55 protein-coding genes, 1 other RNA gene and 2 pseudogenes (2 of these 58 only partly in view) are annotated in these 55,602 nt (G+C 69.3%); 36 read left to right on the top strand and 22 right to left on the bottom strand.

Translation table 11 applies throughout. From position 1 onward, the window contains the following. The 3 genes in view from OHT76_RS12965 to OHT76_RS12975 are tightly spaced (each overlapping or abutting the next) and all read right to left on the bottom strand, a layout consistent with a single transcriptional unit that may run on beyond the window. A protein-coding gene (locus OHT76_RS12965; protein ID WP_328870954.1) for a TIGR02680 family protein crosses the window boundary here: on the bottom strand, positions 1-494 show its beginning. Its footprint begins 3,682 nt before the window's first position; 494 of the gene's 4,176 nt are visible here — the first part of the coding sequence; the start codon lies at positions 492-494; its stop codon lies off the left edge, out of view. Continuing rightward, positions 491-1,834, bottom strand: a complete 1,344-nt coding sequence (locus OHT76_RS12970; protein ID WP_328870955.1) for a TIGR02678 family protein — start codon at positions 1,832-1,834, stop codon at positions 491-493. The genes OHT76_RS12965 and OHT76_RS12970 overlap by 4 nt, the downstream gene beginning before the upstream one ends. Continuing rightward, entirely contained in the window at positions 1,834-3,450 is a 1,617-nt protein-coding gene (locus OHT76_RS12975) for a TIGR02677 family protein (RefSeq protein ID WP_328870956.1), read from the bottom strand. The genes OHT76_RS12970 and OHT76_RS12975 overlap by 1 nt, the downstream gene beginning before the upstream one ends. 807 nt (positions 3,451-4,257) lie before the next feature. On the opposite strand from OHT76_RS12975, the gene OHT76_RS12980 reads away from it, so the two are divergent. Further along, positions 4,258-5,130: an amidohydrolase family protein gene (locus tag OHT76_RS12980; RefSeq protein WP_328870957.1), complete on the top strand. Its 873-nt coding sequence runs from the start codon at positions 4,258-4,260 to the stop codon at positions 5,128-5,130. A 42-nt stretch (positions 5,131-5,172) separates the two neighbouring features. Here the strand turns inward: OHT76_RS12980 and OHT76_RS12985 are convergent, their stop codons facing one another. Together OHT76_RS12985 and OHT76_RS12990 are read right to left on the bottom strand one after the other, a co-directional pair. Further along, entirely contained in the window at positions 5,173-6,054 is an 882-nt protein-coding gene (locus OHT76_RS12985; RefSeq protein WP_328870958.1) for a PaaX family transcriptional regulator, read from the bottom strand. A gap of 48 nt (positions 6,055-6,102) precedes the next feature. After that, positions 6,103-7,494: an alpha/beta hydrolase family protein gene (locus OHT76_RS12990; protein ID WP_328870959.1), complete on the bottom strand. Its 1,392-nt coding sequence runs from the start codon at positions 7,492-7,494 to the stop codon at positions 6,103-6,105. Positions 7,495-7,905: 411 nt separating this feature from the next. On the opposite strand from OHT76_RS12990, the gene OHT76_RS12995 reads away from it, so the two are divergent. From OHT76_RS12995 to OHT76_RS13015, 5 genes are all read left to right on the top strand, one after another. Continuing rightward, positions 7,906-8,883, top strand: a complete 978-nt coding sequence (locus tag OHT76_RS12995; RefSeq protein WP_328870960.1) for an ABC transporter substrate-binding protein — start codon at positions 7,906-7,908, stop codon at positions 8,881-8,883. A gap of 11 nt (positions 8,884-8,894) precedes the next feature. After that, positions 8,895-9,698 (top strand): ABC transporter permease, encoded by an 804-nt coding sequence (locus tag OHT76_RS13000; RefSeq protein ID WP_443049913.1) that lies wholly within the window; start codon positions 8,895-8,897, stop codon positions 9,696-9,698. Between the two features lie 4 nt (positions 9,699-9,702). Continuing rightward, a complete protein-coding gene (locus OHT76_RS13005) occupies positions 9,703-10,485 on the top strand; it encodes an ABC transporter permease (RefSeq protein WP_328870961.1) in 783 nt (260 codons plus the stop codon). Positions 10,486-10,520: 35 nt separating this feature from the next. Beyond that, entirely contained in the window at positions 10,521-11,375 is an 855-nt protein-coding gene (locus OHT76_RS13010) for an ABC transporter ATP-binding protein (RefSeq protein WP_328870962.1), read from the top strand. 623 nt (positions 11,376-11,998) lie between these two features. Then, a complete protein-coding gene (locus tag OHT76_RS13015; RefSeq protein ID WP_328870963.1) occupies positions 11,999-12,151 on the top strand; it encodes a hypothetical protein in 153 nt (50 codons plus the stop codon). Positions 12,152-12,368: 217 nt separating this feature from the next. Here OHT76_RS13015 and OHT76_RS13020 read toward each other — a convergent pair whose 3' ends face one another. Next, positions 12,369-13,010: a DUF6461 domain-containing protein gene (locus OHT76_RS13020; RefSeq protein ID WP_328870964.1), complete on the bottom strand. Its 642-nt coding sequence runs from the start codon at positions 13,008-13,010 to the stop codon at positions 12,369-12,371. A gap of 220 nt (positions 13,011-13,230) precedes the next feature. Here OHT76_RS13020 and OHT76_RS13025 point away from each other — a divergent pair, with 220 nt between their 5' ends. Then, on the top strand, positions 13,231-13,596 hold the full coding sequence (locus OHT76_RS13025; protein ID WP_328870965.1) for a hypothetical protein: 366 nt from the start codon (positions 13,231-13,233) through the stop codon (positions 13,594-13,596). 138 nt (positions 13,597-13,734) lie between these two features. Here the strand turns inward: OHT76_RS13025 and OHT76_RS44120 are convergent. Further along, a pseudogene (locus tag OHT76_RS44120) lies at positions 13,735-13,891 on the bottom strand (ABC transporter ATP-binding protein); the annotation flags it as partial. Positions 13,892-14,103: 212 nt separating this feature from the next. Here OHT76_RS44120 and OHT76_RS13030 point away from each other — a divergent pair. Beyond that, positions 14,104-14,676 carry a hypothetical protein gene (locus tag OHT76_RS13030; protein ID WP_328870966.1) on the top strand — a complete coding sequence of 191 codons (573 nt, stop codon included), beginning with the start codon at positions 14,104-14,106 and terminating at the stop codon, positions 14,674-14,676. A 291-nt stretch (positions 14,677-14,967) separates the two neighbouring features. Here the strand turns inward: OHT76_RS13030 and OHT76_RS13035 are convergent, their stop codons facing one another. Beyond that, the gene (locus tag OHT76_RS13035) at positions 14,968-16,284 is read right to left on the bottom strand and encodes a hypothetical protein (protein ID WP_328870967.1); all 1,317 of its coding nucleotides are present in this window, start codon (positions 16,282-16,284) and stop codon (positions 14,968-14,970) included. Between the two features lie 764 nt (positions 16,285-17,048). Here OHT76_RS13035 and OHT76_RS13040 point away from each other — a divergent pair. The 13 genes and pseudogenes from OHT76_RS13040 (at position 17,049) to OHT76_RS13100 (ending at position 28,316) form a co-directional block, all read left to right on the top strand. Beyond that, on the top strand, positions 17,049-17,750 hold the full coding sequence (locus OHT76_RS13040) for a hypothetical protein (protein WP_328870968.1): 702 nt from the start codon (positions 17,049-17,051) through the stop codon (positions 17,748-17,750). Beyond that, on the top strand, positions 17,747-18,427 hold the full coding sequence (locus tag OHT76_RS13045) for a DUF4166 domain-containing protein (protein WP_328870969.1): 681 nt from the start codon (positions 17,747-17,749) through the stop codon (positions 18,425-18,427). Before OHT76_RS13040 ends, OHT76_RS13045 begins: the two co-directional genes overlap by 4 nt. Continuing rightward, a complete protein-coding gene (locus tag OHT76_RS13050) occupies positions 18,424-19,065 on the top strand; it encodes a helix-turn-helix domain-containing protein (protein WP_328870970.1) in 642 nt (213 codons plus the stop codon). Before OHT76_RS13045 ends, OHT76_RS13050 begins: the two co-directional genes overlap by 4 nt. A 708-nt stretch (positions 19,066-19,773) precedes the next feature. Next, positions 19,774-20,106, top strand: a complete 333-nt coding sequence (locus OHT76_RS13055; protein ID WP_328870971.1) for a hypothetical protein — start codon at positions 19,774-19,776, stop codon at positions 20,104-20,106. A 55-nt stretch (positions 20,107-20,161) separates the two neighbouring features. Next, positions 20,162-20,473, top strand: coding sequence for a pore-forming ESAT-6 family protein (locus tag OHT76_RS13060; protein ID WP_328870972.1), 312 nt, complete (start codon positions 20,162-20,164; stop codon positions 20,471-20,473). Between the two features lie 32 nt (positions 20,474-20,505). Continuing rightward, positions 20,506-20,898: a DUF6507 family protein gene (locus tag OHT76_RS13065; RefSeq protein ID WP_328870973.1), complete on the top strand. Its 393-nt coding sequence runs from the start codon at positions 20,506-20,508 to the stop codon at positions 20,896-20,898. After that, on the top strand, positions 20,895-23,126 hold the full coding sequence (locus OHT76_RS13070; RefSeq protein ID WP_328870974.1) for a hypothetical protein: 2,232 nt from the start codon (positions 20,895-20,897) through the stop codon (positions 23,124-23,126). The genes OHT76_RS13065 and OHT76_RS13070 overlap by 4 nt, the downstream gene beginning before the upstream one ends. Further along, positions 23,123-24,136 (top strand): hypothetical protein, encoded by a 1,014-nt coding sequence (locus OHT76_RS13075; protein ID WP_328870975.1) that lies wholly within the window; start codon positions 23,123-23,125, stop codon positions 24,134-24,136. Before OHT76_RS13070 ends, OHT76_RS13075 begins: the two co-directional genes overlap by 4 nt. Before the next feature lie 15 nt (positions 24,137-24,151). Then, positions 24,152-24,841 (top strand): annotated as a pseudogene (locus OHT76_RS13080) (DUF6177 family protein); the annotation flags it as partial. 654 nt (positions 24,842-25,495) lie between these two features. After that, positions 25,496-25,648 carry a hypothetical protein gene (locus tag OHT76_RS13085; protein WP_328870976.1) on the top strand — a complete coding sequence of 51 codons (153 nt, stop codon included), beginning with the start codon at positions 25,496-25,498 and terminating at the stop codon, positions 25,646-25,648. A gap of 91 nt (positions 25,649-25,739) precedes the next feature. After that, entirely contained in the window at positions 25,740-26,252 is a 513-nt protein-coding gene (locus OHT76_RS13090; RefSeq protein WP_328870977.1) for a hypothetical protein, read from the top strand. A gap of 52 nt (positions 26,253-26,304) precedes the next feature. After that, positions 26,305-27,717, top strand: a complete 1,413-nt coding sequence (locus tag OHT76_RS13095; RefSeq protein ID WP_328870978.1) for a hypothetical protein — start codon at positions 26,305-26,307, stop codon at positions 27,715-27,717. Then, positions 27,714-28,316: a hypothetical protein gene (locus tag OHT76_RS13100; protein WP_328870979.1), complete on the top strand. Its 603-nt coding sequence runs from the start codon at positions 27,714-27,716 to the stop codon at positions 28,314-28,316. Before OHT76_RS13095 ends, OHT76_RS13100 begins: the two co-directional genes overlap by 4 nt. Before the next feature lie 256 nt (positions 28,317-28,572). Here OHT76_RS13100 and OHT76_RS13105 read toward each other — a convergent pair whose 3' ends face one another. The 4 genes from OHT76_RS13105 to OHT76_RS13120 form a co-directional block, all read right to left on the bottom strand. Beyond that, entirely contained in the window at positions 28,573-28,980 is a 408-nt protein-coding gene (locus OHT76_RS13105; RefSeq protein WP_328870980.1) for a DUF6416 domain-containing protein, read from the bottom strand. A gap of 485 nt (positions 28,981-29,465) precedes the next feature. Then, positions 29,466-29,906 (bottom strand): SLATT domain-containing protein, encoded by a 441-nt coding sequence (locus OHT76_RS13110; RefSeq protein WP_328870981.1) that lies wholly within the window; start codon positions 29,904-29,906, stop codon positions 29,466-29,468. Between the two features lie 526 nt (positions 29,907-30,432). Further along, positions 30,433-30,837, bottom strand: an RNA gene (gene rnpB, locus OHT76_RS13115) — RNase P RNA component class A. 29 nt (positions 30,838-30,866) lie between these two features. Further along, positions 30,867-31,433 (bottom strand): Uma2 family endonuclease, encoded by a 567-nt coding sequence (locus tag OHT76_RS13120; protein ID WP_328870982.1) that lies wholly within the window; start codon positions 31,431-31,433, stop codon positions 30,867-30,869. A 119-nt stretch (positions 31,434-31,552) separates the two neighbouring features. Between OHT76_RS13120 and OHT76_RS13125 the strand changes: the two genes are divergently transcribed. Continuing rightward, entirely contained in the window at positions 31,553-32,332 is a 780-nt protein-coding gene (locus tag OHT76_RS13125; protein WP_328870983.1) for a MerR family transcriptional regulator, read from the top strand. Here the strand turns inward: OHT76_RS13125 and OHT76_RS13130 are convergent. Further along, complete coding sequence (locus tag OHT76_RS13130) at positions 32,283-33,722, bottom strand: RNB domain-containing ribonuclease (protein WP_328870984.1); 1,440 nt, start codon at positions 33,720-33,722, stop codon at positions 32,283-32,285. The genes OHT76_RS13125 and OHT76_RS13130 overlap by 50 nt on opposite strands. A gap of 75 nt (positions 33,723-33,797) precedes the next feature. Here OHT76_RS13130 and yaaA point away from each other — a divergent pair, with 75 nt between their 5' ends. Next, positions 33,798-34,580 (top strand): peroxide stress protein YaaA, encoded by a 783-nt coding sequence (gene yaaA, locus OHT76_RS13135; protein ID WP_328870985.1) that lies wholly within the window; start codon positions 33,798-33,800, stop codon positions 34,578-34,580. 63 nt (positions 34,581-34,643) lie between these two features. After that, a complete protein-coding gene (locus OHT76_RS13140; protein ID WP_328870986.1) occupies positions 34,644-35,276 on the top strand; it encodes a bifunctional 4-hydroxy-2-oxoglutarate aldolase/2-dehydro-3-deoxy-phosphogluconate aldolase in 633 nt (210 codons plus the stop codon). Here OHT76_RS13140 and OHT76_RS13145 read toward each other — a convergent pair. From OHT76_RS13145 to OHT76_RS13155, 3 genes are read right to left on the bottom strand one after another with little or no spacing between them, the layout of a single operon-like run. Continuing rightward, positions 35,251-36,456, bottom strand: coding sequence for a bifunctional RNase H/acid phosphatase (locus tag OHT76_RS13145; protein ID WP_328870987.1), 1,206 nt, complete (start codon positions 36,454-36,456; stop codon positions 35,251-35,253). The genes OHT76_RS13140 and OHT76_RS13145 overlap by 26 nt on opposite strands. A gap of 25 nt (positions 36,457-36,481) precedes the next feature. Further along, on the bottom strand, positions 36,482-37,225 hold the full coding sequence (locus tag OHT76_RS13150; RefSeq protein ID WP_328876519.1) for a zinc ribbon domain-containing protein: 744 nt from the start codon (positions 37,223-37,225) through the stop codon (positions 36,482-36,484). After that, a complete protein-coding gene (locus tag OHT76_RS13155) occupies positions 37,222-38,061 on the bottom strand; it encodes a Nif3-like dinuclear metal center hexameric protein (protein ID WP_328870988.1) in 840 nt (279 codons plus the stop codon). Before OHT76_RS13155 ends, OHT76_RS13150 begins: the two co-directional genes overlap by 4 nt. Positions 38,062-38,281: 220 nt before the next feature. Between OHT76_RS13155 and OHT76_RS13160 the strand changes: the two genes are divergently transcribed. Both OHT76_RS13160 and OHT76_RS13165 read left to right on the top strand, forming a co-directional pair. After that, complete coding sequence (locus OHT76_RS13160; protein ID WP_328870989.1) at positions 38,282-39,475, top strand: hypothetical protein; 1,194 nt, start codon at positions 38,282-38,284, stop codon at positions 39,473-39,475. Positions 39,476-39,572: 97 nt separating this feature from the next. Then, on the top strand, positions 39,573-39,725 hold the full coding sequence (locus OHT76_RS13165) for a hypothetical protein (protein WP_328870990.1): 153 nt from the start codon (positions 39,573-39,575) through the stop codon (positions 39,723-39,725). Positions 39,726-39,786: 61 nt separating this feature from the next. Here OHT76_RS13165 and OHT76_RS13170 read toward each other — a convergent pair whose 3' ends face one another. Genes OHT76_RS13170 through OHT76_RS13180 form a run of 3 tightly spaced genes read right to left on the bottom strand, consistent with a single transcriptional unit; the run spans position 39,787 to position 42,699 of the window. After that, on the bottom strand, positions 39,787-40,734 hold the full coding sequence (locus OHT76_RS13170) for a 3-oxoacyl-ACP reductase (RefSeq protein ID WP_328870991.1): 948 nt from the start codon (positions 40,732-40,734) through the stop codon (positions 39,787-39,789). An 8-nt stretch (positions 40,735-40,742) separates the two neighbouring features. Further along, positions 40,743-41,819: a Zn-dependent alcohol dehydrogenase gene (locus OHT76_RS13175; protein WP_328870992.1), complete on the bottom strand. Its 1,077-nt coding sequence runs from the start codon at positions 41,817-41,819 to the stop codon at positions 40,743-40,745. Positions 41,820-41,841: 22 nt separating this feature from the next. Next, the gene (locus OHT76_RS13180; RefSeq protein ID WP_328870993.1) at positions 41,842-42,699 is read right to left on the bottom strand and encodes a MaoC/PaaZ C-terminal domain-containing protein; all 858 of its coding nucleotides are present in this window, start codon (positions 42,697-42,699) and stop codon (positions 41,842-41,844) included. Between the two features lie 284 nt (positions 42,700-42,983). Between OHT76_RS13180 and OHT76_RS13185 the strand changes: the two genes are divergently transcribed. Together OHT76_RS13185 and OHT76_RS13190 are read left to right on the top strand one after the other, a co-directional pair. Beyond that, positions 42,984-44,279 carry a sensor histidine kinase gene (locus OHT76_RS13185; RefSeq protein WP_328870994.1) on the top strand — a complete coding sequence of 432 codons (1,296 nt, stop codon included), beginning with the start codon at positions 42,984-42,986 and terminating at the stop codon, positions 44,277-44,279. A 5-nt stretch (positions 44,280-44,284) separates the two neighbouring features. Beyond that, a complete protein-coding gene (locus OHT76_RS13190; protein ID WP_328876520.1) occupies positions 44,285-44,917 on the top strand; it encodes a response regulator transcription factor in 633 nt (210 codons plus the stop codon). Between the two features lie 2 nt (positions 44,918-44,919). On the opposite strand, the gene OHT76_RS13195 is transcribed toward OHT76_RS13190, so the two are convergent. From OHT76_RS13195 to OHT76_RS13205, 3 genes are read right to left on the bottom strand one after another with little or no spacing between them, the layout of a single operon-like run. Continuing rightward, positions 44,920-45,753 carry a hypothetical protein gene (locus tag OHT76_RS13195; protein WP_328870995.1) on the bottom strand — a complete coding sequence of 278 codons (834 nt, stop codon included), beginning with the start codon at positions 45,751-45,753 and terminating at the stop codon, positions 44,920-44,922. Continuing rightward, a complete protein-coding gene (locus OHT76_RS13200) occupies positions 45,750-46,292 on the bottom strand; it encodes a SigE family RNA polymerase sigma factor (RefSeq protein ID WP_328870996.1) in 543 nt (180 codons plus the stop codon). Before OHT76_RS13200 ends, OHT76_RS13195 begins: the two co-directional genes overlap by 4 nt. 51 nt (positions 46,293-46,343) lie before the next feature. After that, the gene (locus OHT76_RS13205) at positions 46,344-47,813 is read right to left on the bottom strand and encodes an MFS transporter (protein WP_328870997.1); all 1,470 of its coding nucleotides are present in this window, start codon (positions 47,811-47,813) and stop codon (positions 46,344-46,346) included. A gap of 205 nt (positions 47,814-48,018) precedes the next feature. Here OHT76_RS13205 and OHT76_RS13210 point away from each other — a divergent pair, with 205 nt between their 5' ends. The 8 genes from OHT76_RS13210 to OHT76_RS13245 form a co-directional block, all read left to right on the top strand. Beyond that, positions 48,019-49,722: an MFS transporter gene (locus tag OHT76_RS13210; RefSeq protein ID WP_328870998.1), complete on the top strand. Its 1,704-nt coding sequence runs from the start codon at positions 48,019-48,021 to the stop codon at positions 49,720-49,722. Between the two features lie 121 nt (positions 49,723-49,843). Then, positions 49,844-50,827, top strand: a complete 984-nt coding sequence (locus OHT76_RS13215; RefSeq protein WP_328870999.1) for a helix-turn-helix domain-containing protein — start codon at positions 49,844-49,846, stop codon at positions 50,825-50,827. A gap of 106 nt (positions 50,828-50,933) precedes the next feature. Next, positions 50,934-51,434 carry an RICIN domain-containing protein gene (locus OHT76_RS13220; protein WP_328871000.1) on the top strand — a complete coding sequence of 167 codons (501 nt, stop codon included), beginning with the start codon at positions 50,934-50,936 and terminating at the stop codon, positions 51,432-51,434. A 38-nt stretch (positions 51,435-51,472) separates the two neighbouring features. Further along, complete coding sequence (locus OHT76_RS13225; RefSeq protein ID WP_328871001.1) at positions 51,473-51,997, top strand: RICIN domain-containing protein; 525 nt, start codon at positions 51,473-51,475, stop codon at positions 51,995-51,997. Continuing rightward, on the top strand, positions 51,985-53,133 hold the full coding sequence (locus OHT76_RS13230) for a sialidase family protein (RefSeq protein ID WP_328871002.1): 1,149 nt from the start codon (positions 51,985-51,987) through the stop codon (positions 53,131-53,133). The genes OHT76_RS13225 and OHT76_RS13230 overlap by 13 nt, the downstream gene beginning before the upstream one ends. A 122-nt stretch (positions 53,134-53,255) precedes the next feature. Continuing rightward, the gene (locus tag OHT76_RS13235; RefSeq protein WP_328871003.1) at positions 53,256-53,900 is read left to right on the top strand and encodes a class I SAM-dependent methyltransferase; all 645 of its coding nucleotides are present in this window, start codon (positions 53,256-53,258) and stop codon (positions 53,898-53,900) included. A gap of 22 nt (positions 53,901-53,922) precedes the next feature. Then, positions 53,923-54,852 carry an N-acetylmuramoyl-L-alanine amidase gene (locus OHT76_RS13240; RefSeq protein ID WP_328871004.1) on the top strand — a complete coding sequence of 310 codons (930 nt, stop codon included), beginning with the start codon at positions 53,923-53,925 and terminating at the stop codon, positions 54,850-54,852. A 162-nt stretch (positions 54,853-55,014) separates the two neighbouring features. Further along, positions 55,015-55,602, top strand: the 5' portion of a protein-coding gene (locus tag OHT76_RS13245) for a hypothetical protein (protein ID WP_328871005.1). It continues 243 nt past the right edge of the window; the window shows 588 of its 831 coding nt (coding positions 1-588); its start codon is at positions 55,015-55,017; its stop codon lies off the right edge, out of view.

Here is a 55,602-nt window from a genome sequence, read left to right on the forward strand (position 1 = left end):
ACGGCACGGTCGGTGACGTTCTCCGGGCCGAGGAGGGACTTGAGTTGGTCGAGCGGCAGAGGCTGGCCGGCGGGGGCAAGGTGCAGGTCCTCGCCCACTCGCAGCGGGGTGATGAAGAAGAACGGCTTGGCCGTCCTGGTCGACTGGGAGGCGCGGACGGCCGCTCCGAGGGTGAGGTGGTGGTCGTTTCCGTCCTCGTCGGTGCGCGCGAACTCCACCCAGAGGTAGCCCAGTCGGTTGGTCTGCTCGAATCCGTCGAGCATCAGCCACAGCAGTGTGGTTCGTCCGGTCCCGGTGGCATCCAGAGCGCGGGCGTCGCCGTCGAGGAGGTAGGGCAGCAGCATCTCCAGGGCCTTGGACTTGCCGGCACCGTTCTTGCCACGCAGCAACAGGCGGCCGTCGCCGAAGGCGAACTCCTGCTTGTCGTACTGCCAGACGTTCCGGATGCCGGCGCGGTGAAGGCGGTAGCGGTGCGGGGAAGTGGGGCGGTTCACCGGGTCGGCTCCTCGGGTCCCTGGGAGACGTCGTCTACTTGTGGCTGTTCGGTACGGGATGTGACGGCCACCGTGGTGGCGAACCGGGCGGCCGCCGCGAGCAGCACCCAACCGGCCGTGCCGTCCTGCCCACGGGCGCCCGAGACGTCGGTGACGGACCGGCCGTCCAGGGCTGCATCCTCGTAACCTTCGGGCAGGCCGTGGCCGTCGGCGCGCACCGGGCCGACGGGCGCCATCAGGCGCATGCGGACCAGAAGGTCGAGGACGGCGGCGAGCAGCCCGTCCCGGTCCTCCAGGAGGCCGCGCTGCCAGTTGCTGCGTCGGCCGTACTCCTCGACGAGCTCATCGAGCAACTCGGGCAACAGCCCGTCCGGGACGGGAACGCCGATGACCAGCCTCCCGCCGACCGCGGGATGGCCGGGATCCTCGGGGCGCAGTCGGTCGACCAGCCGTCCCACCAACAGCAGCGCCGCCTGGGCGACGGTGCCGGTGCCCGGCAGGTGCAGGTCGGTGAGGTCGCCGTCCGGGTCGACGAGGGCGATGCCCTCGGCACGGATCTCGGCCTCCAGACCCAACAGTTCGGAGAAGGCCTGGGACTCACGCCGCTGCCGGGTCCGCAGCCACTCCCGCTCGGCGTCGGTCAGATCGTCGAGGTGGACGGCGGGTGTCTCGACGAGGCGTCTGCGCACGTACGTACGCGGGCCGCCGAAGCCGGGGTCGGCGGCTCGGCGTACGAGATCCGCTCCGTCGCGGCTCTGCGCCAGCGGTCCGGCGACGACCGCGCGGGCGATCTCGCGGTCCACGGTCAGCAGCGCCTCGCCGCCCCGCTCCTCGGCGACGGCCGAGACATGGCCTTCGGTCTCCGCCAGCACGCCCCAGTCCACGAGTTGGCGCAACGCGGCGGCGAGCGTACGACGCTCCGCCTGACGCCCGGAGTCGCTGATCTCGATCCCGGCGTCCACGGCCGCGGCCCTCAGGTCGGCAACGAGCTGGGAGAGCAGGAGCTGCTCGGGAGCAGTCACGAGAACGGAGAGGGCCAGGGCCAGGTAGGTGTACGTCCGCGGTGTGAACGGCGTTCCGGTGGACGGCCGCACCAGGCGGTGGCCGGAGCCGGGGCCGAGGCCTGCCTTGAACAGGCGGGCGTATGACGCCTCGACGAGGAGTCGGTAGCCGAACACCTGCTGGAAGCGCTGAGCGAGCCAGTCGGCGTGGCGGCGGATCAGCGGGAAGGTGTCGCTGTGCGGACCGTTGCTGGTGACCAGGGGGTGGGCCAGCAACAGGCGGGCGGCGGCACGGCGTTCGGCGGCAAGTGCGACGTCGTGGGCGGAGGGCAGGGGCATCAGGCGCTCGCCTCCTCGGCTGCGGGCGCCGGGGCGCTCTCGGAGGCGCTCTCGACGGCAAGGGTGAGGTCGTCCGCCGTCAAGTCGCCGTCCACGGAGCGCAGGAGGGTGTGCCTGCCGGGGGTACGCCACGCCGTCAGCCTGATTCCCAAATCCACATCACCTGCTTGCGCACTACCGAGCTGAAAGTCACCGGCCCCCTTATGCAGTTGGGCATTGCCGAGGGCGGTGGTGAGGAGTTCCAGCAGGAGTCGCATCGCCGCGGACCCCAGCCGCACCTGGTCGAATCGGCCGGATGCGCTGCGCAGTTCGGCGGCCGCGGCCTCACGGGCGGCAGCCTGCTCGCGCGCCTGCTCCATGAGGCGACGCTTCTGCTCGCCATGGTCCTCCACCGCCGCGGCTCGCCCGCGCGGGGCCCGGCTGCCACGCTCACGCAACGCGACCGGCACATCCACGACGGGCCCGGTCCACCAGCTCACATACGCTGGTACGGACCGATCGGGATCCGGCGCCACTCCCAGATGCCGCGCCCCGTACAGCCCGAAGGCAGCGACCGCGATGTCGTGGGCCTCCTCGGGCTCCGCGGCGTCGAACCAGGCGGCAAGCCTGAGCAGATCCTTACGGCGGGACATCTCCCCCGACGCCGAGCGCAGCATCCGCTTGGCATTGGCGAGCAACGACTGCAGGGCACGCAGGGTCGCATCCCGGAGCTGGTCCACCTGACTGCCGTGGCCATCGCTGTCGGCGAACCAGACGCGCAGCCCCTCCCAGTCGGCCAGTTCCCGCCCCCGACTACGCTGCACCCGCGTCTCGGGCAACACGTCGAAGAGCGCACCAAGGCCCGACGCATGGGCATCGATACGGCTCAACAATGCGGGCAGGTGCGGCCAGATCGCCCGCAGATGGGCGGCGATGCGCGGGGCACGGAAGGACACGTCCTCGGTGATCGCTTCCACGTAGTCGAGCAGCAGCTCCTTGAACCCCTGGTACTCGGCGCCGTCGAGGTCGTAGCGGGCGAGTACCTGGCCGAGATAGGCGTAGAAGTCCCGTACCGACTCGGCGAATTCGCCGAACTGTGCAAAGAGAGTGCTGATCTTCTCCAGTGCCTGCTGCGGGTCCGTGCCGCCCGGCGCGGCGGCGAGAGCGGCGATCTCCTTGAGCCCCCGGTCGACGAGGGTGAGCAGCTCACTGCTCACCTCACGCGCGGCGTCCGCTCCGGCCAGCACCTCATCGGCATCGCGCTGCACTCGCTCGCCCAGCTTGGACAACTGGTAGCGAGAGCGGGAGCGCTGGTACTCGGCGATGCTGGTCGCTGTGACCGTATGCGTACTGCGCAGCAGATTGCCCCAGCGCGCGAGCTGTTCGAGCCGAGCGGTCAGTGTCTCCGCGCCGAGCGCAGCCGCCGGGTGCCCGGCCTGCGCCAGCTTGGATTGCACATCGGGTACGGCGAGATCCGCGAGCAGGGTGCCGCAGAAGACCCGCATCACAGCGACGTACTCCAGGCGCTCGGGCGCGCTGAGGTAGGCGTAGGCACTCAGCCGCTGCCAGGTCTCGCTGCCGCTCCCCTCGTCGAACGGCTCGTCATGTGGTTCTTGGCGTAGTTCGTCCCCCACCATGCTGTCGAGCGTACGGAGCGGGACTGACAGTCCGGAGAAAGTTCGGGGAATCCGGCTGGGCCGGGCGGGCTTCTTCGGACGTCGATGGCCAGGGCGAACGTGCTGCCTGACGCCTGGACTCTGGTGGTGCCGTTGGCGTGCGTCAGTTCGGCGCGCGAGCGCGTCGGCGGTCGCCGGCGCGCAACATGCGAAAACGGCGCCCCGATCCCCCGACGACACGCGCCCGCCCGTTCGCCCGCCGTCCCCTGTTCTTCTTCTGATTCGGGGCAGCAGATGCACCGTGTGATCGCGCCGGGGGTGCGGATCGAACAGACGCGGCGACGGATCGCCAAGCTTCGGGCGGAAGGACTGGTCGACCGCATCACCCTGCCCCGAGCACGGACGGCTGCGCGTGTGGTTCCGACCTCCTACGGCGCGCAAATCGCCTCGGAATGGCCGGAGCCGCGCGGGCGGTAGCCATTGCGGTGATTGCCTCGCTCGTCGCTGACCTGCCCGCATCGGCGAACGTCTTGATCCCGACGCCGGAGCAAACCCCCGGATCAGGTCGAACCCGTACACCATCTCCATGGACGCAACCGACGACACACCCCCTGGCCGTACTACGCGAGAGACAGTGCCAGTGGGGAGTGTTGAAGGGGTAGAGAGGATCAAGAGAGTTGTTTCCAGCGGCGCGTCTGCGTGAAAGTGAGGGCATGATCACGCGATTCGCACGGCCGCTACCTCAAGGTATACAGCTGGCATCTCGATTCGGTTGCCGGACCACCGTGTTCACGCTCGCGCGCGGCGACGTCGAGAGGAAGCGGCCCCGTGGGTGAAGTCGAGGCTGTCGAGAAGTTCAGGCGACGCATCGGGGTGCCCGGGCTTGTCGACGTACACACGCATTTCATGCCAGAACGGGTCCTGCGCAAGGTGTGGGAGTACTTCGACGCCGTCGGCCCCATGACCGGCATCGAGTGGGGCATCACCTATCGGCAGGACGAAGACGAACGGCTCGCACTGCTCAGGCAGTTCGGGGTGCTCGCCTTCACCGCGATGCTCTATCCCCACAAGGCCGGCATGGCGCCCTGGCTGAACGAATGGGCCGCCGACTTCGCGGGACGCACGCCCGACTGCCTGCACACGGCCACCCTCTACCCCGAAAAGGGCGTGGAGGACTATGTGCGCACGGCGGTCGAAGCGGGGGCCCGGGTCTTCAAGTCCCATGTGCAGGTAGGGGCGTACGACCCCACCCACGAGCTGCTCGATCCTGTGTGGGGGATGCTGGCCGAGGCGGGAGTCCCGGTGGTCATGCACTGCGGCTCGGGTCCCGCACCCGGCAAACACACCGGGCCGGAGCCAGTGGGGCGGCTCCTCGCCCGGCATCCGCGCCTTCCCCTGATCGTCGCGCACATGGGGATGCCGGAGTACACCGACTTCCTGGACCTGGCCGAGCGGTACGACGAGGTCCGCCTGGACACGACCATGGTGTTCACGGACTTCAGCGAGCAGCTGAGCCCCTTCCCGGCGAGCGAACTCGGCCGGCTCGCCGAACTCGGCGATCGGATTCTCCTTGGGTCCGACTTCCCCAACATCCCTTATCCGTACGTCCACCAGCTCGAAGCCCTTGAACGGCTCGGACTGGGTGATGAGTGGTTGCGCCGAGTTTGTTACGAGAACGGAGCGCGACTCTTCGGGTTGTAGGCACCGCCGGCGCGGGGAGTCGGGCCCCGGCATCACCCATGCTCACGAAGGTTGCACAGGCGTCGTCTCCAGCAACTCGGCGGCCACCCGGCGGCCGGGCTCCCCCGTCTGTTCCGCGATACGCCGGAAAGTCTTCTCCGCCGAACGTGCCGGCCAGTCGGGTGGCAGATGCCGGAGGGGCAGCCGGGGATCCGTGCGGATGGTGCCCAGCCACTCGGCGACCAGGCGCAGGTGGGTGGCCAGCGGATCAAGGGTCGGATCGCCGACGTGGCTGATCCATCGGTTCTCGAAGGCGATGTAACGGGCGGCGATGGTCTCCAGATCCCAGGTGTCGCGGATCATCACATCGACGTCGGTGGCGGCGTCGGCGCACGCGTAGAAGATCTTGACGTGGGCTGCGATGCCGAGCTCGGCGACGATCTCGGAGACGTCGACACGACCCGGTGCGATCCACAGCCCGCTGTAGAGAGGACCGAATCCGGACCAGGTGAGCCGCGAGCGCAGGTCGTGGCGCTGACGCTGCCAGGCTTCGGGCAGCGAGAAACCCAACAGGGTCCAGGTTCCGTCCCAGTCGTCGTTGACCGCACTGGTCTCCCAGACGCGTGTCCCCCCGTCGTGGAGGATCTGCGTCGCGTGCGGGGTCAGACCGAAGTACATGCGGCGCCCTTGCCGCTGCCGTTGCAGCAGGCCGCGGCCCACCATGCGGGTGAGGGTGGAGCGGACGGCCTGCTCCCCGACTCCCACGCGACCGAGAACGTCGATGATGCTGCCCGAGTACACGCACACCGGGCCCTCTTCGAGGACGTGGTCACCGAAGAAGGCGAGCAGCAACGACTGGGGGCGCAGTTGCGGTCCGCCGGGCGAGTCCGGGGCAGTGCCGTTGTACCCATCGTTCACGTGGGAGTTCACCTCGGAGAGCGTCATGTCGGAACAGTACGGATGCCCGCCGCGGGGACGGCGGGCGACGTGGTGTCAGGGCCGGTACCGGTCGGCGGGGTGGGACAGGTCATAGGGGCGCGGGTACTGCGCCAGCGGGTAGGACACGTAACGCGCCGGCCCGGACGGATCGGCCTGCGTGGCGCGGGCGTTGAGCGTGGCTGGGTCGGTGCCTGGCCAATGGCCTGTGGTGATGCGGGTCTCCAGGGTGTGCAGAGCGGCGACCTCTTCGCCCGTGCTGAACGTGCAGTGGCCCGCGTTCTCGACGAAGGCCTGGCGCAGCAAGGGGGTGGCGCCCGCAGCGGTGACCGCACGGCGATAGGCGCTCGCCGACGGTACTGGGATGAGGCCGTCGCCCGTGGTGTGCACGGTCAGTTGCGGCTTGGCCAGTCGGCCGGTGAACGAGCTCGTGAGGGCCATCCGGTCGACTGCCTTGGTGTCGGCGGCGATCCGGGGAGCGCGGTTCAGCGTGGCGAGGTCCTCGCTCAGCGACAGACCGGCCTTGGCGTAGAGCTCGCTGACCTCCTTGTAGAGGGGGGAACGGTGAAGCATCGCGGAGTAGTCGACGCCGGTGTTCCAGGACATGTTGCCCCCGACCCGGCGCTCCGCCTCCTGCCGCCAGGAGAAGGCGGGGAATTTCACCAGGCCCATGACCGCCTGGAACTGGTTGGCCTGCTGGGCGTCCCAGTCGGTCGGCCCCGGCCGGGTCTGGGAGGGGTCGTTCCAGCCGGGGATGTTGTGCAGGGCGGCGGCCAGCGCGATGCGGGCCCGCCCGGAGGCCGCACTCTGCGCCCCGGCGACGGCCCCGGCCAGCGTGTCGGCCGCCTCGGCAGCCGCCGCCTGGCTGCCCAGGTCGGTCAGGCTGATGTCCGCATCGGGGGCGAGCAGTGTCTTCAACGCGAAGACCGGGTCGAGGGTGCTGTTCCAGTTGGCCACACCGCCCTGGAGCAGGCCGCACAGGGACAGTGATCCGCTGATGCGGTCCGGGTGGCGCTCGGCGATCACCGAGGTCACGAGCCCGCCGTAGGAGGCTCCCCAGGCGATGGCGTGCCGGGCCGGACCGAAGCGTGCGGTGAACGTGTCGAGCGTGGCCAGCTGGTCCGGCACCGCGTCGCTCACCGCCCACCCGTTGCTCGCGTACGAGGAGCCGACGAGCGCGTAACCCTCCTTCAGCAGAGCGGACTTGGTGGCGTCGTCCGGGGCGTTGCGCGCCGGGTTGGGCACTCCGAGGGGGGTGTAGCCGTGGCTGAAGAGCAGGACCGTGCCGTTCCAGGATTCCGGCTTGTCCATCACGTACGTCGCGCCGGACGGCAACGTGCCTTCGACGTGGGCGTCGGTCTCGACCGCCTGGGCGGCCGGGGCGAGGGGCGCGGCGAGCAGCAGCGCCGCCAGGGCGACGAGCGTGCGTCTGCGGAGGCGGGACTTCACGAGGGGGACTCCTTTGTCCTGGTGAGGGTGGCGGGAAGGAGTGCGGCGCAAGCAGCGACGGGAGGGCTGTGACCTCGGCGAGGGGCCCGGCCGGAGACCGGTGCGAAGCCTTCGCGGTCTCTTTCGTCCGGGAGCATGACACCGCGAAGGTAGGCGTGTACATTGCGGCCGTCAAGAAGATGCACAACATGCATCCGACGGGACGCCACGAGCCGCGAGCCACCCGCAAGACCGCCGGCACCCGATCGACCTCTCGAACCTCCCGACATGTCCCCATGGAGTCATTGGCGGGAGACACCGTCCGACCCCACGACCCGTCGGCAACGGCACAGCGTCGGCTCGACTCGCTCGAATGTCACATCTGCACCCAAGGCGAACAGTTCTCACCCACTTCCCGTGAGGAGGAGCCCCATGCGACGGCGCATTCTCGGGCTTGCTATAGCAGTGGTCACAGTCATCGGTGCGGCCGGATGCGGATCCTCGTCCGATGGGACGAGCGGTTCGTCGGCCTCAGGCAGCGGCAAGACCACCGAGGTCAAAGTCGGCATCATCCCGATCGTCGATGTGGCCCCGCTCTATCTGGGCCAGAAGAAGAACTTCTTCAGCAGCCGCGGCATCGAGCTGAAGATGGAGAGCGCCCAGGGCGGCGCCGCGATCATTCCCGGTGTGGTGAGCGGACAGTTCGACTTCGGGTTCAGCAACACCACGTCGCTGATGATCGCCCAGACCAAGGGAGTCCCGGTCACGTCGGTGGCCAACGGAGCGGCCACCACGGGAAACACCACGACCGACGTCACCGCGGTGGCGGTCAGGAAGGACAGCGCCATCAAGTCGGCCAAGGACCTGGCCGGCAAAACGGTCGCGGTGAACACCCTGCAGAACATCGGTGACACCACCGTGCGCGAGGCAGTCCGCAAGGACGGCGGCGACCCCTCGAAGGTGAAGTTCGTGGAGATCGCCTTCGATCAGATGCCGGCCGCCCTCGACGGCGGCCAGGTGGACGCGGCCTGGATGGGCGAGCCCGCGCAGACGATTGCCAAGTCCCAGGGTGCCCGGGCCGTGACGTCACCGTTCGCCGAGACCGACCCCAAGCTCACCGTCGCGACCTACTTCACCTCCGCCCAGCTGGCGAAGGAGAACCCCGACCTGGTGAAGAAGTTCGCCGAGGCGATGACCGAGTCGCTCACGTACGCCTCCGCGCACCCGGACGAGGCACGGCAGATCCTCACCACCTACACCAAGATCGACGGCCAGGTACTGAAGGACCTGACGCTGCCCGACTGGCCCGCCCAGTACGACATGGCGTCCCTGGAGAAGCTGGCCTCGCTCGGTGAGCAGGATGGACTCTTCGGCGACAAGAAGCCCGACCTGAAGGCGCTGTTCCAGTGACAGCGTCGGCACTGGCGTCCGTAAGGACGAAGCCCGCGGGGCGCGGCCCGAGCACCACCGCCGCGCTGCGCGGGCTCGCCGGGCTGGCCGGTCTGGTAGCGGTCCTGGAGGTGCTGCCCCGCACCGGTGCGCTCTCGGCCCACTACCTTCCGCCCGCGTCCGAGATCGGCCGTACGCTGGGGCAGCTGCTCGCCGAGAGCACGTTCTGGACGGCGCTCGGCGACACCGTGGCCGGGTGGGGGCTGGGGCTGGCCATCGCGGTCGTGGGCGGTGTGGTGGCCGGGGTGGTGATCGGCTCCGTGCCGGTCCTGCGCGCGGCGACCGCCTCCACCATCGAGTTCCTGCGTCCCATCCCGTCGGTGGCGCTGATCCCGGTGGCGGTGCTGCTCTACGGCACCGCACTGGAGTCGACGCTGCTGCTGGTGGTCTACGCCTCCTTCTGGCAGGTCCTCGTCCAGGTGCTGGCCGGCACCCAGGACGTCGACCCGGTCGCGGACGACACCGCCCACAGCTATCTGCTCGGCAGATGGGGGCGGGTGCGGTACGTCCTGTGGCCGACCGCGCTGCCGTACGTGATGACGGGCGTACGGCTGGCGGCCGCCGTGGCGCTGGTCCTCGCGATCACCGCGGAACTCGTCATCGGCTCACCCGGCCTCGGCCGCGAGATCGCCGTCGCGCAGACCTCCGGCGCCGTGTCACGGGTGTACGCCCTGGTGCTGGTCACCGGGCTGTTCGGCGTCGCGATCAATCTGGTGGCGCGGGCCGTCGAGCGGCGGGCGCTGCACTGGCACCAGTCCCAGCGCAGGGAGGGATGACCTGATGACCGTCCTCACAGTGGGCCGTCGTGCCCTGCTCGTGCTGGGCCTGCCTTCCGTTCTGTTCGCGGTGTGGTGGTTCGCCACCGCCGGCAGCACCGACTTCTACGTCCCACCGCTCTCCACCATCCTGGGGAAGTTCGGGGAGGTCTGGGTGGGCGACCGGCTGGCGTCCGACGTCCTGCCAAGCCTCCTCAGACTCACCGCGGGCTACCTGCTCGCCGTGGTCATCGGCGTCGGACTCGGCCTGCTGGTCGGCACGCACCGCGTCGTACGGGACGTCCTGGAGCCGGTGCTGGAGCTCTTCCGCGCCATCCCGCCGCCAGTGCTCGTCCCCGTGATCATGCTGTTCGCGGGCATCGGCGACACCATGAAGGTCATCGTCATCGCCAGCGGCTGCGTCTGGCCGATCCTGCTCAACACGGTCGAGGGCGTCCGCGCCGTGGACGAGGTGCTCGGCGACACCTGCCGCTCCTACGGCATCACCGGCCCCGCCCGCCTGTGGCACCTAGTCCTGCGCTCGGCCAGCCCGCAGATCGTCACGGGCATGCGGCAGTCGCTGTCGATCGGGATCATCCTCATGGTCATCAGCGAGATGTTCGCCGCCAGCAACGGACTGGGCTTCACCATCGTGCAGTTCCAACGCAGTTTCGCCATCCCCGAGATGTGGAGCGGCGTCCTGCTCCTCGGCCTGCTCGGCTTCGTCCTGTCGCTGCTCTTCCGCCTCGCCGAGAACCGGGTCCTGGCCTGGTACCACGGCCTGCGCCGCGCCCAGCGCACCACTTGACCGGCCGCCCGGTCCGCCCCGAGAAGGAGACGTCGATGCTCGACGTACGCAACCTGCAGAAGACCTACACCGGCCGCAACCGCACCGTCGAGGCGCTGCGCAGTCTCAGCTTCCACATCGGCGCCGGTGGACTGGTGTGCCTGGTCGGCCCGTCGGGCTGCGGCAAGACGACCCTGCTGAAGTGCATGGCCGGACTGCTCACCCCCACCGGCGGCGAGGTGACGCTGGACAGCCGCCCGGTCAGCGGGCCCCCGCCCGGCATGGCGGTGGTCTTCCAGGAGTACGGCCGCTCGCTGTTCGCCTGGATGAACGTCCGTGACAACGTCGCCCTCCCCCTGCGCCGCAAGAAGCTCGGCAAGGCGCGGGAGAGGGAACTCGTCGACCATGCCCTGGAGGTGGTCGGTCTGGCCGATGCCCACCACGCCTACCCCTGGCAGCTCTCCGGCGGTATGCAGCAGCGCGTCGCCATTGCCCGCGCCGTCGCCTACGAACCGAAGGTGCTGCTCATGGACGAGCCCTTCGCCGCCGTCGACGCCCAGACCCGCGCCGACCTGGAGGACCTCATCCGGCGCCTGTGGCACGAACTCGGGGTCACCGTCCTGTTCGTCACCCACGACATCGACGAAGCCGTCTACCTCGGCCAGCGCACGATCATCCTGTCCAAGTCGCCGACCGTGGTGCTGGAGGACCTGGCCATCGATCTGCCCGACGAACGCGACCAGTTGCACACCCGCTCCAGCACACGCTTCGCCGAACTGCGCTCGCACGTCTACGAGCAGATCCAGCGCGCCAAGCACCACAGCGGCGACACGGCTTCGGGTGGCGCCCGCCAGGATCCCGGCTCGGGACTCCCGTCACCCGAGAAGAGGGACGAGACCAGAGTTGCGTGACGCCATTTCGGGAACCGGTTCGACGGCCTGCACCGCCGCCTGCCGGCCCTGCTTCAGGTCGATGCCGGCCGGCCGTTGCGGGGTCTGGGGTTCTCGTGGGCCTGTCGCCGAGCGCGAGCTTGGCCCATCAGCACTCTGGATACGAAGAGTGCCTGCCCGACTCGACGACCGGGTTTCACGGCGTCAGGTAGTACGCCGACGCCGCGAAACTTGTCCATATAACGATACTCGCGTCTCACTCTTTTGTTGGAAGAGTGCAGTTTTCCGGCTCTCCCCTGGTTCGGTGCTCGACTACTCGCAGGCCAGAGGCTTGATCAGCGGATAGGCCCCTTCTTGAGCGGTGCGGCTGCAATCACGCTGGCCCTCGTCTGGCACTCGTCCCCTACCGCGTCTACCTCCCACTTGCCTCCTTCTGCCGAGAGCCCCGAGAAGCGCACCCGATAGTGCGCGGACTGCAAGTGCCGGAGGGCGTACGGATGGCGCCGTCTTGGAGGCTGCTTCCGTTGGCGCCCAAGCTGACTGCGAGGCCGCTTCTTGATGAGTCGGGGCCGCCGAGTGCTCTTGGGCTGGGGTGACCGGTTGCGCCTGGCCGACCGGTGACGTGAAGGGAAGAGGTCGTACCTATGGGCAGTCAGATCGATCAGCGGATGGTGCTGCTCCTGCTCGTCGGGAGCGGGGCAACGTACGCGGCCTTTGAGTACCCGTCGTTCGGCACCGCGCTCTTGGTCGGCGTCGGGCTGATGACGCTGCTGCATCACCTGATGAAGGACCAGTGACTCGGCTCGCGTCTGTCCTGATCAAACTTCGATGACACGCGCTCAAGATTCGCTGTCACAGGACATGAGGCGTGTTCACCAACCGCCCACACTGCCCTTTTCGCAGGGCATCGGCTTTGCCATCCCATGCTGCTGGACCGTGTCGACTGGGGCACGCCCGTGAACGTGACCGATGCTGCCGCCCTGGGGCGCCTATCGGATCTCTGCGCACTCGCGGTCACCAGGAGGACGGAGGTGAGGTGCGGGTGACCACGGCAGGAAGCTGCCCGCTCTCGATCACCTGCCGCGGCAGTGACAGTCCGAAATGCTCACCGACGACCTTCAACTCCCGGCGCTTCTCTTCGACAGGCGACAGCTCCTCGTCCTCGCCAAGCAGGTGATCGATGCTGTCTTCCGGCGGGATGACTCCGGCTGCTTCCAGCGCCGGGCGCAGCAGGTCGGGCTGGGCTCCGGCGGGGTCGTAGCCGAAGCCCAACTCGAAGTGCAGCTGCAGCTCGCCGTCGGCGAGGTACCTGAAGAAGGAGGGCGGATCGTCCGGACGTGGGTCGAATATCAGCACGGCGGCGCCGTGGGACACTGCCGGGTCGAGGGACCAGCCTTCGCTGCCCCCGGACTCCACGATGAACGACCAGTCGCCGCTTTGGCCGATGCGGCCGACGCAGTAGATCTGCGTGAGGTCGACCATGCGGGACGCTTCCTGGATGGTGAGGGCAGGCCCGACCTCGACCGGCTCATGGTCGGCCATGCGTTCGGCCAACTGCTGAGGGCTGAGGCCGCGGGCGCAGGTGATGTACAGGTCGGCGGCATTCAGATTCGCGCTGTGCCAGGCATCGGCGATCCACGCAGGATTGTCAGGCATTGCCGTCTTCTCCTTCCGTGCACAACGTGGGGCTGGTGGAGCACAGCGATAGTCTGGTGCTGTGCCCCACCAGCGGTCAGCAACTTGTCACGGCTTGGGAACCGTGCTCCAGCAGAAGCTCTTCGGTAGGTCCCGCACCATCTCGACAGCGCATCGTCTTGCGGAGCGGAGCCTTACGATCACGGGGACGACCAGTCGATGTCACGTGAAGGGGGCTCTCGTGGCCGTGCTTGTCCGGCAGCAACGCATTGACGCGGACGTGGAGTTCCACGCCTTCGGGTTCCAGGAGTCCGATGACGGCGACCTGCCGGTCCCGTTCCCGGACGACTTCGAGCAGGGAGTCTTTCTCAACACCTTTCCCGGTCGCCTCAACGTCTACAGCGCCGGCCACACCCACACGGCATCAGTCGACGTAGAGGTGTGGGACGGGCAGCCACCCGTGCAGGACCCCGCGGACTGGGACAATCAGGCCGAGGCCGACTTCGAGTCGGCCAGCGGCGAGGTGGCCGTGTGGTCCATAGGCCTGGGACGCTCCGATGACGTCATCACGCTGGCGGACGAGGGCGGCTCGTGCGAGTGCGCGTGAGCTGCACCGGCCGCGCCGAGGCGGCTGCCCTGTCGGAGGACGAGGGCACCGGCGAGGGGGTGGAGAAGCACCTCGTGCAGTTCTGGCCCACCAAGCCCTGAACGCGATGGTGGGGGCGGCCCCGTACGGGCCGCCGGCCGCCAGCCGGCGCAGCAGATGCGACTTGCCGGTGCCGTTCGCGCCGAGCACTGCGACCCGCTCGCCGAAGAAAGACCTCCAGGTCGAACGGGTCAGTGAGACTAGTGAGTTCGAGCGCTGCGCAGCGCACGGCCCGTACGCCGGTACGGCTACTGCGTCGCGGGAGCCCTTATGCTCGACCCAGGTTTCAGCTGCATGAAGCCTGGGGGGATCGTGAAGAATCGCACCTGGTCTGCAGTTGCCGTCACTGCCATCGTCGCCGTACTCAGTGGCTGCGCGGCGAAGAGCGAGACTTCAGTCGGGTCGGACAACAGCTGCCCGCCCCTGGCGCGATCCGTGAGCACCGCGCCGCCCAGGGACATCGGGCCCTTGGACGACATCGTGCTGGGACGCATCGAGTGCGCAGACCCGACGTCGGGCATGACGACGGCGAACGTCACAGCGACGAACAAGGACGACGAACACGACGTCCGCTATTACGTCACGGTGGAGTTCGTCGACTCTCAGCACCAGGTGCTTACGACCGAAAATGCGGATCTCGGCAGAATCGCTGCCGGAAGCAGCGCCTCGGTGAACGTCTACTCTGCTCGACCGGCCCAGGGCATGGGATTGACGGTCCGGATCAAGCAGGTGGAACGGCTGTCAAGCTCCAGCAGCATGAGGGCCGAGCCCCACGACAACGTGGACGAGATCGTAAGGATCTTCGTGCGGAAGGGGCTTGTGCCGCCGGGCACACCGTATGGGTCCTGTCCTGACAAGGCACCCCAGAAGTGGTGGATCGGAGCCAAGACCAACTGCTGGGCGACGCAGCCTGTCCGCCCTACTGCGCCAATTACTATGCCCGTACCAGCGCTTCCGGGCGGAACGCTCTGCGCTGACGGTTGGGTATCCGGTTCCAGCGGGCGTGGGACCTGCTCCCACCATGGGGGAATTGCCCACTGAGGTGCCCACCCTGTGGGTCACGGCAGCCAGCCTCGTGCAGCGCAACAGAAGGGCGCTGGGGCCCGGCCCCGGCATCGTGATCACCACGCCCATGAATTCCGCGCGTCACACCGGCAGCGCTGGAACTGGAGCATGACGTTCAAGACAAAGAGCATCACCTGACGCGGATAAGCACATGACCGAGGGACTCTGCTCGGTCGCGCACACTTCCCGTCGGACCTGTCACGCCTCAGCCCCATGCCCGCCGGCTGGTGGCGTGACTGGAGCCGGTCTGACCCCGGCACTAGCGGGTCAGCGCTCGCGGCGCAGCGATACCCGCACGTTCCCGTCCTCGTCGCGGTTCACGAAAAGGCCCGAGCCCTGCAGGCTGGTGACGAACGGGGCGTCGGTGCCGGCGCCGAGCACCTTCGCCTCACCGGTGGCGGTGGTGAGATCCACCTCAGCAATGACTGGGCCCGCATCGCCCGTGGCCGTGTCCTCCATGACCGCTCCGTACGCCGTTCCGTCGTCGCGGATCGAGCTGAGCGCGATCGTCTTGCGGTCGCCGTCCCCCTGCAGGCAAAGCCCCTGTTTCTTCTCCAGGTCGAACGCGACCGGACCGGCGGCAAGGTAGCGGCCACCGGGTGAAGTGATCACCGGGTAGTCCCGGTTCGGCTCTGAGACGTCTGCCACCTCGTAGCCGCATTCCATGCGGGCCTGCACCTTCCCCGTACGCAGATCGTGCACCGACCACACCGGGTCGCTGTCACCACCGTATGTGCCGCCCGTGTGCCACCCCGCGAGGAAATGGTCGCCCTCGACGCCGTACACACTGCCGTTCCAGGAATCGAGGACACCCACCGCTGCATTGACGCCTGCCGGACGTACGTCATCACTGAACCACCGGCCCGGAATTCCGAAGCCGCCCGAGCCCATACCCACCAGGGGCCCGTCCGCGGTGGCCGCCATCACCCGGCTACTGGAGCAGACGACCGCCTGCTCGCACTGCGGCAGGAGGGCGTTGGCGTCCTCGTATTCAGTAACCTGCCCCGAGGCCACATCCACCGCGGCGGTCCACTGCGGGAACTGGCCCTCCTCGCCCCAGCCGACCAGCACCCGTCCACCGGCCGAACTCACATGCACCTCACCCGGGCTCGCCGACACCGGCACATCGATTTCCCGCACGGGCTTCAGCGAGGAGCCCGAGGCATCGGCGGGATAGACCGCCAGCCGCACGACCTCGGTGCCCTCGTGGAGATCGTCCTTGCCCCGCATGCCGTGCGCATACGCGACGACGTACTCCTGCCCGTCCTGCACGACGTCCGTCACGTCCGGGATCTCCGCGGCCTCCCCGTACTCGGGATTGCCCTCCGCGCCCTCGACCGGCGTCGGCGGATTCCACGGTGCGGACATCCAACGGAGTTGGCCGCTGTCGGCGGCCGTCACCATCACGGTGTACCCGTTGGAGGCGACATGCATCAGGGCAACCGCCCCCGCGTTCGGCAGGGGCGACAATGGCAAGGTCCCGACCGACTCGGGCACCCAATTCAGGGTCTCGTCCCAACCCTTGGTCGGGTTGTAGGCGGACGGCACGCTCAGCTTCGCCAGCGGCTCAGCACTCCGGATCACATCCGGGTCGCTGTTCTTCTCAGACCCGTCGCTACCACCCCCGCCTCCGCAGCCCGCCACCAAGACGGCCGCGAGCACGGCCCATCCGACTGCTGTACCCCCGCGCAATGCCGGTTCCCTTCTCCCCTTGGCAGCGCTCCGGCCGCCAGTGATCAAGCGTTGCCGAAGCTATCAGCGAGTTCGGGTTCGATGACAATGCGTGACGAGAGTACCGAATATGCACACAAATCCGGGCTGTACTGGCGATCAAGCCTCACGCTGAAGGTTGTTATCCGCCGCTTCTTCCATTTTGTCGCCTCCTGCTCCGCAAAGCCCGTGCGGCCTTGTCGCCACTCCCGGGCACGAAGGACACAGGCCAAATGGCCGATACAGAGCGGCACATGACCCAGAGTCGACCCTCACCAGGGTCGGTTGCGCCGGTGCGCTTGCGCACCAACGGGTCCATGCCGAAGACCCGGATGCAGTGCGGGAGCCGGACCGCGGTGTGACTGAGCGCTGTAGATGGCCCCTGAGTGCGCTAGTTGGCCCTTACGTTCCTGGGGCAGGATGACCGAGCCAGCCAGCGGCGCCCGTCCGCTCCCCTCCTCTTCCGCAGCGCCCCCGGCCGACCGGGGGCGCTGTCGCGTGCATGCGCGGTCGTGGGTGAGGGGCGTCCTGAGCGCACGCTCCAACCGGCCCGCCGATCTTCTTGAGCGTTCGCTCAAACTGGGCTACCTTGCGGTTTGAGCGAACGCTCAAACTGTGAGAAGGGTGAGGTGGCGGCCATGGGGTTGTACGTGGAGGCCGTGATCGACGCCGATATGGAGGTCCTCTGGGAGCGGACCCAGGACCCGGCGCGGCACCAGTCCTGGGACCTGAGGTTCACCTCGATCTCCTACCTGCCCCGCGTCGACGGAGAGCCGCAGCGCTTTCGCTACGCGACCCGGCTGCTGCCCCTCCTGTGGATCGCCGGCACCGGAGTCAGCGCGGGCGAGCGGCAGCGGTCCGACGGCACGCGCGTCTCGGCGCTGCGCTTCGCCTCGGGTCACCCGCTCTCGCTGCTCGCAGAGGGCAGCGGCTACTGGCGCTACGTCCCCGGCCCCACCGGGATCCGCTTCCTGACCGGCTATGACTACCGCCCGCGCTGGGGCCGCTGCGGTGCCGTCGCCGACCGGCTGGTCTTCCGGCCGCTCATGGGCTGGGCCACCGCCTGGTCCTTCGACCGGCTGCGGCTGTGGTGCGAACGCGGGACCCACCCGCGCGCCGCCCTCGCCCGCGCCCTCGGGGAGAGCGCCCTGCGCCTGGCCCTGGTCCTCGCCGCCCTGTTCGCCTCTCCCGTCGCCCCGCTCGCCCTCGCGGCGGGCACCGCCGTCCTCGCCGCCCTGCTGCCCCCGCTGCCCGGCACCCCCGCTGCACGCCGCTGCCGACGCACGCCTCCCGGGCGCGTCCGCGCCCCCCGGCTGCTCGCCATCCTGGAGTCCGCGTGACCTCGATCTTTCACACCCACATGGGCGCCGACTTCGGCCGCCTGCACCCCGAGATCCGGCGGCGCTTCTCCGTCGGGCTCGACAGCGGCGAAGCCTGCGTCGGGCGCGGGACGATGGAGCGGATCCGCCACGGTGCCCCTTTCGTCAAGCCGTTCCTCCGGCTCGGCGGGACGCGCAACATCCTCGTCCCGCGCGAGGGACGCCATGTGCCCTTCGTCATCGAGAACTTCCCCTACGTGGACTCCTTCGGCCGCGAGACCGTCACCTTCGTGCGGACCTTCCAGCTGCCTGACGGCCCCCACCGCTTCGACGCCACGATGGTCTTCAGCCCCGAGCGCGACTGCGTCCTCGACTACCTCGGCACCCACCAGCACCTCGCCAGCGACCTCCACATGAGCGCCGAACCCGACGGCTCGTTCCTCATCCGCTCCGGCGAGCACCGCTTCCGCGAGGGCCCCGTCGACGTTCGCGTTCCGTCCCTGATCGGAGGCGAAGCCGAGGTCCGCGAGTCGTTCGACGAGAGCACCGGCCGCTTCCGGATCCGGGTGCGGGTGACCAACCGGCATTTCGGCTTCCTCTTCGGCTACGAGGGCTCCTTCACCGCCGAGTACGTCGACGCGGGCGGGAGCGGACTCCGCGCCGACCTGCGGCCCGTCCGCGAGGAGGCCCGCGCGTGAGCGCGTCCGGCGGGGCCACTCGCCTCAAACTCCTCGAAGGGGCCCTGCGCACCCTGGTCGAGCAGGGCATCGCCAAGACCTCGGCCCGCTCGATCGCAACCACCGCCGGGGTCAACCAGGCGCTGATCTTCTACCACTTCGGTTCCGTCGACGCGCTCCTCGCCGCTGCCTGCGTGCACGGCGCCGAGCAGCGCGTCTCCCGCTATCGCGAGCGGCTCGCCGCCCTGGACTCCCTCACGGAACTCCTGACCTTCGCCCGGGCGATGCACGCCGAGGAACGGGCCGCCGGCCAGGTGGCCGTCCTCGGCCACCTGCTGGCCGCCGGCCAGACCGCGCCCGCCCTCGCGGCCGCGACCTCCGCCGGGCTCGCGCTGTGGATCGAGGAGCTGGAGGCCGTCCTGACGCGGCTGCTCGCCACGACCCCCCTGGCCGCCTTCGCCGACCCCGCCGGGCTGGCCCGTGCTGCGGCCGCCTCCTTCGTCGGCATCGAACTGTACGAGGGCATCGACCCCGAGGGCGCCGCCCGCGCCCTGGACTCGCTCGAACAGCTCGCCGTCCTCGCTCAGGCCCTGGAAGGACTCGGCCCCCTGTCCCAACGGGCAGTCACCCACCGGCTGCGCCGCCGCACCCGAGACTGACCTGGCGTCGCCTCGCTCGGCCCACGCGGTCCAACCGCTGGTCAACGCCACCCCGGCCACTGCCGACCGGTTCGTCCCCCGCAGCCCAGGGTTCGCACCCCACCACATCCCGGCCTTCCTGGAACAGGACTGGCACGAGCGATTCATCCGGCCGGCCAACATCCCCTCGATGAACGACTTGTCGGCTGCGCGGCCATCCAACTCGTCTGCCGGGCCGCCCACTGCGGCACCCGCGAAGCGGCCCTCCTCCTGGGCATTCCCACGGACAAAGTTCCCCGGGGCATCGACGACGACCGCTTCTGGATCGGCGCCAAGGACGCCCCCACAGACTTCCGCATTGCCATGACCGAGCATTCCGGCAGCCGGCAGCCGGCAATCAGCTGCGCTGGTCTGCGATCCCCCTGGCGTGTCGCCGGTCGTGCCATACAGGGCACAGGGCCAGCCATCGCGCGCTCTTGATCGACAACAGACGGTAACCAGAGGCTAGTTGGCCATTGCCGGACGCTACCCATCCCATAAGAGAGCACGCGACAGGGCGCTTTCGCAGCCGCTCATGACCTAGATCACGCCACTTTGACTCCCTCCGCGTTGCGCCTGCAACGCTTGATGCGAGAGAGTGTTCGACGCGCTGTGAGCCATGCGTGACCCACGATGACGCAGTGGCGACCATCCAACCGCAGCGCACAACACGCTTACGGGGGTGGGTGGATGAAGTTCGACATGGGGTCGACGACCCTGGCGGATCTTGGGAAGAGCACCGGGGGCTCGGTGCAGGATCTCGGCACGCTGATCAGCTGGCTGGTTCAGGCGGCGGAGCCGTTGGAGGGGAAGTTCAACGGGGCGGGCAAGGCGGCGTTCGACACGTTCAAGTTGCACGCCGACGAGATCACGAACGCGTTGAACAGCTCGCTCGACGCCATTCTGGGCGGGCAGTCCGGCATGGACACCGCGTTCGGTACCGGTGATACGGAGCTGGAGGACAACGCCCATCAGAACATGGGTGTCGCCAACTTCGACGCGGCACGATTCGGCGCACGGTAGGCCGTACGGCTGTAACGCCTCTTCACTGTCACTGTTTTCAAGGGGGAACTCGACCATGGGGCAGAACCTCGACCGCCGTTCGTACGACACCGGCGCCTCGGCCGAGGTGCAGATGAGCCTGCAGGGCATCATCGGCCAGCTGGAGCGCGTACTCACCGACCGCGACAACGCGGTGAAGGCCGCGATGGCCGACTTCACCGCGGACGGCGTCGCAGACGAGTACCACGGCAAGGAAATGCGCTGGAACCGTGCCGCCGGTGAGGTCCGCGAGATCATCCGGCTGGTCCGCTCGACGATGGAGAACAACGACGGGACCGCGCAGTCGACGCTGGCCAAGGCGAAGGCGGCCGTCGACAACATCGGCTGACGTCGGACGGTTTTTGAAACGGGGGTCGGCGCATGCCGAAGTGGGACATCTCGCCGTCCGGGGTCGGGCACGTGGTCTCGAACGTCGGGGACGTGATGACGGTCCTGGACGACATCGTCAAGGCGTACTCGGACGACATGGAGGGCGCGGCCACGTCGGCCGGGGCGCTCGCTCCGGGCGGGGCGAGCGGAGAGCATAAGGGGCAGACCGGGCTGGTGGCCGCGGCCCTCGCGGAGTTCCTCACGGGCACCGCTGAGGAGTTGCAGTTCATCGGCGTGCGGGTCGGCAAGTCGGTCAACGGGGCCGTGGAAGCCACCGTCGCCTACCGGGACGGCGACCTGGAGATGGCCGCCGAGGCGCAGCACCGGGCGTCCGGGCTGGTGCAGCCGGACATGCCGGACGGATGGAAGGCGGGCCGTCTGTGATCCAGCCGGAGTCGATCCCGCTGTTCACCGGCGACCTGAGCGAGTTGGAGCGGCACATCGACGCTTTGCGCGTCGAGGGGGACGGGATACGTCGGGCAGGCGCGGAGGCGCATCGGCAGTTCCAGGGGCTGTCGGCCTTCTACGAGGCCCCAGAGGCGGAGGAGTTGTTCGCCTCGACGGCGCCGGTGCGGGACACCGCCGACACGTACGCGGACAAGGTCGCGACGGTGGTGGAGGCCCTGTCGGCCTACGCCGTCGAGGTCGGGCCGATCGCCAAGCGGCTCGAAGCCCTGCAGCGGCAGGCGGTGGGCTTCGTGGCCGGCCTGAAGACCGACACCGGGGAGTTCGACGAGAACTGGACCGACGACGGGGACAAGGTCGCCGAGCATCAGTCCCTGCTGCACGACATCAACGTCGCCCAGGAGCAGTTCTACGCCGCTGAGATCGCCTGCCACAACAAGATCACGGCACTGGTCGGCGGAACCCAGTACGTCCTGGGCACCGGGGCCAAGCAGTTCATACCGCGCGGTGCGGAGCTGTACGGCTACACGGCGGCGGTGCTGGACCAGGCGACGGAACTGCCCTGGGGGACGCCGGTCACGCAGTCCCACGACTGGTGGGACCCCTCCGATCTCGGCTACTACGCCAAGAGCTACCTCTGGGACGGGTTGATCGTCGACGGCGTCTGGGGCACCGTCGACGGCCTCGCGACGCTCGCCGGTTTCCATGGCTCGGACGCGGCCGCGCAGTCCTGGGAAGGCATCGTCCGCGCAGTGGTCGGCGCCGAGACCTACCTCATGGAGTCCGGCGGCCAACCGCCAACCGGCGTCTTCGCGTCCGACTTCGCCCAGGAGAGCAAGGTCTACGCCAAGGAGTTCGCCAAGGGCTTCGTCGCCTGGGACCAGTGGAAGGAAAACCCGGCCCGCGCGGCCGGAATGGTCACCTTCAACATCCTCACGCTGGGCGCGGGCCCGCTCAAGGCGGCGTCGGCGGGCAAGGCAAGCACGGCGGCCAAGGTCGCCAACACGGTCGGCAAGGTCGGCGAGGTCATCGACCCGGTGGGTGCGGCGGTCAAGGTGACAGGGCATGCCATCCCGAAGATCTCCGAGCTCGCCGCGGGGCTGCGCGGCGTGGACGACATGCCCGACCTGAGCGCTCCGCACAGCGTGCTGGAACTCTCCGATGGTTCCAAACTCGTCATCGAGGACGGCAGGTTCATCGCCTACGACAAGCACGGCGACCTCGTCGGCGAGGCGCCGAGGCAGGAGCCGCCTGTTGCCGAGGTCGCTGCCTCAGCGCGGGGGCACGAACTTTCTGGGGTCGGCGCGACATCACGTCTTCCGGAGGCGCAGGGACGTGGTGGCGATGGTGCATCGCCCCAGTCCGCTCACGATGTCGGCACCACCAGCGGACACGCCGCTGGCCATGGGGGTGGTGTTGATGGTCGTGATGGCAACTTTGGTGACGGTGGGGCAGACGGCGTGAGCGGCGGACGCGGCGCTGGCGGATCTGACGGCGGACCTCCAGCTAGTCCGCACGGATCCTCACCTGCCGGTGACGGCGAGCCCATGGCCCGCGGCGGGCACACAGAGCAGCAGGTCCGTGACGCGATCAAGGGCATTCCGGGCAAGAAGCGGCCCAAGCCGAACGTGATGGAGAAAGTGTTGGAAAGGCTCGCTACCGAACCCAACGGTCAACGGATTGCCGAGATCATCGGCTCCGGCCGCTTCAACCAGAGCGATGAGTACGGGCAGGTCGTCTCGTCTTTGGGGGCGAACAGGTCGCAAATGTTTCAGCCCGGTGCTGACCAGCTCATATTCGCGGATGATTTGGTCAAGAGCGGCGTTCCGGCTCACAGCATCGACTTCGAGCAGAAGTACCCACCCGGCGCCGATGTGGACGTCCGGACCGTCGACGAATCTGGTGCTGTCTACGCCTACCAGTTGAAGCATCTCAATGACCCCCAGGATCAAGTGGGGGAGATCACCAGAGGCAAGTACTTGCTCCAGCTGGCGAAATCTGAAGCCGATCACCGCGTACTGCTCGTGGACGGAGGGAGAGGGACGCGCGCGGACTGGATATCCAACGGCTCGTACGATGCCCTCATGGACATCCACCGCGGTGGCCGTGGACCGAAGGGGCAAGGCATCACGTTCGTCATACGCCTTGAGGACGGAACCCTCGTCGTCCCACCCGGCAGTAAGCTCGACCCCAAGGACATGCTGTGATCACCTCTGAACCCATCGGTGACTGGAGCTGGGAAATCGCGACCAGTGCCGACGGAATCCGGCCCACGAGTGCGGTGGAGACCGCACTGGCGGTCTTTGATGTTCTGGCCGGGTGCGAGCTGGCGATCCCAGTGGGCAAGGCCTTTGTTTCAGTTCGGTCCATGGACAGTCGGGACGTGCGTGTCCTGGTCGACGGCCTGGGACTGGAACCGGATCCTCTGATCCGTGGAATGGTTCTCTCTCACGCTTTGGTTGAGGCTGGTTCCCCCGAAGGTGATGTCATCGTCGACGTTCGGATCGAATGCCCTGGCTATTGGCGGGAGTCAGGAATCATGCACCGGGCGGAGAAGCTGTTCGTCATCCAGGTGGAGATCTGGAAAAGCAGCCTGCTCATGGTGACGCTGGAGACGTACAGCGACGCGTGGTTGACCGTGGACACCCGCGATCGGGAGCAGCCTGAGGTCTACGCCGAGAATGCGCCCAGGCTCGCCGCCGCGCTGAAGGGCATTACGAGCCTGCTCGGCAGTGCTCCTGTGCCGGGCGCCCCCAATCGTTACGCGACTCCCACCGTGACGGGTTTCGAGGACCCGAGGGCCGAGGGACCTGCATACGACGATTCCTGGGGGACATTCGAGCTCCCGGCCCGATCTGGTCTGCTTCGGTCCAGAATTCCGGCCTCGGAGGACGAATACGAAGAGACCACCGACAACCCGGTGCGCTACTTCACGGTTCGCCGTGAGGGCGTGATCGTGGGATATGTCTGGGCCGCGGTCGGCGAGGAGGCTGCGGGCTTCGAACCACGAACCGCTGCCGGAGAGGCGGCGTTCGAGGCAGGGGCAGGATGGCTGCTGCGCCTGAGGGCAGCCCACGCTCAAGGGCTCAACGCCCTCGCAGCGCTGGCCTGGCTGGCACAAAGTTCATCGCGGCCCGAGATTGGTGAGTTTTTCGAGGACTCGCCTCTGGAAGCACCGTCCCTGGACGCCCTTGAGGAGCTCTCCGGACGGTATTGAACAGCGGACGGCACCGCTTCCGTGGCCGAGGCGTTCAAAGCGGCCACCGAGACCGGTGAACGCCAGCTTCTCCTCACCCTGCGCACCCGGCACCCCGCAGATGCGGACCTCGTCCTCGGTCCCGCCCTGGAGGCCGCCTTCCGGCACCTGACCGGCGCCCCGCCCGCTGGCTGGAGCACCGCCGAACCGGTCAACCTCCCCTGGTCCACCAGCCAGTTGACCGACCTTGCCCGGGCCCGCGCCCCCCGCCCCAGCTGGCTGATCGCCATTGGTCACCCCGACCGGCCCGCTCTCGCCACCGTGCGCGTGCTCCGGACCACGGCAGGCATCGAAGAAGACCTCACCCTCGCGCTCGGCTACGGCGGCGAGACTCCGCCCCTGCAAGCCATCGAGGCTCTCGCGGCCGAACTCGACGCGAAACACGGTCTCGTCACCCTGTTCACGTCGCTCCGTGCCGCCCGCCGCGACCTCACCGTCCCCGCACAGCTCGAACCCCCCCCGATCCCGGTGTCCTTCACGCTCGGCCACGACGAGGCGAGGCGCATCGGCCCGCCCCACGCCGAGCAATCATCCTTCGGCCCCACCCCCACACGTCTCGGCCCCCCGGCCGAACCGGCCCTCCATTACCCCCTGGGCGATGGATCGGAACCGCACGCCTGGTCCACCTTCCAGCGCCTCACCCAGCACCTCAAGCAGCAGGCATAACCACCAGAGCACGCCGTGTCGGTGCGCGGGCGCGAGCTAGCCCAACCATCTGGCTGCGCCGGGTACGGCATAAGCGTCGGGCCCCATGGAATACGATCCACGTGCAGCACGGACATGGCGGCCGCCACCGCGTCGGCGAGGTCGCCGTTCTGCGGGGACACCTCCCGCTCCGCCGTTGTGGCCCACTCTCCGGCGATGACGAGGCCGCCCCTGCCGCTGACTGTTCCGCCTCGGCTTCGACGTCCCTCACGCGTGCTGCCGCCCGAAGCGTGTCCGCTTCACGGACGGTGAGCCCGGCCAACCGGATCACTCCGTCCAGGGCACGGGACGTCACATATCCGTCGGCGTCCGCGTAGCGCACCAGAAGTGCCTGCACCCACCCGACGCAAGGAGACACATTTCCTTTACAGGTTCGTGCAACCTTTTCCACATCTGGAGAGTCCGCGTCTACATGCACACGTACGCCCTGAACATGCAGGCCCAATCGGGCCAACTCGTCCCGCAACCGGTCTCGCCCGACCTGGCCGAGCCCAGGGTTCGCGCGTTCCGCGCGAAGACCGGCTCCGGCACGACAGCGTTCGCGGCGGCAGCAGATCAGGGGGCGCGTTCCGTTCGGAACCGCGAGAACGCGAACAGCAGGCAGAGGAGCGGGCAGTGAGCCGCGAGCTCGTCGACGGCAGATTCCGCATCGGGCGCGTCATCGGCAGAGGCAACATGGGGGAGGTCCATCAGGCCGATAACCTGCGCCCTCCCGAGGATTCGCCCGAGCGCACCGTCGCCGTGGCTCGTGCCGCACCAAGGACCTGATCCTCGCCGAGCGAGACCTACACCTCCCCCTCACCCCGCCCCTGGGCCACGGCCCACGCCACCCGGCAAAGACTTCGGACGGAACCGCGGCATGAGATACAAGGACGAAGACGAGATCAAGCACGCGCTTGGAATCGACTCCTGGAGAAACCTCTCCAAGGACAAGATGATCAGGTTCGTGGCCATGATGCCCGACATGGGCACCGAAGTGGCCCTGAAAATCATTGAACAGTTCCCCGCGTTCAAGGATTTCGCCCTGGACGTCGTGGATGCGATGAAGAAATCGCATGAGTCCACCCTCTCGACCAACCAACAAAGCCAGGAACACGTCCATCGAGCCTTCCAGGATTTCAGGGACACCCTCAAGAACGAACTCGACAAGGGCGACCTGACCTGGGAGCAAAGATGGCAAATCATCGAGAAAATGCAGGAAGCCGTAAGGGAGGAGTCCCAGAAGGACAGCGAGAACAAGCAGTTCTTGGATGGGGCGTTGAAGAAAGTGTTGGTACTCGGTGGCGCCGCAGTCGCCTTGGGTGTGGCTTTTGTCGGTGGCAGGGTAATGGCTGAAGGTAAGGACGGCCCCGAAGAAAGCCTGGAAGCTTGACTTTGATTCTTCGCCAAGCCCCCAGACGCCCCGCCCTCTGAGCGAGCCCCAATTGACCAGTTCCACACCCAAACTGCGGGACGGCATCACCCCCGCCCCACAGTCACCCGCAGAAATACGCGCCGAACGCCGCCGCATCATCGAGTCCATACGCGCCCTGCGTCGCTTCCTCGACAAGCGCCGCGCTTTCGAGCTGGCCGACCGCCGCCGCCTGAACCGCGAGGCAAGGGACCGCAGTCGCGCGGAAGCCGCCCACGCCGAGGAACTGAGCCACATCAAGGAGAAGCAGGCGCAGCAAGAGCGCTCCCTCACCCAGGACTTGGACAGTCTGGACGGCAAGCGGGAGCAGCAAGAGACGCGAGCCCTTGCCGTGCTACGCCGTGAGTTCATCGAGCGGAGGCTCAGGAACACGCCTCTCACCGTGAGCGAGCTGAACGGCTTCGGCACCGGACTGATCCGCGATCTCGCCGCCCAAGGCATCAGCACAGCCGCCGACTTCACCCGCGTGACCTGGGACAGGGCACCGAACGGCAAGGGCGGCAACGTCCTCTACATCCACCGCACGGACGGCCACCGGGTTCACATCAACGGTATCGGCCAGCACCGAAGCGGCCCGCTCATGGAGTGGCGCCAAGCCGCCCTCACCCGCGCCGAAGCCCGTGCCCCACGCACACTCCCCCCGGACGAGCGCCACCGCATCTCGGAGATCATCAAGGCCGAACGCGCCCGACTGCGCAAGGAGTTGTCCAAGGCCTCCCTCACAGCCGAAGACGCCCGCACCCAGGCAACCCAACGCCACACCGAGACCCTCGAACTCCTCGCCACCACCGAGCACGAAGCCGCCCGCCTCGCCGCCGAACGCAGAGCCGAGTTCGACGCGATGGCCGAGCAACTCCTCGCCCTCCAGTCGGAACTCTCCGCCCACGTGGACCGCCACGGCGACGCAGGCCGCCGTATCCGCCGCGCCCAACGCCGCGCGCTCCGGCCGATCCCCGCCCTCCCCGCGATCCCCTCTCCCCGCGCACCGGTCGGCCTCGCCAAGAAGTCCGACTCGACTCCCGCCCCCGCCGTCCGCGCAAGCCTCGCCTGGCTGCTGCCGATCTTCTACTTCGGCTTCACCACAGTCGTAGGTGTGGGCGAATTGGGAAGCAACACCGCTTCCCCAGGGCTTATGATCACGTCCCGGCTCCTCGCCCTCGCGACTACCGCGGAGCTGCTCCGCCTGTGGATCCCCCGCAGGCGCCGGCAGACGCAAGACCCGATGCCCTCCGGAACCGGCTGGCAAGCCACCGGGATGTTCCTCGCCCTGGCCGCAGCGGGCATGTTCGCGGACGAGAAGTCCGACGTGTTCGGCGCCGCCTGCGTCGTCTCCGTACTCGCCGCGCTGCTGCTCCTGGCCGGAACCGGCCTTCGCATCCGCCCGCCCGACCCCGTCCAACCCTCACGACAAGGCAGAACCAGTTGAACGACACGGCACCCCACCAGCCGGAACCCCAGGCCACCATCTCCGAGCCCGAACTCGTGGGGAGCTCGCTCCCCCTGATGCCCCCGGCGCCTCCTGCGGCCCCCCTGCCCTGGGCCGCCCCACAGGTCCGTCGACGCAAGCGTGCCTTCATAGTCGGCGCCGCCGTCGCCGTACTCCTCGCCAGTGGCGGCATCACTTGGTGGGCACTGGCCGGTGACGGCGACCCGATGGACCACGTCGAGGTCTCGGGCGGCAAGCTCGTCACCGGTTCCAGCGAGGACTGCGACGACACCGACGAGTTCTCGTACAACGACTGTGACTCGTACAGCGATTCAGACGACGAGACCTACGAGTTCGTCTACAAGATCACCAACAAGGGTGACGAACCCGCCAACTACTCCGTCATCATCAACGGCTTCGACGAGGACGGCGACTTCATCGGCCAGACCTATATCGGTACGACGCACCTGGCCGCCAGCAAGACCGACGCCGACAAGGGCGAGTTCGACGAGTACGTCACCCTCGAAGACGGCCACGAGCTGTCCGACATCAAGTCCGTGAAAGTCGCCTGGGTCGAGCGCATGGCCCTGGCCAACTGATCCCGGCGCGCCTGTGCCCCGGCGGTTCCGCAACAGGGCGACCGCCGGGACCGCACCTCAACTTCCGGCCGCATACCGCACGAACCTCGCCCAACCATCCCGCCCGACCGCCCTCCCGGGCCGTCTCGGGGCCGTGGAAGGGCGCTCGAAGATGGCCAACGCCGACAACTGCAGGCGGCTCGGCAGCAGGTCAGGGCGCTGATCGATTAGATGGCCGCAGGTCACGGCCGCCGTCCATCAGTTGTGGCTGTGCAGATCACGCAGCGCCGAGCTGAGCGGCCAGGAACACCGCTGCCACCGAGGGGCGGACTGCGTACGTTGCGCCCGCGCTCCCCTCAGGGGCCTCCCACCAGTAGAACGGTAGCCGCCGCCCACTACTGCTGTGTCCCTTGCTCATTCCCCTCACCACGCCTGCCACGCGCTGCGCCGGAGCGCCCTCATTTGGACCGCCCAGAGCCATATCCACTAGCTCCGTGCAGTGGATCTTCCGGCCAGGGTTGCGCAGCAGGTACTCAAGCATCTGCCGGGCCTGCGGTGCGAGTTCAGCCAAGAGCCTTCTAGCGCGCTCCAAGTCCTCCGGGCCCCACTCGGGGGCACCGTAGTGCCCCTCTTCGCCAGAGTGCTCAGCCCATCGCGGATCAACCTCAGACAGATACTCCGTCATGCCCGCCCCCAACAGTTCGTCCCTAGCGTGAGTGTCTGTCGTTCGCACCGTACAGATCCACAGGACACTGCGTGTCGAATCCGTGTCGAAGTCCTACCGGCAAGCGGCTCAGCTGGGGAAGAGTGACAGGCCAAGAGGAGGTCGAGGCGCAGCCACAAGACGCCTTCGAAGCGCTTGGCCGCAGGTTCGAGTCCTGCCGGGGGCGCAAGTCTCCGCCCTCCCGCTCTGCCTTTTGCTGGTCGGAGCGGGTTCAGCCACGCGCAGAGCAGCGCCGGACCCTCCCCCGATGGTCGTGGGCAGGGTCCGGCGCTGTCCGGCTGTTACCGGGTGGCTGCAGTGAATACGCGGGGAAGCTACCGGCCTCGATCGGGCATGGACCGGCACCCTCAGAGGCGTCGGCTCGACGTTCGAGCCAATGGCCCCGACCTAGCGCCGCCAGACCGCAGGGCTGCCGATTCGAGTCGCCACTCCCGAGCCCACAGGATTCAGGACCCGCTTGCTTCACCGCTCCCTGAGGGCGGGCCTTCCACTGCATCAACTTGCCTCGCAGCACGGTCATGAATCTTCTGCGGAACTGCGGGGGCCTCCTGCCGCATCACATCCAGCTCGTCGGCGAACCGACTCAGCACATCGCGATTGACGAATGACTGCTCCGCCAATTCGACCTCCATACGTCGACGAAGGCGCCCGTAGGCCACGGCGGCTCTCCGATGCTGCTCAACCACCACGGCATAGTTCTGGGAGGCGTGAAGCGCGGCCAGGACCGCAGCCAGCACGCTGAGCAGCCCGGCCAGAATCTGCATGGCAGCTGCCGGAGACTTGTCGATTGTGGCGAAGATTGCTGTGCCCACCACAGCCGAGAGGGTTACCGAGGAAGCGCCCAGTACTCCGCCACGCCTCTCAAACGCCCCGGGAGTGACCCCCATACCCAGCTTCGCCAGCGCCGTGACGCGTCCAGCACCCTGTCCGAATCACACAAGCCCAACGCAGCTGATCACCTTTGGCTCGAAGAAGTCGAGCAGCACGACGTCAAGGACCTGCATGTCTTCGCCAACGGCGTGCGCAAGGACCTCGCGGCCGTCACCGCCGGACTGACAGTGTCCTGGAACTCCGGGGCGGTCGAGGGACACGTGAACAGGGTCAAGATGCTCAAGCGTCAGCACTGTGGACGCCGGATTCGACCTCCTCAAACGCCGCGTTTTGCTGGCCAGTTGACCGGCTTCACGGAAAGTGCCGAAGAACCCCGAAGTCTGCGACCCCAACGTCATGCTCCGACGGCTGACGCGAATGCCCAGCCCAGAGTCCTCGCCCGCCCCTCCGCGCAGGGACTTTGCAGGCACTTTCAGCGCTGTCCGATGGACGTTCCGCCTAGCGCGGCGAACCACCCGAAACACCGGAAAGGGCCTCCGGCACAGGTCAAAGGCCCTTCCGAGGCATAGCCGCAGGTAGCGGCAGACGAGTCGGGCTGTACGCCGGGTTCTGTACTCCGGGTCCTCGCGGACATCGGAGCGACGGCCATCCATCTAGGACCGGCGTTGCCGCCGGCCTCGTGCGGTCTACCCGCGGACTCGGGCGGGCAGCCCTCGAACGTCCGCGCAGAGCCGCCTTTTACAGCGGCTCCTCTTGACCTTGCTCCGGGTGGGGTTTACCTAGCTGCCCAGGTCGCCCTGGGCACTGGTGGTCTCTTACACCACCGTTTCACCCTTACCGAGGACCGAGGTCCCCGGCGGTCTGCTTTCTGTGGCACTGTCCCGCGGGTCACCCCGGGTGGCCGTTAGCCACCACCCTGCCCTGTGGAGCCCGGACGTTCCTCGGGAAGTCCCGTGAGGGACTCCACGCGGCCGCCCGCCCGGCTCGTCTGCCGTGTCGACCATGGTACTAGGCGCTCAGACGAAGTCTGTCGTCTCCAGGTCGAAGGCGAAGGGGGCGGGGAGGCTGAGGGGTTTGCCGAAGGTCACAGCGTGGAGCTCCTGGTAGTCGTCCGACTCCGGGGCCCCGAACAGCGTGATCCACCCGGTATCGCGGTCGATGAGCAGGTAGAGGGGGACGCCGCCTCGGGCGTAGCAGCGACGCTTGATCTCGCGCTCTGTCTGCCGCCTCCGGGACGTCACCTCCAGCACCATCGTGACCCCCTCGCACGGCATCCAGGGATCGGCTCCCCGGTACAGGCGCTGTTCCTTCGGGGCGAACATCCCGTCCGGGATCACGTGATCCTGCGGACAGCCATCCGCGCTGCGCAGCTTCAGGCCCTTGTTCCCGGAGAACTGCATGTCGGTCGAGGAGCGCTGGTGCACTTGGCTCACGACCCCGCTGACGCAGTGCTGGTGGTGCCCGTCCGGCGCCGGGGTCACAACGACCTCACCCTCGATGAGCTCCACCCGGAGGCCCTCCGGGATGTCCAGGTCGACGATCCAGTCCAGCAGAACCTTCTGCGTGATCGAGTCCAGTGCCATGGCACCCATCCCAAGCCACTTCGAGTGCCCACAAGGGCTGAACCGGGGAAGATCACCTACACGGGGCGCCTCGGCCAGTCCCTTGACCCTCCCGCCACGTCAAGGTCTCTACTGTTCCCATGCGCATCGGAGAGCTCGCCGACGCCGTGGGTGTCACCACCCGCACCGTCCGGCACTACCACCACCTCGGGCTGCTCCCGGAGCCGGAGCGGCTCCCCAACGGGTACCGGGACTACACCCTGCGCCACGCCGTCGTGCTCGCGCGGATCCGGCGGCTCACCGAGTTGGGCCTCGGGCTGGCCGAGGTGCGGGATGTGCTTGCCGATGACGTCGGGAAGGATCTCGCCGAGGTGTTGAGCGAGCTCGATGAGGATCTTGCCCGGCAGGAGGCCGCCATTCGCGAGCGGCGGGCTCGGTTGCGGGCGCTCATGGAGGAGGGGGTCAGCATCGAAGGGCCCGTCTCGCCCGCGCTTGCTTCCCTCTTCCGGCGGACCGCCCATCTCTCCGACTCCCCCATGGCCGCCAAGGACCGGGAGATCCTCGCCCTCATCGAGACCAGCGCCCCATCAGAAGACCGGGGGCGGCTGACCTCCCTGCTCAGCGACAGCCTCGCCAATCCCGAAGGCGTCGAGCGGGCCCGTGCCGCCTACGCCCTCCTCGACGATCTCGCCGACGCCGAACCCGACGACCCCCGCGTGGACGAGGCCGCCCGTGCCCTCGTCGGCTGCCTCCCCGACGAACTGACTCCGAGCACCCCAATCGACCACGACAACAGCTTCCTCCGCGCCCTCTACGCCGACTTGGCCCCGGCCCAGGCAGAGGCCATTCGACGGACGATCCAGCAACTCGTCACGCGGGAGCGAAACGCACCTTCGCCGCCACCGGATCCGCCTGCGTAAGGCGTACGCGCAACCGCTCCCCCAGCGGCAAATCCCCGTCGCCCCCCTCAATCCGCCCGATCACCGCCGGAGTCTCCAACTGCACCGTCCCAACCCCCGGCCTCCGCTCGTCCACATCCACCACGCACGCGTCGAAGACCTCCCCCACCCGGTCCTTCAGAAGCGCCGCCTCGACGATGTCCACGCAGGCTCGTTCCACCGTCCCGGCACGACGGGAGCCGGTCGCCATCTCATCGGGCAACGCGTCCAAGGCCGACAGAACCCACTCCGGTGGTGGCCCGCCCACTGCCGCCGCCAGGCACAGCTCGGACGCGTAGCGGTCGGCCAGGCGGCGCAAGGGGGCCGTGCAGTGGGCGTACGGCGCCGCCACCGCCGAGTGCGTCACGATCTGTGGCAGCTCGCCGTCCCTGAACACCGTGTAGCCCGCGCCCCGCAGCAGCGTCGTGCACTCCTGCAGGAACGCCGCGTGGTGCGGGACCCGGGGATCCAGGGAGCGGACCAGCTCCGCGTACGAGACGTGGTGCGGCCAGTCGATGTGCAGGGCGTGCGCGGTACGGCGCAGGCGGCCCACCGCTCCGTCCGGGGCGGCCGGGAGCGTACGCAACACTCCCGTGCCGGACGAGAGCATCAGGTCCGCCGCCGCCATCCCCGTCAGTAGCGAGATCTGCGCGTTCCAGCCTTCGGCGGGGAGTGGGGCGCGGTACGTCAGCTCGTACGAACCATTCCGCTCTACGATCTCCTGCTCTGGGACCGCCAACGAGATCCCGCCCCGATCCACCTCCAAGCCCTCCCGCAACCGGCCGATCTCCGCCAGCAGGGCCAGCGGCTCCTCCGCCGTCCCGTCCTCGATCTCCTTCTGTACGGCCGCGTAGTCCAGCTTGGCCCGGCTGCGGACCAGCGCCCGGCGGACGTCCACCGCGAGGGGGCGGCCCTCCGCGTCCAGGTCGATCGTCCACAGCACCGCCGGGCGGGTCTGGCCCGGGAGCAGACTTGCCGCGCCCTCGCTCAGCAGCGCCGGGTACAGCGGGATGCGGGTGTCCGGGAAGTAGAGGGTCATGACGCGGCGGTGCGTCTCGGTGTCGAGCACCGACCCCGGTGCGACAAAGGCCGCTACGTCCGCGATCGCGTACCGCACGCGGTAGCCGGTGCCCTGCCGGGACAGGTGCATCGCCTGGTCTAGGTCCGTCGAGGTGAGCGGGTCGATCGTGAACAGGGGGACGTCCGTGGCGTCCTCCACCGGTAGCGCGGGGTCGCGGGCGACCCTCTCGGCCTCCGCCAGCACCTCGGGCGGGAAGCTCTCGGATACGTCGAGTTCGGTGCGCAACTCTGCGAGCGCGGCCCGGAGGGGGGCTTCGGGGGCGCCGGTCACGCGGATGTGGCGGCGGGGCATACAGCGAGCGTAGGGCGGAGGCTGCCGAGTGGCACGCCGTACGCTGTGGCGAGCTCTACAGAAGGAGATCCACCCGTGCTTGTCCTGCTGCCGCCGTCCGAAGGCAAGGCATCCTCCGGCCGTGGCGCCCCACTGAAGCTGGAGTCGTTGTCGCTGCCGGGGCTCGCCGAGGCCCGTGCGGCCGTACTCGACGAGCTGGTCGAGCTGTGTGCCGGGGATGAGGAGAAGGCGCGCGAGGTCCTCGGGCTCAGTGAGGGGCTGCGGGGGGAGGTCGCGAAGAACGCTGACCTAAGAAACGCCGGTGCTCGGCCCGCCGGCGAGATCTACACCGGTGTCCTCTACGACGCCCTCGACCTGCCCTCACTCGACGCCGCCGCCAAGAAGCGGGCCGCCCGCTCGCTGCTCGTGTTCTCTGGGCTGTGGGGCGCCGTCCGGACCACCGACAAGATCCCCTCCTACCGCTGCTCGATGGGCGTGAAGCTGCCGGGGCTCGGCGCGCTGGGATCCCACTGGCGTACGGCCATGGCGGCCTCCCTTCCCGAGGCCGCCGGGGACGGGCTCGTTCTGGACCTGCGGTCCGCGGCGTACGCGGCGGCCTGGAAGCCGAAGGGTGAGATCGCCGGGCGGACGGCGAGCGTACGGGTGTTGCACGCGCCTACCCGGAAGGTCGTCAGCCATTTCAACAAGGCGACGAAGGGGCGGATCGTACGGAGTCTGCTGGCGTCCGGCACCCGGCCCGCCGGGCCGGCCGAGCTGGTGGAGGCGTTGCGTGACCTCGAGTACGAGGTGGAGGCCACCGCGCCGGTGAAGGCGGGGACCGCTTGGTCGCTGGATGTGCTGGTGGACGAGATCCACTGAGCCTGCATTGCATCATGCGCAATGACCTTTGCGCGTAGTGCACTGCATCGGCAGGATGTCCGCATGACCTCCGTGCTGGACCTTGCCCCCGTCGTCCCTGTCGTCGTGATCGGGGACTCATCCGACGCCGTGCCGCTCGCGCGGGCGCTCGTCGCCGGGGGGCTGCCCGCTATCGAGGTGACGCTGAGGACTCCGGGGGCGCTGGACGCGATCCGGGCGATAGCAGGCGAGGTGCCGGACGCCGTCGTCGGGGCGGGGACCGTCATTACGCCGGAGCTGGTGGCGAAGGCGGTCGACGCCGGGGCGCGCTTTCTCGTCAGTCCGGGCTGGACGGACGTACTGCTGGAGGCCATGCGAGGGTCCGGGGTGCCGTTCCTGCCTGGGGTGTCCACGACTTCCGAGGTCGTGGCGCTGTTGGAGCGCGGGGTGCGGGAGATGAAGTTCTTTCCGGCTCAGGCTGCCGGCGGGACGGCGTATCTGAAGTCGCTGTCCGGGCCCTTGCCGCAGGCGCGGTTCTGTCCCACCGGGGGGATCGGGGCCGACTCCGCGGCGGAGTATCTGGCGTTGCCCAACGTGGGGTGCGTGGGCGGGAGTTGGATGCTTCCCGCGGACGCGGTCGCCGCTCGGGACTGGGCGCGGATCGAGGCGCTGGCCCGGGCCGCGGCGGGGCTCAGCGCAGGTGGGACGTGTCGTTGAAGAGCCGTACGCTCGCGTTGCCGTCGGCGTAGTACGCCACCGCCGAGAGGGATGCCGCCGAGAGTTCCATGCGGAACAGGGACTCGGGCGGGGCGCCCAGGGCGAGCCGTACGAACGTCTTGATCGGGGTGACGTGGCTGACCAGGAGGACCGTGCGGCCCGCGTAGGCGGCGACCAGCTTGTCGCGGGTGGCGGCGATACGGGTGGCGGTCTCGGTGAAGCTCTCGCCGTCGCCGGTGGGGCGGGCCTCGGGGTCGGCGAGCCAGGCATTGAGATCGTCGGGGTAGCGTTCGCGGACCTCGCCGAAGGTGAGGCCCTCCCAGGCGCCGAAGTCGGTCTCGCGCAGGCCTTCGTCGATGGTCACCTCTAGGCCGAGGCGCCTGGCTGCGGCCGCGGCCGTTTCCCGGGTACGGGCCAGGGGCGACGCCACGATCGCCTGGATGGTGCCGCGTCGGGCCAGCGCTGCTCCTACCCGCTCGGCCTGGTCCCGGCCGATCTCCGAGAGCACCGGATCACTGCCACCACTCCCCGAGAACCGCTTCTGCGGAGTCAGCGCGGTCTCTCCGTGCCGCAGCAGGACGAAGGTCGCTGGCGCGCCCATGTCGGCGGGAGCCCAGCCGGGGGCGGCGACGGCCTTCGCGGCACGGATATCGGCGTCGGCCTTGGCGGCTCCCGAAGCACTCGGAGCCACTGGAGCACCCGAAGAACCCGAAACACTCGGAGCCACTGAAGCACCCGAAGAACCCGAAGCTCCCAGAGCAACCGAAGCCCCCTCGGCCCCCATATCCATCGCCTCGTTAGCCAACCGATCCGCCCGCCTGTTCTGCTCCCGGGGAATCCACTCGTACGTCACCCGCTCCGGCGGAAACACCCGTGACGCCTCCATGGCCAGCGGCTTCATGTCGGGGTGTTTGATCTTCCAGCGCCCCGACATCTGCTCCACGACGAGCTTGGAGTCCATGCGAACATGCACGGTCGCGGTCGGGTCCAGGTCGAAGGCGGCTCGCAGGCCAGCCAGCAGGCCCCGGTACTCGGCGACGTTGTTCGTGACCACACCGAGGTACTCGGAGCGTTCCGCCAGCGTCTCACCCGTAGCAGCGTCAAAGACCACCGCTCCGTAGCCCGCGGGCCCCGGGTTGCCCCGTGACCCGCCGTCCGCCTCGACGATGAACTCCCGCACGCCCAAAGCTCCCTACGGACCCGACTTACAGACCCGACTCGGCCGTACGCACCAGAATGCGGCGGCAGTTCTCGCAGCGCACCACCGTGTCCGGCGCCGCGGCGCGGATCTCGTTGATGTCGGTGATCGACAGCTCCTGGCGGCAGCCCTGGCAGGTGCGCTGGGTGAGCTTGGCCGCGCCGATGCCGCCCTGCTGCTGGCGCAGCTTGTCGTAGAGCTTGAGGAGGTCCGCCGGGATCGCGGCCGCGATGACCTCGCGCTCCTTCGTCACGGTCGCCGCCTCGCCGTCCAGCGACTCGAACGCGGCGTCGCGGCGGGCGGTCGCGTCGTCGATCTTCCCCTGTACGGAGCCGACCCGCTCGGTCAGCTCGGCGACCCGCTCCTGCGCGGACTCGCGGCGCTCCATGACCTCCAGGACGACGTCCTCCAGGTCGCCCTGCCGCTTGGCGAGGGAGGCGATCTCGCGCTGGAGGTTCTCCAGGTCCTTCGGGGAGGTGATCGCGCCGGAGTCCAGGCGCTGCTGGTCACGGACGGCGCGCTGGCGGACCTGGTCGACGTCCTGCTCGGCCTTGGTCTGCTCGCGGGCGGTGTCGCTCTCCTCGGTCTGCGCGGCCACCAGCAGGTCGCGCAGCTGCGTGAGGTCCTTGGTCAGCGACTCGATCTCGGCGTGCTCGGGCAGCGAGCGGCGCTTGTGGGCGAGCTGCTGGAGGCGGACGTCGAGGGCCTGGACTTCGAGAAGGCGGATCTGGTCGGCGGGCGCGGCGTTCAGTTGGGGGCTCCAGGTGAAGGGGAGTGGCTGGTCCAGGGGTCGGTGACCGTCTTCGAGACATGGACGCGAAGGTCCCAGCCATGGCGGTCGGAGATCTCGTCGAGCTGGGCGGCGGCCAGCTCGCACCAGGGCCACTCGGTGGCCCAGTGCGCCGCGTCGAGCAGCGCGAGAGGAGTGTGGGACACGGCCTCGGACGCCGGGTGGTGGCGCAGGTCCGCGGTCAGGAAGGCGTCGACGCCCGCCGCTCGTACGGCGTCGAAGAGGCTGTCGCCGGAGCCGCCGCTCACGGCGATCGTCCGTACGGTCGCCTCGGGGTCGCCGGCGATCCGGATGCCCTGCGCGGTGGCGGGCAGACGGGCGGCGGCACGTGCGGCGAGTTCGCGGACGGTCACCGGGTGGTCCAGTTCGCAGACACGGCCGAGGCCGCGGCGGCCGGACGGGTCGGTCTGGTCCGGCACCAGCGGCCGTACGACACGGAGGTCCAGGGCGCCGGCCAACGCATCGCTCACACCCGGATCCGCCGTGTCCGCGTTCGTGTGCGCCACGTGCAGCGCGATGTCGTTCTTGATCAGGGTGTGCACGACCCGGCCCTTGAAGTGCGAGGCCGCCACCGTCGTCGTACCGCGAAGGTAGAGCGGGTGGTGGGTGACCAGCAGGTCGACGTCCAGCTTCATCGCCTCGTCGACGATCTCCTGGACCGGGTCGACGGCGAACAGGACCCGGGTGACCGCCTGGTCGGGGTCGCCCACGACGGTGCCGACCGCGTCCCAGGACTCGGCCCGCTCGGCGGGCCACAGGTTCTCCAGCGCGGCGATGACTTCAGACAGACGGGGCACGGGGAAAAGGCTACCTGGCTGTTCTGTGACGTAGAACCGTCGCAGGGCCTTCCCAGGACTTGCGCGAGGTCCGCCGGGTGTCACGGCTCCCGCGGAGCACATCCGTCCCCGTTTCCTCAGGCGAATCGTTCCTGGAACACCCTTATGTGTGAAACGGAAGCCTGCCGGTCCCACGTCTGTGCGTACGAAAACTAGCTTCGTCGCCGGAGGTGACCAGACGATGACGGCCTGTGCCATCGAAACCGCCGCTCCCGAGTCCGAGGCGCCGCGGGCGGGGTGTGCGATCACCGCGGACGGTGCCTACGCCGCGCGCCTCGCGCTGGACGGCGACTGCTGGTTCCCGGAGCGCTGGACGCTGGACGGACCCGAGCCGTACGCGGTGCCGCTGCCCGGCAACCAGCCGGAGGAGCCCGGCACCGAGGTGCAGCCGATGAGCGACGGACGCGTCCTGATCCGGCGGCCCACCGACGGACGGCATGTCTTCACCCTGCTCTACCCGACCGGGCCCGGCACCGGCGAGCTGCTGATCGGCGCGGTCGAGTGCCCCGAGCCGGACACCCGGCTGCGGCTGCTGCCTCCGGCGCCGTGCGGGCGCAAGGCGTACGCCCTCGCCGTGGGCCGGCACACCAGCGACATCTGGCTGGTGGCGGGCGGCGCCTTCGGGCCCGAGCATGTCGCCGAGATTCCCGGGCGCTGCTCGGGCGGGGTGTGGCTGGATCGCACGGGGCGGATGCTGGCGCTGGACCGGGAGGTCGGCGGGCGGACCAAGGCCGTCGTGGTGGATCTGGAGCGCGCCGGTGAGGTGTCGCCGCTGCTCCAGATCGCGGCGGACAGCGACGACCGGCTGCTGCTGGCGGACCCGGACAGCGGGCTGCTGCTGATCGGCTCGGACGCGCCGGAGCCGGGGCAGCGGCCGAGGCTGGGGTGGGGGGTGCTGGGCAGCACGCTGCCGGTGCGCTTCCCGGAGTGTCTGCGGGTGCCCGACTGCACGGTGAGCCCGTTCGCGATCCAGCCGGGGCAGGTGCTGATGCCGGAGAACTGCGGGGTGGCGCTGCGGGTGGACGGCCCGCTCGGCAGCTGGCTCGGGGTGTGGCGGCCCACCGAGAAGCAGATGCGTCATCTTCCGGCGCCCGAGGGGTGGTTGGCGGGGGCCGGGTTGTGGACGCGGGAGGGGGAGCTGCAGCTGCCGTATGCCACCGGCGAGGTGCCCTGTGGGGTGGACCGACTGGCACCCATGACTCCCACTGGGGAGGGGGAGGACGCTTCGGGGGATCCGGTCCGGGACGGCGCGGCTTCGTCGGCGGCCGGTTCGCCGGGCGCCGAGGAGCCGCCGGACACGGATCCCCCGGAGCCCGTCGTGGCGCGTCCCGTGCCCTTGCAGCAAGCGCCGTTGGGGCGTCTTGTAACGAAGTAGTGGCGGTCGGCGTGTGCGGCTGGATTCGGCCCGAGGTGTGACGGTTAAAATCGCCCGGCTGTCTGAAAGATCATGTTGACGGGGTGAATTTCTTCCGATGAGCGACGCCACTATGACCCAGCCGCCCGCCCAGGACCAGGAGAACCAAGGTCACGGCAGGCACCGCGGTCCGGTCTCGTCCCACGACGGCGAGGCGGCCCCGCGGGGCCGCCACCGCAAGCCGGTGGAGCAGACCGAGACGGCGGCCTGAACGACGGAAGCGGCCCCCGCACTTCGTGAGAGGTGCGGGGGCCGTTCTGTGTCCGCGCCGGCTACGCCCGTTTCAGGCCCAGCACCTCCGCCGCCGCGAACGTCTCCCCCGGCGGCCGGTCCGCGTAGTGCGGAGTGAGTACGGCGTCCAGCTCGTCGTAGCTGAAGGTGTCCTGCTTGCTGTCGAACTGCGCCCGGACCCGCGGCCGTTCGACGACCGCGACCATGCCGCCGTGCACGACGAGGAGCTGGCCGTTGATCCGCGCGGCGGCGGGCGAGGCCAAGTAGCCGACGAGCGGGGCGACATGCTCGGGGGCGAGCGGGTCGAGGCCCTCTTCCGCGGGCTTGCTGAACACGTCCTCGGTCATCCGGGTGCGGGCGCGCGGGCAGATGGCGTTGGCCGTCACGCCGTACTTGGCGAGGGCGAGGGCCGTGGAGGTGGTCAGGCCGACGATTCCGCCCTTGGCGGCCGCGTAGTTGGGCTGTCCGGCGGATCCGGCGAGGAACGCCTCCGAGGAGGTGTTCACGATCCGCCCGTACACCGGCCCGCCGTCCGCCTTGGACCGCTCGCGCCAGTGCGCGGCCGCGAACCGGGTGGTGTTGAAGTGCCCCTTGAGGTGGACGCGGATCACCGAGTCCCACTCGTCCTCGGTCATGGAGAAGACCATACGGTCGCGCAGGATGCCCGCGTTGTTGACGAGGATGTCCAGCTTGCCGAACTCCTCGATCGCCAACTGGACGAGTCGGGCGGCCTGTTGGAAGTCGGAGACGTCCCCGGTGTGCGCGAGGGCGTGTCCGCCCGCCGCGCGGATCTCGGCGGCCGTGTCTTCGGCGGGTCCGGCGGAGGACTCGCCGGAGCCGTCCCGGCCGGGCTGTCCGTAGTCGTTGACGACGACGGCAGCGCCGAGCCGGGCCAGCTCCAGGGCCTCGGCGCGGCCGAGGCCTCTGCCCGCGCCGGTGACGATCGCGGTCAGCCCTTCCAGCGGAACGCCCGACGGCGGGGTGGCCATCAAAGGCCTCACAGCTCGATGCACGTACGCAGCGCGCTGCCCGTACGCATCTGGTCGAGGGCCTCGTTGATCTCGGCCAGGGGCACCCGGTGGGTGATCATCCCGGCCAGGTCGATCCGGCCCGCCCGCCACAGGGCGATGGTCCGCTCGTAGGAGCGCAGGACATCGCCGCCGCCGTACAGGGACGGCAGGATCCGCTTCTCGTCGAAGAACAGCTCGAACATATTGAGCTGGAGGAAGTCGTCCATGGCGCCCGCGCCGACGACCACCAGGGTGCCGCCGCGCCGGGTGTTCTCGTAGGCGGTGCGGGCGGTGGCGGACTTGCCGACGACCTCGAAGACATAGTCGAAGCCCTCGCCGCCGGTGATCTCCTGCTTGGCGCCCGGCAGTTCGTCGGGCGCTATGGCCCTGGTGGCGCCGAAGGTGAGCGCGGCCTCGCGGCGGCTGAGGACGGGGTCGACGGCGACGATCTCGGCGGCGCCCTTGAGCCGGGCGCCCTGGATCGCGGAGATGCCGACACCGCCGCAGCCGATGACGGCGACCGAGGAACCGGCCTCCATGTCGGCGGTGTTGATCGCGGCGCCGAGGCCCGTCGTCACCCCGCAGCCGATGAGCGCGGCGATGTCGAACGGCACGTCCTCCGGGATCGGCACCGCGCAGCCGGCGTCGACAACGACCTCCTCGGTGAAGGTGCCGGTGCCGGCGAAGCCGAAGACATCGCCGCCGGGGCGCTTGAAGTTGGGGGTGCCGGCGTTCATGAACCCGGCCAGGCAGAGTTCCGTCTGGCCGCGCTTGCAGGCGGGGCAGGCGCCGCAGGCGGGCAGCCAGCAGACGACGACCCGGTCGCCGGGCTTCAGATTGCTGACGCCTTCGCCGACTTCGAGGATCTCCCCCGCGCCTTCGTGCCCGGGCACGAAGGGGGCCGGCTGCGGCAGTACGCCGTTCATCGCGGACAGGTCCGAGTGGCAGAGCCCGCTGGCCCGCACCCGGATCCTCACCCGGCCGGGACCGAACCCCACCGCCTCGACATCGTCGAGGACCTCAAGTTTGTCCTGGCCGGTCTCGTGCAGTACGGCTGCGCGCATGGTGCGGCTCCCCTCGATGGACTCAAGCGTGGTGGACGACGGTGTCGGTGAGGGCGGGCGCGTCGTCCCGTTCGACGACGGTGACGGCGACCCGGACGGCGTCGCCCTGGTCCCACATACGGATGCGCAGGGTCTCCCCCGGGTACACGACCCCGGCGAACCGTGTGGCATACGACCGCACCCGGCCCACGTCGCCGCCCAGCAGGGTGTCGACGACCGCCTTCAGCGTGATGCCGTAGGTGCACAGGCCGTGCAGGATGGGCCGCTCGAATCCGGCCTTGGCGGCGAACTCGGGGTCCGCGTGCAGGGGGTTCCAGTCGCCGGAGAGTCGGTAGAGCAGCGCCTGGTCCTCGCGGATCCGCCGCTCGACGACCTTGTCGGGCTCACCGGTGGGCGGCTCCGGACGGGCGGAGGGGCCCCGGTCGCCGCCCCAGCCCCCTTCGCCCTTGACGAAGATCTGCGAGTCGTTGGTCCACAACGGCCCGTCCGCGTCGGCGACTTCGGTGCGCAGGACGAGCACGGCGGCCTTGCCCTTGTCGTACACGGCGGCGATACGCGAGGTGGTGGTCGCGGTGCCCTCGACGGGGAGGGGGCGGTGGATCTCCAGGCTCTGTCCGCCGTGCAGCACGCGGGCCAGCTCGACCTCGACGCCGGGCATGGACAGTCCGCTGATCACTCCGGGTGCGCCGGAGCCGGCGACGGTGGCGAAGCTGGGCAGCACCTGCAGCCGGGACTCCAGGGTGTAGCGCAGCTCGTCGGGGTCGGTGGCCGGGAGGCCGGCGCCGATGCCGAGGTGGTAGAGCTGTACGTCCTTGGCGGTCCAGGAGATCTCGCCGGACCGGGGTTCGGCGGCTACGGCCTTCGCTGCGTCGATGGGCATGGGGCTCCTGAGGGGTCTGAGACCTCGGCGCGGTCGTCCGCACCGTCGGCCGCACCGAGGTCGCGCATGGGCGGACTGACCCGGAACGCTGGGCGGATCTAGAACGCGTTCCAGTCCGGCGCCCTCGTTATAGCCGAGCGTCCCGCAGTTGTGAAGACTCCTGACGTGGCGTCAGCTGCCCTGGGTCCGATGACATTTGTACTGCCGGAGTGCGTATGCCCGGCCCTGCCCGGGCGGCGGGTCGCTTTCCTACGCTGGGCGCTCCGACATGAACGGGGTGGCACATGACGCACGACCACTGCGAGAAGAACGACGGCTGCTGCGAGGCCGAGCACGCCCGGCACTACCGGGCGCCCACGGGCTTGACCCTGCTCCCCTGGCTGCTGCTGGGCATGGGCGCCTTCTCCAACCTCTTCCAGGGCCACACCTCCAACCCCTGGATCGGCGGCCTGGGCCTGCTGACCTTCAACAGCCTCTACATCTACGTGACGTTCCGCGCCTTCGTGAAGAAGACCCGCGAGGCGCTGTCCACCCGAGTGGCGCTCACCCTGCTGACCGCGGTGACCTGCGCCCTGGGCCTCGGCTACGGCGGCACCTGGCTGCTGTTCTTCCCACTGCTCGGCCTCGCCACGGGCGCGGCGGTGCGGATGCCGCACCTGCGCCCGGCCGGCGCCGCGGTGACCGTGCTCGCCGGGGTCGTCTGTGTGGTCCGCGACGGCTGGGGCGGTCTGGACACCGCCTACGCCACCGCGATCTCCACGATGGTGACGGCGGCGATCCTCTCCCTGTCCGAGGCGGTACGGGACCTGCGCGCCGCCCGTGAGGAACTGGCCCGGCGCGCGGTCGAGGAGGAACGCCTGCGCTTCTCCCGCGATCTGCACGATCTCCTCGGCCACACCCTCTCGGTGATCGTGGTGAAGTCGGAGGCGGCCCGGCGCCTTGCCCAGCGCGATGTCGACGCGGCGGTTCTGCAGGTCACGGACATCGAGTCGATAGGCCGACAGGCCCTGACGGAGATCCGCGAGGCGGTGACGGGCTACCGGAAGGGCAGCCTGGACGCCGAACTGGACCGGGCGCACTCGGCGCTGACGGCTGCGGGCATCTCGGTGACGGTGGACCGCTCCGGACCGCCGCTCCCTCCTCGGACCGAGGCGCTGCTCGGGTGGGTGGTCCGGGAGGCGGCGACGAATGTGGTGCGGCACAGCAGGGCGGGGCGCTGTGCAATCACGGTGTCGGGGGACGAGGGGTCGGTACGGCTGACGGTGTCGGACGACGGGCACGGCGACCTCGGTTCAGGAGTCGGCGGGACGGGACTGTTGGGGCTGCGGGAGCGTCTCGCCGCGGCGGGCGGATCGCTCGGCGCGGGGGCGGGCGAAGGGGGCGGTTTCCTGGTGACGGCGGAACTGCCCGGCGGGTCAGGGGAGTTGGCCCCGGCCGGCGCCCCCGCCGAGGTCCCCACCGAGGTCCCCACCGAGGTCCCCACCGAGTCCGCCCTCCCCCTCCCTTCGCCCCACCACCTGCAAGAACCCCCCGTCAACACCGCTCCGATCACCCCCTCCCGCCCTACTCTTGGCCCGTGAACGAGATGCCCCGGGATCATCGCCCCGCCAAGTCCATCAGGGTGCTGCTCGCCGAGGACCAGGGGATGATGCGCGGCGCGCTGGCGCTGTTGCTGGGGATGGAACCGGACCTGGAGGTGGTGGCGCAGGTCGGCTCGGGGGACAAGATCGTGGACGCGGCCCTCATCCACCGCCCCGATGTGGCCCTCCTCGACATCGAACTGCCGGTCCGTAGCGGCCTGGACGCCGCCGCCGAGCTGCGCGAGCAGGTGCCGGACTGCCGGGTGCTGATCCTGACGACCTTCGGCAGGCCCGGCTATCTCCGGCGGGCCATGGAGGCGGGCGCCGTCGGCTTCCTGGTGAAGGACGGCCCGGTGGAGGAGCTGGCGGTGGCGATCCGCCGGGTGCTGACCGGAGAGACGGTGATCGACCCGGCACTCGCGGCGGCCGCGCTGAGCGCCGGGCCCAGTCCGCTCACCGCCCGCGAGTGCGACGTACTGCGCTCCTCGGCGGACGGGGCGACGGTCGCCGATATCGCCGCCGCCCTCCATCTCTCCGAATCCACGGTCCGCAACTACCTCTCCTCCGCCATCGGCAAGACCGGCACCCGCAACCGCACGGAGGCCCTGCGGGTGGCCCGGCAGCAGGGGTGGCTGTAGGACTACTGGGCGCCCTCGGCCACCGGAGGTACGGTGACCAGCGCCTCCTTGAAGGCCGTCCCCTTCGGCGCCAGGCACACGAACCAGTCCACCGGTGACCCCTGCGCGGAGCGGATCAGTTCCTCGTCCGTGCTGCTCTCCTCGCCCTCGGGAGCCCTGCCCACCTCGGCGGTGGTGCCGTCCTTCCACTCGCAGGTGACGTGCTGGGCCGACTTGGCCACCTGACCGATCACCAGGCGCTGGGGACCGTCGGTGTCCGGCACAAGGGGAATCGCGCCGGTCTGCAGGTCCCTGCCGGACATCGAGTCCGACGCCGGGATCCTGTTCTCCATCACCCCCGACGTCTCCCCTCCATAGCTGCGCTTCACGAAGTAGGTGACCGTACCGATCAGATCGGAGGGCACCTTGGCGTCCGTCGGCGTGCCGTTGGCTTCCGTCAGCGCATTCCACACGGTGTCCGCCTCCGCCTCATTGCGCGGCGTCGGCCACACGTCCACGAACACCGACCACTCCTTGCCCTCGTCCGTCCCGGTCGCCAGCGTGGTCCGGTACGGAGCAGACAGGTCCCGCTGCTCCGACGGCGAGGGCTGGGTGGCCACCTGCCCCCTGTCGTCGCCGCCCGGCAGCCCCGCCACCGCCACCGCTCCCGAGGTCCCCGCGATCACCAGCGCCGTAGCCGCCGCCACCGCCCACCTGCGTGCCCTGCGTCGGCGCCCGCCCCGAATCACCGCCTGCGTGGGGGCTATACCGATCTCGACCTCGTCCGCCGCCTCGGCCAGCAGGAGGGCGATGTCCCTGTGTGTCATGTCGAGGTTCGTCTCCCGGTCCGCGCTCATCGCATCCGCCCTCCGTACGTCACCGTCTCCGCCAGGCCCGGTATGGCGCGCAACTTCGCGATCCCCTTGGCCGCGTTGCTCTTCACCGCGCCGACGGAACAGCCCATCGCCTCCGCCGTCTGTGTCTCGGTCAGGTCCTCCCAGTAGCGCAGGACCACCGCCTCCCGCTGCCGGGGCGGCAGTTGGGCGAGCGCCTTCAACAGGACGCCCCGGTCGTCGGCCTGGGCGATGCGGTCACCGGTGTCGGGGACCTCGCGGACCAGGCCCGAGTCGTCCTTGGGCGCCAGGAACTCCTTGAGCCTTCTGCGGTGCTTGCGCGCGTGGGCGTTGATCATCACGCGCCGTACATACGCCTCCGGTTCATCGGCCGAGCCGACCCTGCGCCAGGCCACATAGACCTGTTCGAGAGTCGACTGGACCAAGTCCTCCGCGGCGTGCTGCTCCCCCGTGAGGAGAAATGCCGTGCGCATCAGCCGCGGCCAGCGGCCGGTGACGAAGCTCTGGAACTCCTCGTCCCGAGCCTGTGTCCGTTCCCCCATGGGCACCTCCTTGATGAATGAAGGAGTCCATGAGCCGCACGAACCGTTGCCTCACCCCGCCGATTTCCCCACCGATTTCCCCACCGATTTCCCCGGCGCATTCTTCCGCGGCAGCCACACCAGCATCAGCAGCACCCCGGCCAGCAGCACTCCGGCGCCCGTGCGGAACACCAGCGCGTACCCCTCCGTCAGCGCCCGCGCCGTACCGCCGGAGCTGCTCTCGGTCCGGGCCGCCGCGATCGTCGACATCACCGCGAGGCCCAGCGAACCGCCCATCACCCGCGAGGTGTTCACCAGCCCCGACACCAGGCCCGCCTCCTGCGGCGGCGCCCCCGAGGTGGCCAGCGCGGCCAGCGGGGTCGCCGTAAGGCCCGCTCCGAGCATCATCAGGATCCCCGGGAACATGATCGCCGTGAGGTAGTTGCCGTCCACGGTCAGCAGCGACTGCCAGCCGAAACCGACCGCCGCGATGAGGGTGCCGAGCGCGGCCAGGTTGCGTGCGCCGAGCCGGGGCATCCATCGCGGCGCCATCTTGGAACCGACGATCACCGCCAGCGAACTCGGCACCAGCGCCAGACCGGCCTCCAGCGGTGTGTAGCCGAGCACGTTCTGCGCGTACAGCGTCATGAAGAACCACATGCAGAACATGGAGGAGCCGCACAGGAACATCGACACGTTCGCCGAGGACACCGGTCGGCGTGCGAGCAGTCCGAGCGGCATCAGCGGCGCCGCCGTGCGCGCCTCCACGGCGAGGAACAGCCCGATCATGGCGAGCCCGGCGAGCAGCGGCACCAGCGTGGCCGTCGCCGTCCAGCCCTCGGCCTCGGTCTGCGAGATCCCGTACGCCAGTGTCGCGAGCCCCGCCGTCACCAGCACCGCGCCCGGCAGATCGAGCCGGCGTCCGTCCCCCGCGCGGCTCTCGGCCAGGTAGCGGGCGGCCCCGAACAGCACCACCGCGCCGATCGGCACGTTGATCAGCAGCACCCAGCGCCAGGACAGGACCTCGACCAGCAGTCCGCCGACCAGTCCGCCCGCCGCGCCGCCGCCCGCGCCCACCGCGGTCCAGGTCGCTATGGCCCGCGCCCGGGCCGCGCCCTCCGGCACCGCTGAGGTGACGATGGTCAGCGTGGACGGCGCCAGCACGGCCGCGCCGAGCCCCTGCACCGCCCGCGCCACCAGCAACTGCCAGTCGTCCTGGGCGAGTCCGCCGCCGAGCGAGGCCAGCGTGAACAGGCCGAGCCCGACCAGGAACATTCGCTTGCGCCCGTAGAGGTCACCGGCCCGGCCGCCGAGCAGCATGAACCCGGCGAAGGCGATGGCGTAGGCGTTCACCACCCACTGCAGTCCCTGCTCGCTCAGCCCGAGCCCGGTGCGCATCGAGGGCAGTGCCGTGTTCACCACGGACACATCGAGCACGACCAGGAACTGCCCCGCACACGCGAGCGCCACCACCACCCAGGCGGGCGGCGTGGTGCGAGGGGGCACTTGGGTGACGCCGGCGGCTTCGAGCATGTCTGTCATGCTCTCAACCCGCTTACACCCCTGGCATCAGGTTTTGGCAGCGAATCCGCTCGGTCTCCGGACGTAGGTACGCGGACCGAGGTCCGCTCAACGCCCGCTCAATGCCCCTTCTCCGCCCCGGCGGATCCCCATGAGCAGGTCAAGATTTCGTTAGCTGGCCAAAGCATCGGAATAGTTGCCCGGGCGCACCGAGTTCAAGCTACACATGACACGTACGACCAACGACCGGCCCGCAGTCGTCCCCGTCCTCGCCTTCGCGGGCATCGTGGTCGCGGTGATGCAGACCCTGCTCGTGCCGGTCATCAAGGACCTGCCGCTGCTGCTGGACACCTCCCCCAGCAACGCCACCTGGGTCCTCACCTCCACCCTTCTCTCCGGCGCCGTCGCCACCCCGATCATGGGCCGCCTCGGCGACCTGTACGGCAAGCGACGCATGCTGGTCCTCAGCCTCGCCGTGATGGTGGCAGGCGCCCTGGTCAGCGCCGTCACCAGCGCCCTGATCCCGATGATCGTCGGCCGTACCCTGCAGGGCTTCGCGATGGGCGCGATCCCGCTCGGCATCGGCCTGATGCGCGACATGCTGCCCCGCGAGAAGCTCGGCTCGGCGATGGCCCTGATGAGTTCCTCGATCGGCGTCGGCGGCGGACTCGCGCTGCCCGCCGCGGCCCTGGTCGCCCAGAACTCCGACTGGCACGCCCTCTTCTACGGCGCCGCGGGCCTCGGCGTCCTGGCCATCGCCCTCACCCTCCTCGTCGTACCGGAGTCCCCGATGCGCGCCGAGGGCTCCTTCGACCTGCCGGGCGCGCTGGGCCTGTCCACCGGCCTGGTCCTCTTCCTCCTCCCGATCACCAAGGGCAGCGACTGGGGCTGGACCTCCACCACCACCCTCGGCCTGTTCGCCGCGTCCGCCGCCGTCCTGCTCCTGTGGGGCGTCTACGAGCTGCGCACCAAGGCCCCCCTGGTCGACCTGCGCACCACCGCCCGCCCCGCCGTCCTCTTCACCAACCTCGCCTCGATCATGGTCGGCGTCTCCTTCTACGTCGTCTCCCTGGTCCTCCCCCAGCTCCTCCAGCTGCCCGAGTCCACCGGCTACGGCCTCGGCCAGTCGATGGTCGTCGCGGGTCTGCTGGTCGCCCCGCTGGGCCTGACGATGATGTTCACGGCCCCCGTCTACGCCCGCCTCTCGGCGAAGCACGGCCCCAAGTTCACCCTGATCCTGGGCCTGTTGATCATCGCCATCGGCTACGGCGCCGGCCTCGGCCTGATGAGCGCCGCCTGGCAGTCCCTCGTCATCGCGGTACTCCTCGGCGCGGGCATCGGCCTCGCCTACTCCTCGCTGCCCGCGCTGATCGTCGGCGCGGTCCCCGCCTCCGAGACGGGCGCGGCCAACGGCCTCAACACGCTGATGCGGTCCATCGGTACGTCCGTCTCCAGCGCCGTCATCGGCATGGTGCTGGCCAACACGGCGGACACCGTGAACGGCGTGGAGATCCCGACCATGCACGGCTTCCGCGTCTCCTTCCTGATCGCGACCGGCGCGGTGGCGGTCGGCCTGCTGCTCGCCCTGTTCCTGCCCAAGCCGAACCGCGAGCCCCAACTGCGCGCCAGCAGCGAGGAGGAGGCCAACCTCGCCCGCGCCGAGGAGGCCCTGCGCGGCTTCCGCGGCCGGGTCCTGGACGCCGCCGGCGCCCCGGTCGCCCGCGCCAAGGTCACCCTGATCGACCGCCGGGGCCGCCAGGCGGGCGCCACGCTCTCGGCGGAGGACGGCAGTTACACCCTCTCCGTCCCGGCCCAGGGCGCCTACGTCCTGGCCGCCAAGGCCAACGGCCACGGCCCGCACGCCTCTTCGGCGACCCACGCGGGCGACGACGGCACAGTCGACGTGGATCTGGCGCTGCCCACGCCCTGATCGACCCGAGAAGATCTCTTCGCCGCGAATACACCCGCCGTTCACGGTGAGAAGAGCTCCCCCACGCACCATCCGTCTCTGTGATCTTCCTGTGACCGGGGGCGTTTGGAGCGGGGTGGAGATGACAGGGACCGTTTTCCGGTGCGCGGACGTGCCCGCGCAGGACAGACTCGCCTACTGGCGCGAGGGGGTCGGCCGCACCGCCGCTCCCCTGGACGTCACCAGTGATTACGCCGCCGACTACCGGGCGGAGTTACGCCTGCGGGACCTGGGACCGGTGTCGGCGTGGTCGGCCTCGTTCCTGCCCTCGCGCTATCTGCGCACCGCCCGCATGGTGCGCCGCTCCGACCCGGAGATCCTCCATCTGAGGCTGGTCCTGGGCGGCACTCTCGCCTTCGAGCACGGCGGCCGGAGCACCGTCTTCGGCCCGAACGACCTCTATCTGGCCGACAGTTCACTCCCCGGCGACCTGCGTTCGTACGACGACAAGGACGGCCGGATGCTCAAGATCCTCGGCGTCGAGGTGCCCAAGGTGCTGCTCCCGGTGCCGCCGAACCGGGAATTGCTCGGCAGACCCCTGCCGGGGCGGACCGGGGTCGGCGCGCTGCTGGGCGAATTCCTCACCGGCCTGGAGCGGCAGGCCGCCCACCTGGGTCCGTCCGACACCTCGCGTCTGGGCATGATCCTGGTCGACCTGATGTCGGCCTGGATCGCCCAGACACTGGAGGCGGAGGACGCCCTGCCGCCGGAGACCCGGCACCGCGCGATGGTCGAGCGCATCCGCGCGTTCATACGGCAGCGGCTGCACGACCCGGAGCTGACCCCGCCCGTGATCGCCGCCGCGCACCACATCTCCCTCAGCTATCTGCACCGCATCTTCCAGCAGGCGGCGGGCGGCGAGACGGTCGCCGCCTGGATCCGCCGCCAGCGTCTGGAGGGCGCCCGCCACGATCTCGCCGACCCGGCGCACAGCCGCACCCCGATCCACGCCATCGCCGCCCGCTGGGGCCTGCCCCGCGCCTCCGACTTCTCCCGAGGATTCCGCGCCGCCTACGGAGTCCCGCCGAGCGAGTACCGGCAACGGGCGCTGCTCGCGGCCCAGTAGACCCACCGTCAAGTCGCAGTGGACCCATTGCTAACGACATCACCACATGTCGACTCGCATTCTGATCGGGCACCAGCGACCACCCCCTACACCGACGGAGCTCACCATGCCCGTGAAGACCCTGACGAAGATCGCCGCCGTCGCCGCGACGGCCGTGTGCGCCGTGTCCTTCTCCGCCACCGCCCACGCGGAGGACGACTACCGGCCCTTGGAGAACCGGTCCACCGGCAAGTGTCTGGCGGTGCCCAACTCCAGCCAGACGGCCGGTACGGGCCTGATCCAGTGGGAGTGCAACAACTTCTCCGAGCAGGACTGGACGCTGACAGGCGTCGCCGGGGGCGACGGCAACCGGTACATCATCAGAAACCTCAACAGCAAGCTGTGCATCGCCATCCCCAACTCCAGCACGACGCTGGGCACCCAGGCCGTTCAGTGGGGCTGCGACTCCCGCAAGACCGAGCAGGTCTTCATCAAGGACAGCTGGGGCCGGCTGCGCAATCTCAACAGCGACCTGTGCCTGGCGGTCCCGAACTCCAGCACGGCCAACGGCACCGAGATCATCCAGTGGACCTGCACCGAGAACTTCAACCAGCGGTGGGTCTACTGACATCCGCCCGTTGAAGTGACGAAGGAATCTTCTCTGTCATGAACCTGCACAGAAAGGCGGCCGCCGTCCTGGCGGCCGCCGCCCTTATCTGCGCGCCCGTCCTGACGGGATCGTCGCTGACCGGCTCGGTGCCGGCCGCCGCGGCCGCCGAAGCCGTCGTCAACGCCCGCCTGTTCAACCAGGGCACCGGCTTCTGCCTGGCCAACCCCGCGTCCAACCCGGACAACGGCACCGTGATGGTCCAGTGGACGTGCAGCTACAGCGAAAGCAACTACTGGTCGCTCCAGCCGATGACGGGCGGCGGCTACCACGTCGTCAACAAGGCCAGCGGCAAGTGCCTGGCCATCCCGGGCGGCGACCCCACCCCCGGCGTCAAGGCCATCCAGTGGGGCTGCGGCACCGAGCAGGGCGATGAGCAGGTCTGGCTCCACGACGGCGACGAGCGCCTGAAGAACGCCAAGACCGGCCTCTGCCTCGCCATCCCCAACACCAGCCCGACCGTCGGCATCCAGGCCGTCCAGTGGGGCTGCGGCACGAACAAGGACCAGCAATGGCTGTGGTAACCCGCAAGCGGGCCGTGCCCGCGCTTCTGACCGCGCTGGTCCTGGCCGTCGTGGCCGGCCTCCTGCTGCCCGGACCGGCCTCCGCCGAGGGCACGTCGAGCGAGTCGGTCGCCCACATCCAGGCGACGACCGAGGGCGACGGCCCCCGCACCCCCGACATCATCGCCACCAGCGCGAACAACGCGGTCGTGGCCTGGCGGGAGGGGATCGTGCCGGGCCAGGTCGACCACGGCCACATCCGGTACGCGTACACCACCAACGGCGGCGCGAACTGGAGCCACCCGCAGGTCCTCGCCCAGGACACCAGCGAGTACTCCTGGCACTTCGTGGTCCTCTACCAGAACGGCAGCGAGCTCTTCGCCTACCTCGGCCGGACCAAGTCGTCCGCCGACAACAACTCGGGCCTGCCGATCGACGCCATCGTGGTCAAGCGCAGCACCGACGAGGGCCACACCTGGCAGAACTACCCCGTCACCATGCCGCTCGACCTCCCGGACACGACCGCCGACGAGGGACTCGCGAACCTCATCTTCGCCGGACGTCCGGTCAAGCTCGCGAACGGCAAGCACGTCATCCCGTTCTGGGCCTCGGGCCGCGAGAACGGCGTGCTGATCTCCTCGGACCTGAAGACCTGGACGGCCGGCGGCATCGTGCCCGACCCGTCGAACCTCGACGCCGCCGAACCCCAGATCGCCGTCTCGCAGGACGACCCGAACAAGCTGGTCATGGTCGCCCGCAGCATCGGCACCCAGACCCGCGCGGCGACGGCCACCAGTTCCGACGGCGGCCTGACCTGGACCCCCTTCACGCTCGACAGCAACCTGCCGAGCCTGAACTCCAAGGTCCAGTTCATCAAGGACAGCAACGGCCAGTACCTGTCCCTTTACAACACCGCCACCAACCGCGACATCCTGAACTACAAGACGAAACGCCCCGGCGCCGCCTGGAGCGCGGGCAAGTTCTTCGCCAACGGCGCGACGGCCGACAAGGACCCCGATCAGCAGGGCACCACGGGCGCGGGCTGGGACACGTACCCGATGGCCGACGAGTACGCCCCGGGCAAGTTCTACGTCGCCTGGGAATTCGACACCTCACGGATCAAGGTGAACAAGCTGGACATCTCGGACGCACCCTGATCCTTCCGGCGCCCTGACCCTTTCCGCGCCTTGATCCAGCCCGCCGTACCCCCCGGTAGCTCGCCGACCGGGGGGTACGGCAGCATGGGGCGCCGAAACCCTCGCACGACCGAAAGGCCCTCATGAAGCCGGAGCCCGAGATCCTGGCCGCGTTCGAGGCGGCGAAGGGGTTCATGCCGGTCGGCGAGGGCCTCGCGCTCTACGCGGCGGCGATGGAGGCAGGCGGGCTCGGCCTGCCCCTCCTCGAGGTCGGCACCTACTGCGGCCGCTCCACGATCCTCCTGGCCGACGCGGCCCGCGCCGCCGACGTGACGGCCCTCACCGTCGACCACCACCGCGGCAGCGAGGAGCAGCAGCCGGGCTGGGAGTACCACGACCCGGAGACGGTCGACCCCGAGCTGGGCCTGATGGACACGCTCCCGACGTTCCGCCGCACCCTCCACCGGGCGGGCCTGGAGGACCACGTGATCGCCATGGTCGGCCGTTCCCCGCAGATCGCGAAGGTCTGGACCTCCCCCCTCGGCCTGGTCTTCATCGACGGCGGCCACACCGACGAGCACGCCACCGCGGACTACGAGGGCTGGGCCCCCCATGTGGCCGAAGGCGGCCTGCTGCTGATCCACGACGTGTTCCCGAACCCGCTGGACGAATTCACGGGCCAGGCCCCGTACCGCGTATACCTGCGCGCCCTCGCCTCGGGAGCCTTCGAGGAGATCTCCGTCACCGACTCGCTGCGTGTGCTGCGGCGAACGGGGGCGGGGACCTGAGGGCCCGGTTAGAGTCGCAGACGTGTCGTACGCAGGCCCTGAATTCGAACCGCCCCGCCGCCCGAGGCGCAGCCCCCTGACCGTGGCCCTCGCCGCGCTGGTGCCCGGCGCACTGCTGGGATGGGTGGTGTACGAGGGACTCGGCAGCGCCGGTGACGGGAGTGGCGGCGCGGAGGCGACGGCGGTGGGGACACCGTCGGCCCCTGTGTCCTCGTCCCCCACCGACGACGAGAAGCCGAGCCCGAGCGCCACGAGCTCCGCCCCTCCTGCCGCCTCCGGCCCCCTCAAGGGCAAGGTCGTCGTCATCGACCCCGGCCACAACCCGGCCAACTTCCAGCACACCGCCGAGATCAATCGCAAGGTGGACATCGGCACCGGCTACAAGGAGTGCGACACCACCGGCACGGCCACGAACGCCGGCTACACCGAGGCCAAGTTCACCCTCGACGTCGCCCACCGCATGCGCACGCTGCTGGAGGAGCAGGGCGCGACGGTGAAACTGACCCAGGACGGCGACCGTACGTACGGCCCCTGCATCGACGAGCGCGCCCGAATCGGCAACAAGGCGAAGGCCGACGCGGTGGTCTCGATCCACGCGGACGGCGCCGGCTCCGGCAACCGCGGCTTCCACGTCATCCTCCCCGGCTCGGTGAACTCCGGCGCCGCGGACACCCGCCCGATCGTCGCCCCCTCCCGCGACCTCGGCGAGCGCATCGCGGGCAACTTCGTCCGCGCCACCGGCAGCGCCCCCTCCAACTACGTCGGCGACGGCACCGGCTTGGTCACCCGCAAGGATCTCGGCGGTCTCAATCTGTCAACGGTTCCCAAGGTGTTCATCGAGTGCGGCAACATGCGCGATACCAAGGACGCGGCACAGCTGACCAGCGGTGCGTGGCGGCAGAAGGCGGCGCAAGGAATCTCTGAGGGAATCGTGAGTTTCCTGCGCGGGTAGTGATCAGCGCACTGATCCCGGCGGACAGCCCGATCGTACGGACGATAGGGTCGTCCGTACGATGAGGGGCCACCCCCGCGCTTCACACCGGGGCCTTACGGCGACATGGTGACAGCGACGCCTCTACCGATGACGAGTTGACTGAACCGAAGGACCTTTGAAGTGAATATCCGCTCCCTCACTCGAGGCGACGGCGTGGTGATCGGAGCAGCGGTGTTGCTCTTCGTCGCGTCGTTCCTCGCTACGTTCGACGGCGACGGCAGTGACATCCCCAACGCCTGGGACAACCTCGGCCTGGTGATGAGCGTGTACCTCGGCGGCATCATCGGCGCGGTTCTGATCGTTGTCGCCCGCGCACTCCCGCAGCCTCGCAAGGTCGTCGGCCTCGACCTCGGTCCGCTCGGTGTCGCGCTCACGATCTTCTCCGCGTGGACGGCGCTCTGGACAATCTTCGACCCGCTGGGCGCGTTCAGCGACCAGTTCGGTGCCTCGGACGTCGGGGCGGGCTCCGGCCTCATCCTCGGCCTGATCGCCGCCCTCCTGCTGGCCGCCGCCGCCGTCGCGGGCCCCCTGGTCCCCGCCCTCCAGGCCGCCCTCATCCCGGCCCCCCGCCCCGCGGCCCCACAGCCCTACGGCGGTCAGCCGCAGGGTGGTTACGGCTACCCGGGCGCCCCGGGTGCACAGCAGCCGGCGCCGCAGCCGGGGCAGCCGTACGGCGCTCAGCCGCAGGCCGGGCAGCCGTTCGGTGGG

Origin of the sequence: Streptomyces sp. NBC_00287 (assembly GCF_036173105.1) — a bacterium.
GTDB lineage: Bacteria > Actinomycetota > Actinomycetes > Streptomycetales > Streptomycetaceae > Streptomyces.

Bases quoted from the DNA above. Each gene is read 5' to 3' on its own strand.
- OHT76_RS13170 (WP_328870991.1), bottom strand. From the start codon at position 40,734: ATGGCCACCCCGCCGTCGGGCGTTCCGCTGGAAGGGCTGACCGCGATC.
- OHT76_RS13190 (WP_328876520.1), top strand. From the start codon at position 44,285: ATGCCCCGGGATCATCGCCCCGCCAAGTCCATCAGGGTGCTGCTCGCC.
- OHT76_RS13215 (WP_328870999.1), top strand. From the start codon at position 49,844: ATGACAGGGACCGTTTTCCGGTGCGCGGACGTGCCCGCGCAGGACAGA.
- OHT76_RS13205 (WP_328870997.1), bottom strand. From the start codon at position 47,813: ATGACAGACATGCTCGAAGCCGCCGGCGTCACCCAAGTGCCCCCTCGC.
- OHT76_RS13110 (WP_328870981.1), bottom strand. From the start codon at position 29,906: ATGGGGGTCACTCCCGGGGCGTTTGAGAGGCGTGGCGGAGTACTGGGC.
- OHT76_RS13195 (WP_328870995.1), bottom strand. From the start codon at position 45,753: ATGAGCGCGGACCGGGAGACGAACCTCGACATGACACACAGGGACATC.
- OHT76_RS12970 (WP_328870955.1), bottom strand. From the start codon at position 1,834: ATGCCCCTGCCCTCCGCCCACGACGTCGCACTTGCCGCCGAACGCCGT.
- OHT76_RS13060 (WP_328870972.1), top strand. From the start codon at position 20,162: ATGGGGCAGAACCTCGACCGCCGTTCGTACGACACCGGCGCCTCGGCC.
- OHT76_RS13065 (WP_328870973.1), top strand. From the start codon at position 20,506: ATGCCGAAGTGGGACATCTCGCCGTCCGGGGTCGGGCACGTGGTCTCG.
- OHT76_RS13015 (WP_328870963.1), top strand. From the start codon at position 11,999: ATGGGCAGTCAGATCGATCAGCGGATGGTGCTGCTCCTGCTCGTCGGG.
- OHT76_RS13105 (WP_328870980.1), bottom strand. From the start codon at position 28,980: ATGACGGAGTATCTGTCTGAGGTTGATCCGCGATGGGCTGAGCACTCT.
- OHT76_RS13220 (WP_328871000.1), top strand. From the start codon at position 50,934: ATGCCCGTGAAGACCCTGACGAAGATCGCCGCCGTCGCCGCGACGGCC.
- OHT76_RS13185 (WP_328870994.1), top strand. From the start codon at position 42,984: ATGACGCACGACCACTGCGAGAAGAACGACGGCTGCTGCGAGGCCGAG.
- OHT76_RS12985 (WP_328870958.1), bottom strand. From the start codon at position 6,054: ATGACGCTCTCCGAGGTGAACTCCCACGTGAACGATGGGTACAACGGC.
- OHT76_RS13010 (WP_328870962.1), top strand. From the start codon at position 10,521: ATGCTCGACGTACGCAACCTGCAGAAGACCTACACCGGCCGCAACCGC.
- OHT76_RS13225 (WP_328871001.1), top strand. From the start codon at position 51,473: ATGAACCTGCACAGAAAGGCGGCCGCCGTCCTGGCGGCCGCCGCCCTT.
- OHT76_RS12975 (WP_328870956.1), bottom strand. From the start codon at position 3,450: ATGGTGGGGGACGAACTACGCCAAGAACCACATGACGAGCCGTTCGAC.
- OHT76_RS13130 (WP_328870984.1), bottom strand. From the start codon at position 33,722: ATGCCCCGCCGCCACATCCGCGTGACCGGCGCCCCCGAAGCCCCCCTC.
- OHT76_RS13055 (WP_328870971.1), top strand. From the start codon at position 19,774: ATGAAGTTCGACATGGGGTCGACGACCCTGGCGGATCTTGGGAAGAGC.
- OHT76_RS13090 (WP_328870977.1), top strand. From the start codon at position 25,740: ATGAGATACAAGGACGAAGACGAGATCAAGCACGCGCTTGGAATCGAC.
- OHT76_RS13005 (WP_328870961.1), top strand. From the start codon at position 9,703: ATGACCGTCCTCACAGTGGGCCGTCGTGCCCTGCTCGTGCTGGGCCTG.
- OHT76_RS13165 (WP_328870990.1), top strand. From the start codon at position 39,573: ATGAGCGACGCCACTATGACCCAGCCGCCCGCCCAGGACCAGGAGAAC.
- OHT76_RS13160 (WP_328870989.1), top strand. From the start codon at position 38,282: ATGACGGCCTGTGCCATCGAAACCGCCGCTCCCGAGTCCGAGGCGCCG.
- OHT76_RS13020 (WP_328870964.1), bottom strand. From the start codon at position 13,010: ATGCCTGACAATCCTGCGTGGATCGCCGATGCCTGGCACAGCGCGAAT.
- OHT76_RS13140 (WP_328870986.1), top strand. From the start codon at position 34,644: ATGACCTCCGTGCTGGACCTTGCCCCCGTCGTCCCTGTCGTCGTGATC.
- OHT76_RS13200 (WP_328870996.1), bottom strand. From the start codon at position 46,292: ATGGGGGAACGGACACAGGCTCGGGACGAGGAGTTCCAGAGCTTCGTC.
- OHT76_RS13125 (WP_328870983.1), top strand. From the start codon at position 31,553: ATGCGCATCGGAGAGCTCGCCGACGCCGTGGGTGTCACCACCCGCACC.
- OHT76_RS13180 (WP_328870993.1), bottom strand. From the start codon at position 42,699: ATGCCCATCGACGCAGCGAAGGCCGTAGCCGCCGAACCCCGGTCCGGC.
- OHT76_RS13235 (WP_328871003.1), top strand. From the start codon at position 53,256: ATGAAGCCGGAGCCCGAGATCCTGGCCGCGTTCGAGGCGGCGAAGGGG.
- OHT76_RS13175 (WP_328870992.1), bottom strand. From the start codon at position 41,819: ATGCGCGCAGCCGTACTGCACGAGACCGGCCAGGACAAACTTGAGGTC.
- OHT76_RS13210 (WP_328870998.1), top strand. From the start codon at position 48,019: ATGACACGTACGACCAACGACCGGCCCGCAGTCGTCCCCGTCCTCGCC.
- OHT76_RS12995 (WP_328870960.1), top strand. From the start codon at position 7,906: ATGCGACGGCGCATTCTCGGGCTTGCTATAGCAGTGGTCACAGTCATC.
- OHT76_RS13040 (WP_328870968.1), top strand. From the start codon at position 17,049: ATGGGGTTGTACGTGGAGGCCGTGATCGACGCCGATATGGAGGTCCTC.
- OHT76_RS13230 (WP_328871002.1), top strand. From the start codon at position 51,985: ATGGCTGTGGTAACCCGCAAGCGGGCCGTGCCCGCGCTTCTGACCGCG.
- OHT76_RS13120 (WP_328870982.1), bottom strand. From the start codon at position 31,433: ATGGCACTGGACTCGATCACGCAGAAGGTTCTGCTGGACTGGATCGTC.